The sequence below is a fragment of the Ensifer adhaerens genome, from assembly GCF_001270265.1.
Classification (GTDB): Bacteria; Pseudomonadota; Alphaproteobacteria; order Rhizobiales; family Rhizobiaceae; genus Ensifer; species Ensifer adhaerens_B.
Genome location: NZ_LGAP01000033.1, coordinates 1 through 54,181 on the forward strand (window position 1 = coordinate 1; position 54,181 = coordinate 54,181).

A 54,181-nucleotide genomic window follows, 5' to 3' on the forward strand; every position below is an offset into this window, starting at 1 on the left:
TGCTTCTCAAAACTCAAGCAGTTCCGCAGAGTAGCCACGCGCTACGAGAAAACGGCACAAAACTACCGAGCCGTCGTCACAATCGCAGCCATCGTCCTCTGGATCAGGTAAGTGTCCACACGACCTAGCGCGAGGCCGTTCGCAGTTGTGGTCAAAATATGCGAGTTTGTGCAATAAAATTGCACGCGACGACAAAGGGGGATGAAATGGACCGGATCGACAGAAAACTTCTCAACCTCCTGCAGCAGGACGCGTCGCGCACCAATGCCGATCTTGCCGCCGAAGTCGGGTTGTCGCCATCCAGCTGCCTGCGCCGCATCAGGCGGTTGAGGTCAGCCGGGGTCATCGACCGCGTTGTTGCCATTCTCAATCCGGCGAAGGCCGGCAGGTCGGTGAAGGCGATCATCACGGTCGAGCTGGAGCGCCACGGCGAACAATATGTGCGCCGCTTCCTCGATCTCGCCGCCGCCGAGCCGGCCGTGGTCCAGGCCTATAGCGTCAGCGGCGAGACCGACGCCCTTCTGATGCTGCGGCTAAAGGACATGGAAGAACTCGATGCCCTGACCGAGCGGCTTTTCCGGGATGAGAGCAATGTTGCTCGTTACTACACCACGTTCGTGATCCGCACGGGCAAGGAGACGACGGCAATTCCACTCTGATGCTTGCACCTCACGGGATAGACTTCGCTGACATCGACTCCGGACCAAGGCGTTCTGCGGCAGGCGCCGGGGCAATTTGCCCCGGCGCCCGAAAACGGCGCCGCCGTTATCGTCACTTGACTGCGGCGTTGCCGCCGTCGGCGTAGAGCGCAGCACCCGCGACGAAGCTTGCCATCGGGCTTGCCAAGAACAGTGCAGCCCGGGCGATTTCGTCGGGCTGGGCGATGCGCTTCATCGCGTGCAGGCCGGCGGCCCACTCCTTCTGCTCCTTGCTGCCGCCCATCGGCGTGTCGACGCCGCCGGGAAGCAGGGCATTGGCGCGGATGCCGCTGGCGCCGTAATCGGCGGTGATACCCTTCACCAGACCCATCAGCCCCGCCTTGGAGGCGCCATAGGCGGCCATGCCGGGGATGCCGACGCTGGTGCCGACGAAGGTGGAGGTGAAGACCAGCGCGCCGCCGCCGCGCTTCAGCATCGCCGGAATCTGGTGGCGGGCGCCGAGAAAGGCGGAGGTGAAGTTGGCGGCCAGCACCTCCTGCCATTCCACGGCTGTGATTTCAGCAAGCGGCCTGACAGCGCCAACGGCGCCGGCATTGTTGACGGCGATGTCGAGGCCGCCGAACCGGTTGACGGCGGCTTCGACCAGCCGGACGTGCGTGTCTTCCTCGATGACATCGCCGCTGACGGCGATCGCCTCGCCGCCCTCGGCGCGGATGGCCTCCACCACGGCGTTGAGCGGCGCTTCGGTGCGGGCGTTCAAAACCACCTTCGCGCCTTCGGCGGCGAAGAGTTCTGCGACCGCTCTGCCGATGCCCGATGAGGCGCCGGTGACGATAACGATCTTGTTCTGCAGCATGGACATGGACTTGCTCCTCTTGGTTGAGGCGCCCTGAGTATCGTCGGCAAGGAGCAGCGCCCACCCGATTTCCGATCGGTGCAGCTGAATGACGGTGGTCATCGAAGATTTGAAGAGCCGGGCCGAGTTGAATGCCAGGCGGCACAGAAAGCCGCATCGAAACGCAGCCTTCGCCACGATCTCCTGTTTGTCGCGCACACCGGAAACCGCGCCGCGGCGAAGAAGACTGCTCAAGCACCCGCGCGCCAGGGTCGACTATCTCTCGCATTCATCGGAAGAGGAAAAACCAGACGGCAAAGGCCAGTATCCAAACCAGGACGTAGTAGAACGCTTGTCCCTCGACCATGGCGACGACCCCCATTCCCCCGATCGTCGACATATTAGCATTGATGCAAACGAAGGATAAGCTGACACGCCGCTTCAGCGCCCGCCCAGAAGTGCGCTGAAGGTCTTCAGATCGATATTGCCGCCGCTCAACAGAATGCCGACCCGCGCGCCGCCACAGGCGATTGCGCCATGCAAAACGCCCGCCGCGGCCAGGCAGCCGGTCGGCTCCACGATGATCTTCATGCGCTCGGCAAAGAACCGCATCGTCTCGACCAGTTGGGCATCGGTAACCGTGACGATGTCATCGACCTTGTTTTTCAGGATGGCGAAGTTGTGGGCGCCGACATGGGTGACAATCGCACCATCAGCGATGGACTTCGGCACCGGGATCTGGACCACTTCGCCCTTTCGCAATGATTGCTGGCCGTCGTTGCCTGCCTCGGGCTCGACGCCAACAATGGTGCAGGCGGGCAACAGCGCCCTGGCGCTGAGCGCGCTGCCGGCAAGCAAACCGCCGCCGCCCAGCGGCACGACGAGCAAGTCGATCTCCCCGACGTCCTCGATCAGTTCCAGCGCTGCGGTACCCTGTCCGGCGATGACATCCGGATGGTCATAGGGAGGAATGAGCGCCGCACCCCGTTCGGCGGCAAGGCGCTGGCTTATCTCCGCACGATCTTCCGTATACCGATCATAAAAGACGATCTCCGCTCCGTAGCCCTTGGTCGCCGCCACCTTTATCTCCGGAGCGTCGCGCGGCATCACCACCGTTGCCGAAACACCCTGGAGCCTGGCGGCATAGGCGAGTGCCTGTGCGTGATTGCCTGAGGAAAAGGCGACGACACCATTTTTTCGGGAGAACGCGTCCAGCGCAGCGATGGCGTTGTACGCACCACGAAACTTGAAAGCTCCTGCGCGCTGCAGATTCTCTGCCTTGAAAAAAATGGCCGCTCCGGCTCGTGCGTCCGCAGTTCGCGATGTCAAAACCGGTGTGCGGTGCGCCGCGCCGGAAATGCGTGCCCGCGCGGCCCGGACATCGTCGAAGGTCGGGATGCGCAGCGAAGCCGGTGCCGGTGCAGGATTGACCACGAGAAACCTCCATTGCGCACTACTGCATGTTTCCTTAAATCGTAGCCGATTTAAGGATAAAAACATGCAGCAATTCAAAGCACTACAGCGACCTTTGCGCGTCTGATAAGACGCGCGGCGCTGTAGGTGGCCCCGGGTCGAGAGGGAATTGTCCAAGGCACGGCAATGTACCATCGCGCGGGCGTTTGCACGAGCAAGACCAAACAGCCCCTTTGTGCCGTCTGCCTTACGACACCGCTGACACGGACCAAACCGCGTCGTGACTGCTTGATGGCATCGCGACATGACCGCGATTTTCAATCGCCGCGACCGGTGACATAGTTGCGCGGCTTAAACGCGTCGCGTCGGATATCACGCGCGCACGTTGTAAGACCTTAAATTCGGGGTGCTTTTCAGGCGAGGCGGGAGGGGCGAATGCTGAAGACCTATAGCGGAAGTTGCCACTGCGGCGCCGTGCGCATCGAGGCGGATGTGGACCTGAGTGCCGGGACGGGAAAGTGCAACTGCACCCTGTGCACGAAGATGCGGCTCTGGTCGGTGGAGGTGACGCCTTCGGCTTTCCGCCTGCTCGCGGGCGAGGCGGAACTGACGGATTATCGCGGGCGCAACCCGGTCGCCCACCATTTCTTCTGCCGGCAGTGCGGCGTGCGCCCGTTCGAGCGGATCGAGATGCCGAACATGACGGGGCACACCTATTACAACGTCAACATCGCCTGCCTCGATGGCGTCGATATCGACGAACTGGTCAGGGCACCCGTCACCTATTTCGATGGCCTCAACGACGATTGGGGTTCGACACCGGCCGAGATACGGCATCTCTGATCGCCGCGGACGTTCGCGTTTCACCGGGCGGGCGCCCGGCGCGTGGGCTCAAGTTCCAGCGCGGCCAGCGTCTTCAACGCGGCAATCGTTTCGCGCAGCGCCCGGTCGAGGCGTTTGTCGCGGCGAAGCACGAGGGCGAAGCGGCGCGAGAGTGGTGGCGCGACCTGCCGCACCACCAGGTGTTCGCGATCGGCGGCGCGGAGCGCGATTTCCGGAACGAGGGCGGCGCCGAGGCCGACGGCGACCATTTCCTTGATCGCGTCGACGCTGCCGAGCGCCATGACCGGTTTGATGGCGATGCCGGACGCCGCCAGCCATTCGTCGGTGAGCCGGCGGGTATTGGCGCCCGGCTCGTAAAGGATCAACGGTCGTTGCGCCAATGTCTCGGCCGTCACGGTGTCGGGGAGCGAGGTCTCCGCCGGGGCAATGGCGACGAAGCGCTCGTCGAAGAGCGGCGTGATCTCGAAAATGCGACCGGAGACGGGGAGGCTGACCAGCCCGATGTCGAGGAGGTTGTCGTCGACCGCCCTGACGATGTCGGCGCTGTTGCCCGTCGTCACCGTGATGTCGAGGTCAGGAAAGCGACGCTTGAGATCGGCGAGCAGGGGCGGCAGCAGGAAGGCGCAAGGGGTGGCGCCGGTGCCGAGCCGCACGCGCCCGAGAACGCCCTTGGCGTGGCGTGCCACTGCCTCGACGGCCTGGTTCGTCGCCGCCTCGATGCGGCCCGCATGAGCGAGCAGTTCTTCCCCGGCGGCACTTGGCCTGGCCGTGCGGCCGACGCGCTCGACCAGGCGCACGCCGAGCTGTTTTTCCAGTGCACGCACCTGCAGGCTGATGGCCGGCTGCGTCAGCCCCAGGCGCTCTGCGGCGGCAGAAAAACTGCCGAGTTCGGCGACCAGCGAGAAGGTTTTGAGGTAGTCGAGGTTGAGGGCACTCATATCAAAGTTTCTCTTATGCGTTGGATATGAATGCTAACCTTCTTTTATGGAATGTCGAGGCGCAGACTGTTCCCATGGTTAGGAACAAAACATGGGTGTTCGACATGATCCGCGAACTCGGTCTCTATCTCTCCGCCTCGCCGCGCTCGCGGTATTGGCAGTTGCAGCAACTGCGTGAACTGGACGCAGAGCGTCTGGACGACCTTGGCATCACGCCTGTCGAGGCGCAGCGCGGAAGGCGCTCGGAGCGCGCGCCGGCCTCGCCGCGGGAAATCTCGGTGACGACACGGCATGCCGAGGCCGCGCGGGCAGGGGTGATGTAGGCCGCAAAGCATAAGAGATGGTCTCGTCGGCGCGGTCGGTGAGGCAAACGCTGCGCATCTCAGAAATCGTACGATATCGAGAAGCCGTGGAGCTCGATCTCGCCGGCTGCCAGGACGGCGCCGCCGGAGACCCACAGCGGACTTCCCACGCATTCGACCCGCCCGCCGGCGACGACGACACCGTCCCCATCGTTGCAGGCAAGGATCGGCCTCGGCGTATGGGCGCTGTAGCGCAGCAGATCGTACGTGGCCTCGTCATTGAGGTGCGGGAAGAACTCGAACGGCACGAGATCGAGCGCATCGCCATCCGTCACGTTTTCGGGCCTCTGCCCGATAAAGAGGGCGTCCGTCGCGATCGTCGGGGTCATGAGAATGGCGCCGGCGCTGACGCCGATCAGGATGCCGCCTGCGAGCGCCCAATCCCGGAGCGGCCCGATCATGCCGCTGCGTTTCAATCGCTCGAGAAATCCGCCCGTATGTCCACCGGACAGATGAATGGCGTCGCAGGCGAAAAGCGCTGCGATCGCTTCTGCCGAATGCGGTTCGTCGAGATCGAAGAACAGCGACAGATCAAGGCCGGATCGGTCGTAATAGGCCTGGCCGCTCTGGAAGAAACTGCGGTCCGGCTCCGGGCCGGATGCGATATAGGCGAGTTGTTTTCCTGTGCCGCGCGTCTTCAGCAATTCCAGGAGCCTGTTATCAAGTGCGGAACACTCGGGGACGATCTGATCGCTGTAGAGAATGAGACTGACCAACTGTCCTCACTTCCGGACACTGAAACCGGCAACGATTGCGGCCTTCCATCCTCGATCGCGCAATCCGACTAGTCTATCATCGGGTGTGGAACCTTGAGGCCGCCCGCCGTGCTGTGAGCATTTGTTCTTGAACATGCCGTTATCGCAAAGCCGCCGCGCAGCTTCCGCAACACGCATCAGCGCGCGGGGGCGCCTTGCCGTGAGACACGGCGGCCATAACGCCACACGCCGAGCCAGCTGAAGCAATGGATGGCAAGAGCAAGTGACAGCCAGAGAACATTGGTGATGTGATCGTTGCCGGACGAACTCGCGGCCACGGACAGGAACTTCGTGAAGCTGGTGTAGGACGCCAAGAGCGCCCAAACCCCGGTAAGCCAGCTGAATGGCCGCCAGAGTGCGAGTGGAGGGACGTTCAGATTGAAGGCGTAGCCAACGAGGCCAATTGTCGTGCCGAGCGCCATGAACAAGCTCGTGTAAATCATGATCCAGCCGACGGACGATACGCCGAGCAACGCGCCGCTCGCGATCAGATAGCCGACAAAGACCAGGCCGAAAACAAAGGCCAGGCTATAGAGAACTGCAAAGATCTTCCACATCGCGAATCACACCCGCAGGCTGCACAATGCCATCTTGGGTGGCGCGGCGTGCTTTGTCCACTGGCTGCCGCACGCCATAGACATTGCCTCAATCGGCGCTGAGGGCCACGGCCGGCTGCAGGCGCGAGGCGTTGCGGGCGGGCAGGAAGCCGAAGACGAGGCCGGTCAAAAAGGCGCAGGCGAAGGCGAGCGCCACGGGGCCGAGCGTGAAGGCGACGGGCATGCCGAACTGGCCGGCAAGCGCCCCGGTGGCAAGGCCAAGCACGACGCCGAGCGTGCCGCCGATCGCCGAGACGACCAGCGCCTCGATGATGAACTGCAGGAGGATGTCGCGCTGGCGCGCGCCGGTTGCCATGCGCACGCCGATCTCGCGGGTGCGCTCGCTGACCGAGACGAGCATGATGTTCATCACGCCGATGCCGCCGACGAGCAGCGAGATGGCAGCGACCGAGCCCAGGAACAGCTTCATCGTGTTGGAGGTTTCGGTGAAGGCCTCGCGCACCGACGACATGTTGGTGATCTGTGTGTCCTGGCGCTTGTGGCGCTGGTCGAGCAGCGCCTGGATCGTCTGCTGCGTGATGTCGATGGCGGCGGCGTCCTTCACCTGCACGGTGATGGTGCGCACGTTGCGCTGGCCGAAGAGGCGCATGCTGCCGGTCGTCAGCGGCACGAGCACGACGTCGTCCTGGTCGTTGCCGAAGGAGGTGGCGCCCATTTCCGCCATCACGCCGATGACCTGGAACGGGATCTTGTTGACCAGCACATATTGGCCGAGTGGGTTGTCGCCCTCCGGGAACAGCGTCTTGACCACCGTCTGGCCGAGGACCGCCACCGGCGCATAGGTATCCATATCGTCCTGGGTCAGGAACTCGCCCTGCTGCATCTTCCAGGATTTGGCGGTGGTGAACTGCGTCACGGTGCCGTTGGCGCTGGTCTGGTAGTCGACATTGCCGCGCCGGACCGTGACGTTGCTGGTCAATTCGGGCACGGCGAAAGCGACGTTCGGCACTTCGAGAATGGCGTCGGCATCGGCGGGAACGAGGGTGACGTTGCTGCCGCCGGCGCTGCCGCGGAAATTCGCCATGCTCGGCCTCACCACCAAGAGGTCGGAGCCCATGGAGGAAATGCGGTTGAGCACGGAATCCTGCGCGCCGGTGCCGATCGCCAGCATGGCGACCACCGAGCCGACGCCGATGACGATGCCGAGCAGGGTGAGGATGGTGCGGAAGAGGTTGGCGCGCAGGGCGCGCAGCGCCATCTTGACCGCCTCCGTGACGTCGGCGATCGCAGCCGAGCCCTCGCTCACCGTCTGGCTCAGCGCCCGCGCCGCCTCGGGATTGGCGCGGCTCTTCTTGGTGCGGTCGGCGACGATGCGGCCGTCATGGATCTCGATCAGCCGGTCGGCCTGTTCGGCGACCTCGCGCGAATGGGTGATGACGATGACCGTGTGGCCCTTGTCGTTCATGTCGCGCAGGAGCGCCATGACGTCGGAGCCGCTCTGGCTGTCGAGCGCGCCGGTCGGCTCGTCGGCCAGCACCACGCGGCCGCCATTCATCAGCGCGCGGGCGATCGATACGCGCTGCTGCTGGCCGCCGGAAAGCTGGTTCGGGCGATGGTCGAGCCGCTCGCCGAGCTTCAGCTGGTGCAGCAGGGCACCAGCGCGGTCGTGGCGATCGCGCGCCGACATGCCGGCATAGACGGCGGGCACCTCGACGTTTTCCTGGGCGCTTGCCGTCGGAATGAGATTGTAGCTCTGGAAGACGAAGCCGAAGGTGCGCCGGCGCAGTGCCGCCAGTTCGTCGGTGTCGAAGCCGGAGACCCGCTCGCCGTCGATGAGATAATCGCCCTCGGTCGGCTGGTCGAGGCAGCCGAGGATGTTCATCAGCGTCGACTTGCCCGAGCCGGACTGGCCGATGATCGCGACGAACTCACCGGCCTCGATATCGAGCGAGACGCCGTGCAGCACCTCGACGGCGAGATCGCCGTTGAAATAGGTCTTGCTGACGTGCCGGAGCGAGAGGAGCGGGGTCATGGCCAATCTCTAAATTGTCCTCAGAACATTGGCGGCATGCGCATGCCGCGCTGGCTGCCGCGGGGGGCGCTCGCCGGGGTATCGGAGCCGGTGGCGACGACGACGGTGTCGCCCTCGTTCAAGCCGCTCCTGATCTCGGCATTGACGCGGTTGCGGATGCCGACCTCGACGGTGCGGGTTTCAAGCGCGCCCGAGGACGTGACCACGGTCACCTCGGCGCTGCCCCCGGCAGCGCCCGGCCTGCCGCCGGCGTTGTCGGCGCGCTTGCCGGCCCCTTGTCCGCCCGCTTTCCCGCCGGTCACATGCAGCGCCGCACTCGGCACGATCAGCACGTCCTTGGCTGATGATTGCAGGAAGAACACCTGGGCGCTCATCGACATCATCAATTCGCCGTCCGGATTGGGAACGTCGAAGAGGGCGTAATAGAGCACGACGTTATTTTCCGTGTCCGGCATCGGCTGGATCTGGCGCAGCTTGCCCGCAAAGCGTTTTCCCGGCTGGCCGAGCAGAGTGAAATAGGCGTCCATGCCGACCTTGAGCTTGCCGACATCGGCCTCCGACACCTGAGCCTTGACGGTCATGGTCGACAGATCTGCGACGGTGACGATGGTCGGCGTCGTCTGGTTGGCGTTCAGCGTCTGGCCTTCCTTGGCCGGATTGGCGACGATGGTGCCGGCCATCGGCGCGAAAATCTTGGTGTAGCCGAGATCGACCTTGTCGCCGGCAAGCGTCGCCTGCTGCTTGCGGATCTGCGCTTCGATGGCGTTGACGTCAGCCTCGGCGGCGGCAAGATCCGCGACTGCCTGGTCGAGCGTCGACTGGGCGATGCTGTTGGCGGCGACCAGATTGCGCTGGCGGTCGATATTGGCCTGCTTCAGCACGAGCTGGGCCTTCTTCGACACGAGCTGCGCCTGCAGATTGGCAAGCTCGGCCTGGTCGATCTCGATCCGGTTTTCGATGGTGGCGGGGTCGATTTCGGCGACGAGCTGGTTCTGCTCGACCTTGTCGCCGATATCGACATGCAGGGCTTTCAGCTGGCCCGAGACCTGGGCGCCGGCATCGACCGACTTGATCGCGTCGAGCGTGCCGATGGCGGTCACGCTGTTTTCGATGTCGCCACGCGCGACAACCTGGGTGACCATGGCAGCGGTGGTCGGATTCGTGGCATAACGCGTCCAGCCGTAATAACCGGCGCCGACGACGGCGAGAACGACGGGGATCCACAGCCAGCTGCGCGTGCGGCGCTTGCGTCGGACGGGGGCAGCACCGGGAATGAAGGTGACGACGGGTGTCACGTCCTCGCGGGCTGTGGTCTCCGTGCGTGCCGTCTTGCCTGTCTTGTTCATGCTCATACCCGGCCCCATACCTGGCTTTGCCAGCGCCAACGTCACAGGCGCGCTTCATCCTAGCAGCAAATAGGGACAAACGGCCCGGCCGGGAAGCATTGAGATCATTATATTATTGTAATGTTTCGGCGGCCGGGAGGTGGGGCCGACCCTCGTCTCACGCCTTAGCGGCTGAGCAGCAACTTTCCGCCCATGCCCATCAGGGCCACACCCATCGTGGTCTCTATTCCCGTCTTCGCCCTGGCAAAGATCCGTCGTGTGGCTCCATGCGAGAACAGGAGCGCCAGGCCGCAATACCAGACACAGGAAACAAGGGCTGCCATCAGCACGACTGCCACGTAAAACCACGGTGCGGCATGGGCCGGCACCATGACGAAGAAGATGCTGCCGTAGAAGGCGATCGACTTGGGACTGGTCATCGAGACCAGATAGGCCTTGCGAAACGCGGTCGCGCCGGTGATGCCCTGGCTATCGGAAAGCGCCACCGACTTGCGCGCGCCAAGCACCATCTTGAACCCGAGCCAGATCAGATAGGCGGCACCCGCCAGCTTCACGGCGGTGTAGATCCACGGCACCTGCGTCAGGATAATGCCGATGCCGGCAACGGCCAGCAGCGCCCAGGTGAGGGAGGCCGCCGCCAGGCCCAGGCCGGCGACGACGCCGGTGCGACGGGAAACGGTCATCGCCGTCGATGTGACGATGGCGAAATTCGGCCCCGGGCTGATCACGCTTAGAACAAACACGCCTGCGATCGTCAGAAGCTGAAACACCTCGTGCATGGGGACACCCTATCGTTCGTCTTCGATAGGGCGCGCTTTTATCATTGGATCAGGTGATGGGGTAGAGAGCGGCGATGCCGATCGAGCCCGGCTGCGTTGGTTCGCACGTAAGCCAGCACTCAGGCGCGCGAAGTCATCCACACGCCAACCAGCGTCACCGCCAGTCCCGCGAACATCGCGCCTGTCAGAGGTTCTGAAAACAACATCCAGGCCCACAGCATCGTCACCGGTGGACTGAGGTAGATCGCCGCGCTGACCTTGGCCACGGGGAACAGTCGCAGACTGGTGTAGTAGACGGCGTAGGCGAGGAACGTTGCGATCAGAACGAGCCAGATCATCCCGACCGCGAAATCACGGGTCATCGGTGGCGCGAGGCTGCCCTGCGTCAACGCGCACAGGCCAAAGAGAACCGAACCCATCAGTGTCTGGATGCAAAGACTCTGATGGACAGGCATAGCTATCGTCTTGCGTCGCCTGTGCAAGACCGAGGCGACGGCGAAGATCAGCATCGAACCGACGGTTAGCCCGTAGGCCCAGACCGGGGCCGTACCGAAACTGAGGCTGTCGAAGGACACGATCAAAACACCGATCACGGCAATTGCGGTTCCCAGCCATTGCCGTGAGGTCAGCCGTTCGTCGAGGACGGGTTGTGAAAGGGCAGCAATCGCCAGTGGCAACAGGTCGGCGATGAGCGCGACCAGCCCCGTGGGCACTTTCTGCTCGATGGCCAGCGCGAAGCCTCCCAGATACAGGAACACGGCCATGATGCCGAACAGGGCCTGATCTTTGACCGCACGCATGGATATGCTCGGCCCGATGGCCAACGCGAAAGGCAGGAGGATCAATCCCGAAAGCAGTGTCCGCCAGAACAGGAGAAGCATGACGCTCGCCTCCTGGTTTGCGTACCGGATACCGACGAAGCCTGAACTCCACCCGATGATCAGCAGGGTGGCGAGGAATGGCCATAGGAGAGGGTGGCGGTTCGAGGTGGTGGAGGGAAGGGAGATGTCGGTCATCAGGCGCTCTGCTGCGAGGAATACGATCTACAGATAGGCGGACCGCACAAAACGTGCACATGACAAATTTAGATGGAGACATGACTTTTCGCGAGCCAGTGTCATGATCGACGTTGTCCGTGATATGTTTCCCGCTCGAGAGAACGAAACGGACATCGCCATGAATGAACTGAACAGTCGCCGCCTCGAGATCGACGCCTTGCGTGCGCTTTCCGCAATCCGCCAACATGGCGGCATTACCAGAGCGGCAGTCGCTCTCGGCCTCTCACAGTCTGCTGTGAGCCATAAGATCAAAAGACTTGAAGTCAGCCTCGACTGCGAACTGCTCGGACGGAAATCGGGTGGGCCGATGTTTACGGCTGCCGGCGAAGACCTGCTGGACTATGCAACTCGCATCATCGGGCTGCACGACGAGGCCCTGTTAAGTCTTTCCAAGACTCCGCTCGCGGGAAGACTTGCCCTCGGCCTTACCGAGGACACGGCGTGTACTGATCTTGCTCGCATCTTTGGTCGCTTCAAGCGGCTTCATCCGAACGTCGCGGTCCGCACCAAGGTGCGAATGAGCCTGGTCCTTCGCGCCATGCTGGAACGGGGCGAACTTGATGCTGCGATCGTTCAAGTCTTTGGCCATGAGGTGCGTCCGAACGACGTGATCCTCTATAGGGAAGGCCTTCATTGGGTGAAGCATCCCGAGTTGATACTCCCACAGGATGGGCCGATCCCGTTCTTGTCGTTTGATGACGAATGTTTCTATCGACAATGGGCGCTCGACATCGGCCAGGAAGATGCTGTTCTCGAAACCGTTTTTGAGTGTTCAAGCGCAGCCGGGATCGTCTCGGCCGTCAACGCGGCCATGGGCGTGGCGTTGTTGAGTGACCGCCATATCCGTGGCGAAATGCAGATGATGACCGACCGCCTGCCGCTGCCGCCATCGTTGGCCTATGTTGTGAGACGCGCCCGTAGGTCGAGAAATCCAGCTCTCGACAGCCTGGTTCGCGAAATCGAGAGGGACGTTGGGCGCCAAGGAGGGTTGGCGCTCGCTGGCTGATGGTGGTTATGCCTATCTCTGGCGTCCCCGCCAAAATTTCGCCCATTCGCCAAAATCGCCTTGACGCCTCCAACGCGCTTCACTAGAACAATGCGAACCGTACCGTACGGTACTGAATGGGTGGAGCCAAGTGCAAAGCGTAGCTGCGACAAGAGAGGCGAATGCCGGGAGCGGCCTGACCGAGCGTCAGGGCGTCGTTCTCGAAGAGGCGTTGCGTCTGCTGGTCGACGGCGGCGAGAAGGCGCTGACGACGGCCGGCGTCGCGCGGGCGGCCAATTGTTCGAAGGAAAGCCTCTACAAGTGGTTCGGCGATCGCGACGGGCTCCTGTCGGCGATGATCGGGTTCCAGGCGAGCAAGGTGCGCACCCAGGATCCTGCTGCCGATGCGCTGAATGCGGAGAGCCTGCGCCGGCACCTGGTCGTCTTTGCCAAGGATCTGCTTGAGGTGCTGGCCGGCGACGTGTCGCTGGCGCTGAACCGGCTGGCGATTGGCCAGGCGAGCCGCGAAGGCTCCAAGCTCGGCCACATGCTGCAGGAGCGCGGACGCCGGCAGATCGGGCGGCGCGCAGCCGCGCTGCTGGAAGCCGGCCGCAAGGCGGGGCTGCTGGCATTCGACGACGCCGACGAGGCCTATGGCGCGCTTTACGGACTGGTCGTTTCCGACTGGCACCTGAAGATGCTGCTCGGCGAAGAGGCTGGCGAGATGAAAAAGGGTTTTGGCCGCAAGGCGGAGCAGGCGGTCAACGCCTTCCTCACGCTCTACGGCACGAAAGGGTAACGGCGGGGGTGACCCTGCCTGCAGCACCGCGTCGAAGACGCGAAAGGGCCGCTGCAGCACTGGAATTGCAGCGCCGCGCGTCGAAGAGGCGCAGCGCTGCAGAACAAGGAATTGCTGTGTGTCGCATGGATCGATCCCGGTTCAAGCGCCGTGCAGCGGAAATACAACTGATATCAACGGGAAGGACCAATCAAATGCGCGTCTATTACGATCGTGATGCCGACATCAACCTCATCAAGTCCAAGAAGGTCGCCATCGTCGGCTACGGCAGCCAGGGCCGCGCGCACGCGCTGAACCTGAAGGACTCCGGCGCCAAGGAAATCCGCATCGCGCTGAAGCCGGGCTCGGCAACGGCTGCCAAGGTCGAGGCCGATGGCCTCTCGGTTCTCTCGGTAGCAGAAGCTGCCAAGTGGGCCGACCTGATCATGATGGCAACGCCGGACGAACTGCAGGCCGAAATCTACAAGGCCGATATCGCCGGCAACATCCGCGACGGCGCTGCCATCGCATTCGCCCACGGCCTCAACGTTCACTTCGGCCTGATCGAGCCGAAGGCTTCGCTCGACGTCGTCATGATCGCGCCGAAGGGCCCGGGCCACACGGTTCGCGGCGAATACCAGAAGGGCGGCGGCGTTCCCTGCCTCGTTGCCGTTCACCAGGACGCTTCGGGCAACGCGCTTGACCTCGCGCTCTCCTACGCCTGCGGCGTCGGCGGCGGCCGTTCGGGCATCATCGAAACCAACTTCAAGGAAGAGTGCGAAACCGACCTCTTCGGCGAACAGGCAGTTCTGTGCGGCGGTCTCGTCGAGCTCATCCGCGCCGGCTTCGAAACGCTGGTTGAAGGCGGCTACGCGCCGGAAATGGCCTATTTCGAGTGCCTGCACGAAGTGAAGCTGATCGTCGACCTGATCTATGAAGGCGGCATCGCCAACATGAACTACTCGATCTCCAACACGGCCGAGTGGGGCGAATACGTCACCGGTCCGCGGATCATCACGGCAGAAACCAAGGCCGAGATGAAGCGCGTTCTGACCGACATCCAGACCGGCAAGTTCACCTCGGAATGGATGCAGGAATACAAGTCGGGTGCAGCCCGCTTCAAGGGCATCCGTCGCGTCAACGACGCCCACCAGATCGAAGAAGTCGGCGCCAAGCTGCGCGGCATGATGCCGTGGATCGGCAAGAACAAGCTGGTCGACAAGGCGAAGAACTAAGCCTTAGCGATCAAGCACATAGGGAAAGCCGGGGCGAAAACCCCGGCTTTTCTTTTTGAGCTTATGGGCCACAAGAGCATGTGACAGAATATGGCTCGAAGATCATAGGAACGCGACCGCGCCTCATAGACGCTCTTGCCTAATTCTTTCCCGGCATCCAACACTGGCTTTCCACTCCAGGGAAAGAGCCTTGATGAGCCTGATGAGATCGTATCTGACGGAGCTGCGCGGTTTGATCGGAAACCGCCTACTCCTGCTTCCCTCCGTTGCCGCCGTCGTTCATGATCGCGCGGGCAATCTGCTTCTGCAGGAGAAAGCTTCAGGCGAGGGATGGAGCCTGCCTGCCGGCGCAATCGAGCCCGGCGAGACGCCGCAGGAGGCCGTCATTCGAGAGGTGACGGAGGAGACCGGCCTGACGATCGCCCCTACCAACATTCTCGGCGTCTTCGGCGGGCGAGACTTTCGGTACACCTACCCGAATGGCGATCAAGTCGAATACATCGTCACATTGTTCAGATGCCAGGTTCTTGAAGACCAGGGGTCGTGGACAGACAACGAGACAAGATCGCTTCGATATTTCGCGCGGGATGAGATGCCGCCGCTCGCATTGCCTTATCCTGTTTCGGCGCTGTTCTCGTAAGTACTCAGCGCGAAGCAAATCATCCTTGTAAAGACGGCCGTTTAAACGGACGTCATTGCGACATTCGCCGGCTTTCCGGGAATGCATTCCCGCTGATTTCCGCAACGCCCCCTTGCGGGCTGCATCCCGTTCGCAATGGATTTCACGATCTTGAAACGGGATAACCCGATTCCAGATTGAGGTGAGTGGCCAGCGATGTCTGATTTTGAATGATCGACGTGAGCTGCTTGGCACAGGTCGCCAGGGGAGCCACGGACTGGCATGCTTTCGCCATCGCCATTGCACCGGAATAGGTTGCCACGACCAGCGTTGCCATGGCTTCAGAATCGAAGTCGTGAATGGTAGAACCACGCAGGTCGGCCCGCAGCTTGTCGGCGATGGCGGTCCTCCAGCGCATGAAGATCGCCTCGATCGCGGCCTGGAAGTCCTTGTCCTGACACGACAGTTCAAGCGCGAGATTGTTCAGCGGACAGCCCGACACGGTTCCTTTGCGCTCCAGCTCGGAGATGATGCTTGCGAATACCGCTTGGATTCCATCCGACGTCGTCGTCGCAAGTTTGACTGGCGTGATCCAGGTCAATTCGACGGCTTCCGCCACACGATCCTGGATAACGGCGAGGCCAAGGGCTTTCTTGGTGGGGAAGTGATGGGAGAGCGCTCCGCCCGTCACGCCCGCCTCACGCTTCAGTTCATGCAGGCCAGTAGAATGGTAGCCGCGGGTCGAGAAGGCAATGTAGGCCGCATCCACAAGCCGCTGCCTTAGTCCTTCAGGATCGTTCGTGCGCCGATGCGGCGAGGCAGGACGTTGCGGCATGGGGTCTCTCCTTTCCTCCGATATAGCAGGTTGACAAAACAGGACAACTGTCCCGTATTGTGAAAACAGGACAACTGTCCTGTTTTAGTAGGAGGGGGATGCACATGACATTCACAATGAGCGAATCGATGCCGCAGGCTACGGACGATACGAGCAAGTCGATCATTGAACTGCGGCGGTATCGGCTTCATCCGGGAGCCCGGGAGACCCTGATCGACCTGTTCGACCGCGAGTTCATCGAGTCCCAGGAAGCGCAAGGCATGAGCGTGATTGGACAATTCCGCGACCTCGATGATCCCAACAGCTTCGTATGGCTGAGAGGCTTTGACGACATGCCGTCTCGCGCAGCGGCGCTGAACGCGTTCTATACCGGCCCGGTCTGGGCCGCCCACCGGGACGAAGCGAACGGCACGATGGTCAATTCGGACAACGTTCTGCTCCTGCGACCCGCGTCGCCCGATGTCGGCTTTGCGCCGGTGCGCGTCACACGCCCCGCACCCGGCGCGGCGGACCTGCAGCGCGGTCTTGTGGTTGCGACGATCTGTTATCTCGCACCACGCACGGAAGACGAGTTTGCCGGGTTCTTCGAGGCCGTTGTCAAGCCACATCTGGAGCAAGCCTCGGCCACGGTGTTGGCCGCACTGGTGACCGAGCGGAACCCGAACACCTTCCCGAGGCTCCCTGTCCGCGAAGGGGAGACAGTCTTCGTCTGGTTCTCCTCTTTCCCCAGTTTGGCCGCGTACGAGACACACGTTGCCGAACTTGCGCGTTCTGAGACCTGGGCTACGGAGGTCGTTTCGCAGATGGAGAGGCGCATGTGGCGGCAGAGCGAGGTGTCACGCCTAGCGCCAACGGCACGATCGCTGCTGCCGTGATGCATTGCGTCGGGGGTGACCATCCTGTCTCTCGCCAATTTACTGCGGGGAGATTTCGTGGCGTCTGCTACCGGATGCCCGTTGGATAGACCCGACTACCAGCTGATTCTGAAAACTGGAGCCGAAGCACTCCGGTTCCACATTTTGGTCAGGGGTGGGGAGAAATCAATGAGCGCCGCCTCGCGAGGCGACCGCCCCAAGAAACGAAGGAAGCCGGGGCAGAACCCCGGCTTTCCCTTTTGAGCCAATGGCCGTGAAGGCCGGATTTCAGTCCAGACTCTCGGCTTGAAGCAGCGGCGATCGAGCCTTGCTGCAAGAGAATGAAACTCTACTCCGCATTTCTGGGTGGGCAACACGCCCGACTTGGACACGACGTCCGTTGAGGACATTGTGCCCGGCACCGCCGTTATCGTGTGGCGGTGAAGGCGGCAGGCGAGACTTGCAAGGCAGAGGCGATGCGCTGCAGCTTGACGGGATCGGTATCGGCGCCGAGTTCGACCTTGGAAATTTCGGTTTCCGTCAGGCCTGTCGTGACCGACATTTCGTCGACGGTGTAGCCGTGGGATTCACGCGAACGCTTTACAGCGGCTCCGATGCTGACGCGGGATGGAGTGGCGTCGGAAGCCTTATTCAGATTTTTCTTAAAGGACATGAAGTGTCTCCTTCGTTCGTCCACCGACAAGGAGTTTCGTCGGGTGAAGGGGGCCCGAAAATATCGTGCGACTCGGACAATGAGTGGCGATCAGGCATCGCTAATATAGCCAGGGCGACCGTCAAGGCAAGCTGGCCATGGCATTTTTGAGTGGATAGAGCGGCATCACCGGCCGGCCAGACCCCGGTCTCTCCTGAAAAAAATCGTTTGGAAACCTTACGATACAGGGCCTTGGGCGAGGCAGCCGGCCCCCCGAAAAAAAGTGCGCTGAGCGCGTGCTTCAGATGGGAAATGGCACTGGTTTCGACGCAAATACTGGCCGCAGGCGGGTCTTTGATCAAAGATTTTCCGAGGTCACGGTCAGGAAGCGCACGGGCTCTGTGCTGACCTCGACATCCATGAGGCCGAGATTTTTCAGGGTCAGGTCGATCGAGCGCCGGGCCTGGATCTCCGGCGCCTGGTCGAGCACGATCGACATCACGCGCTGGCGCAGGTAGCGCCGCGTCTGCTCGGTCAGTTCATGGCCGACCCAGAATATTTTGGCGTCGGCCCCACTCTTCAACGCATTGGCCTTCAGCACCTTGGCAACGCCGTTGTTGTCGCCGCCGGCGCTGTAGACGCCGATGATGCCGGGGTCGCGAGCAAGTGCCCTGCCCAGAAGTTCCATCGCATCGTGCTCGTCGTCGCGGTCGAACATCACTTCGGTGAAACGGTGAGCCGCGTCGCCCTGTTCGTCGAGATAGGTGGAGAAGCCGCGAATGCGCTCCTTGTGGTTCTCGTAGGCGCCGCTATGGCAGAGCGCGACGAAGGAACCGGCGCGCGCCGAAAGCATCTGCGACATGTAGTGGGCGGCCGTGCGCCCGGCAGCGTAGTTGTCGATGCCGACATAGGGCAGTTCCGGCGCCGGACGGGTCATGATCTGGACGACGGGAATTCCGAGGCCTGCGGCCTTTCTGACGCTCTCGACCACATCGGGATGATCCGGCGCCACCACGATCAGAGCGGATCGACGCAGCTTCGGGTTGGCGACGATGCGGGCGAAATCCACCGGGTCGTTTTCGCGGGCAAAGGTGCGGTGGACAGTGATGCTGTGGTCGAGCGAGGCGGCGATGCGCTCGAAGGCCTGGTTCATGCGCGAATAGAAGCTGGTTTCCGGCCGGACGAGGATGACCTCGATGCGGATCACGCCGCGATGGGGTTCGGGCAGGGTGCGGCCGTAGCCGAGCTTCCTGACTGCGAGCAGGACTCTCTCGACCGTTTCCGGCCGCACACCGCCGCGGCCGTTGAGCACGCGTTCGACCGTGGCTGTGCCGAAGCCGGCTTCATCAGCCACATCCTTCAACGTTGCCTTCGTCACCGTCACCTCCCAATCCTCGATCTGAGATCATCATTCGCACGCTGAGTGGTCAATGATCAAATTTGATCATCAAAGCATTGGAACCGGCCCGTCGGGCAGGGTTATCCCTAATGCAATTCGGGAGGAGACACCGAAGTTCGAAACGATCCGTCGAAGGATCATCCCGCCGCGCTCGTGGCAAAGGGATGATGGAGGAGCACCATGAAAATCGCACTCGATCCCCATATGCATCGGCATTTGCCGCTGGATCAGCTTTGCCGCAAGGCGGCCGAGCTCGGCTACGACCATATCGAACTGTCGCCGCGCGACGACTTCCTGCCCTGGTGGGTGCGGCCGCGGGCGCACAAGGAGCGCATCGCCGAGTTCAAGAAGGCCTTGAAAGACCATGGCGTCAAGCTCGCATCGCTGCTGCCGATGTATCGCTGGGCAAGCCCGCATGAGGACGAGCGTCAGGCGGCGGTGCGCTACTGGAAGGAGGCGATCCGCATTGCCGTCGAGATGGATTGCGACACCATGAATTCGGAGTTTGGCCGCGGGCCTTCGCCGGATCGCGGCCACCGGTCCAACTGCTGTGGCGGCATGCATAGCCATGAGCACAGCGAGGCCGCGTGGTGGCGGTCGATCGAGGAACTGGTGCCGGTCTTCGAAAAGGAGGGCGTGACGCTCAACATGGAGCCGCATCCGGAAGACTGGTGCGAGACGCTGCATCCGGCGATCGACATGCTGAAGACCATCGGCTCGAAGAACGTAAAATTCCTCTACTGCGCGCCGCATACCTTCTATTTCGGCGACGACATGGCAAAAATGATCCGCGATGCCGGACCGCTGATCGCCCATGTGCATGTCGCTGACACCTACAATCACAAGGCCTCCTCGGGCCTGCGCTACATCGTCAACCCGCCGGGCGCCAAGGTGACGATCCACCAGCACATGGACATGTACCAGGGCGAGATCGACTGGGACGTGTTCTTCTCCTCGCTCGCCGAGGTCGGCTTCGACGGCATCGTCACGGCCTGCGTCTTCGGCTGGGAGGAAAGGGCCGACCAGTCCGGCCGCTTCATGCGCGCCGAGATCCAGAAATACGTCGACAAGTACTGGAAGCGCGGCTGAGGCCGAGCCCGCCACCATCACCGATCGAGGAATGAAGCCGTGAGCATCACGATCACGACCGCCCCCTGCTGCTGGGGCGTGGACGATGTCAACAATCCCAACCTGCCGGCCTGGAGCCGCGTGTTCGACGAGGCGGCCGCTGCCGGCTATGGCGGGCTGGAGCTCGGGCCCTACGGCTATGTGCCGCTCGACGACCGGCTGGTTGCCGCCGCACTTGCCGAGCGCAATCTGTTCATCGTCGCCGGCACGATCTTCGACGATCTGGTTTCGCGCGATAATCGCGACAATCTTTTGCGCCAGACGGACGAGATCTGCGCCGTCATCACCAGGCTGCCGCAGCCGCCAAGGGTGCCCGGCCAGAGGTTTGCGACGCCCTATCTCACCGTCATGGACTGGGGCCATGACGAGCGCGATTATGCAGCCGGGCATTTCGACCGCGCGCCTCGGCTTTCGGACGAGGCCTGGGCGGGCATGGTCACCAACATCAAGGCGATCGCCGAGCGCGCCACCGGCTATGGCGTGCGCGCCGTGATCCATCCCCATGCCGGCGGCTATATCGAATTTGCCGACGAGATCGAGCGGATCGACCGCGACGTGCCGCAGGAGATCGCCGGCTTCTGCCTCGATACCGGCCACACTTTTTACGCCGGGATGGACCCGGTGGAGACGCTCCGGCGCTATGCCGACCGGCTCGACTATATCCATTTCAAGGATATCGATCAGACGGTGTTCGACCGGGTGATGGGCGAAAAAATCCGCTTCTTCGAGGCCTGCGCGGAAGGCGTCATGTGCCCGATCGGCCGCGGCGTCATCGACTATCCCGCCGTCAGGCGGGCGCTGGACGAGATCGATTACCACGGCTTCATCACGGTGGAGCAGGAGCGCGATCCGAGAAGCGTCGCGGGCAGCTTGGCGGACGTCAGGGAAAGCCGCGACTACCTCCGTTCGGTCGGCTTCTGAACTGTAATTCGCACGCCCGGTGCTGTTCAAACATTTGATTTTACGCACGTCGGTGCCGTGCCGCACGCCATGCGTCATAGACAGGAAACAAGATCATGACGGAAACCAAGAGTAGGCCGATCCGCTGGGCGATGGTGGGTGGCGGCCGCGGCAGCCAGATCGGCTCGATCCACCGCTCGGCAGCACTCCGGGACAACACGTTCGAGCTGGTGGCCGGCGCCTTCGACATCGATGCCGAGCGCGGCCGTGCCTTCGGCGTCGATCTCGGCCTCGACGCAGCGCGCAGCTATGCCGACTATGCGACGATGTTTGCCGCCGAGGCGAGGCGGCCCGACGGCATCGAGGCCGTGTCGATCGCCACGCCCAACAACACCCACTTTTCCATCTGCAAGGCGGCGCTGGAGCACGACCTGCATGTGGTCTGCGAAAAGCCGCTCTGCTTTACTGTCGCAGAGGCTGAGGAACTGAAGGCGCTGTCTGAGGCACGTGGCCGCATCGTCGGCGTCACCTATGGTTATGCCGGCCACCAGATGATCGAGCAGGCCCGCGCCATGGTGCGGCATGGCGACCTCGGCGAGATCCGCATCGTCAACCTGCAATTTGCCCATGGCTTTCACAGTGCGGCGGTCGAGGAGCAGAACCCGTCGACCCGCTGGCGCGTCGACCCGAAATTTGCCGGGCCGAGCTATGTGCTCGGCGATGTCGGAACGCACCCGCTCTACATCTCCGAGGTGATCCTGCCGCATCTGAAGATCAAGCGGCTGATGTGTGCCCGCCAGAGCTTCGTCAAGAGCCGGGCGCCGCTTGAAGACAACGCGGTGACCCTGATGGAATACGACAACGGCGCGATCGCCACTGTCTGGTCGAGCGCCGTCAATGCCGGCTCGATGCACGGGCAGAAGGTGCGCATCGTCGGCTCGAAGGCCAGCATCGAATGGTGGGACGAGCGGCCGAACCAGCTCTCCTATGAGATCCAGGGCGAGCCGGTGCGGATCCTCGAGCGCGGCATGGACTATCTCTACCCGCAAGCCCGCATCGACGACCGCATCGGCGGCGGCCACCCGGAAGGCCTGTTCGAGGCCTGGGCCAATCTCTATCGCCGCTTCGGCCTGGCGATCAGCGGCAAGCGGGGCCTTGCGCCCGAGGGGCTCGAAGACCTCAATTTCCCCGGTGTCGATGCCGGGCTCGAGGGCGTGCGCTGGGTGGAAAACTGCGTGCGCTCGGCGGACGCCGGCGGCATCTGGGTGGATTACCGCTGAGGCGGGGGCGTTCGCGACAGGTGGGTCTGCGCCTAAACCAAGGCGCAGACCTGCCTATGTCGATCAGCGAAGGGGTGTGCAGCCCTTGACGTGAGGCGCCTTGACGCGGCCTGCCTGAAGGTCGCTCCAGAGCGGCAGTGACGGATCGGGACCGCCCAACGACGCCTCAAAGGTGGCCCGATCCAGCTTGACCAGGCGCCCGCCCGAGGTGATGCTCACCAACTGCTTCTTGTTCACGACGGCTATGCTGACATTCATCCGGCAGAAAAACTGCTTGTCGCCGTTCGACGCCACCCAGCCTTGCGAACCGGCCTTGTTCTTCGTGAGTTTGCTGACCTTGTAGCCCTGCCGTTCGAGCTGGGCCAAGGATTCCGCCTTGGCCAGGCCCGGCATGAGGGCAAAGCCAATCACCGTGGCGGCGAGCAATTGCTTGACTGAAATGAACATCGAGTTTCAACCCCTGATTACAACATGACGCCGTCCTCTACGTCCAACGGGTTCGGAGTACAACTTGGATTTGTCACGTTGCTTAACGTCGAAAGCCGGACGGAGCCATCGGGTCCATTCCTCGTGCGCGCGGCAGGAAGACGGGAGTGCCCGCGGTGGCGGAAACCACAATCGTTGGACACCAGCAGCAGGCTTTGCGGAATGCGGGCGCTGCATTGCCAATATGGTGCGTTGTGCCGTTTTTCGCTCCGGCCTTGCCATTCCGGCGAATCCGGCTAAACCGAAATTCCGGCCACTTCAAAGGATGATGTCATGCCGGATTTCTCCACGCTTCTACTTTTCGCCGCCGCCTCGCTGGTGCTGACCGCCACGCCTGGTCCCGATATGCTGCTGATCGCTTCACGCAGCGTCAGCCAGGGGCAGGGGGCGGGGTTCCTCACCTATGCCGGCATCGCGCTCGGCACCTATTGCCACGCGCTTGCCGCGGCGCTCGGGCTGTCGCAGCTGATTGCCACCGTGCCGATCGCCTATGAGATCGTGCGCTGGGCCGGCTGCGCCTATCTGCTCTATCTCGCCTTTAAGACCCTGCGTTCGCAGGCGATCGACTTTTCGCCGACCTCATCATTGAAACGCCTGTCGCTCAGGCGGATTTTTGGCGAGGGACTTTTGACCAACCTGCTCAATCCGAAGATGGCGCTGTTCGTGCTGGCGCTGTTTCCGCAGTTCATCCGGCCCGAAAACGGCGCGATGATCGTGCAGACGCTGGTGCTGGCAACGGTGCTGAACGGCATCGGCTTTCTGGTCAATGGCGCGGTGATCCTGCTCGGCGGCCAGATCCGCAGCCGGCTCACGGCACCCGCCCGCTTCCGGAAGTTGCCGCAATACCTGCTCGCCACCGTCTTTGCCGGACTGGCTTGCCGGCTGGCGCTGGGGGCCAGGAACTGAAGCAGTTGCCCGAAGGTGTGCCGCGGTTTCGCGGCAGCGGTATGCGTGAAGGAATGCAGGCCGCTGAACCGATGCACAGGCTCCGGGATCGTAACTGGACACTTCAGGCGCCTCGTGCCCGCACGGCAAGTTGACTCAATCAACAAATCGTTGTTGATTGAGTCAACTTAGGCTGGATCACCTCCATGACACTCACCAACGATCACCCTGACGTGGCGGCGCTGCGCGCCTTCAACCGCCTCTATACCAACCGCCTGGGCCTCTTGAACGCCCATCTCGACCAGAGCCCGTTCACGCTCACCGAAGCCCGCATCCTCTACGAGCTTGCCCATCGCGAAGAGCCGACGGCAGCCGAGTTGATGCGGATACTCCAGGTCGACCGCGCCCAGCTGAGCCGCACGCTGAAGCGGTTCGCCGATCGTGGCCTGGTCGAAAAGTCGGAGCATCCGGAGGGCGGCCGCCGCCAGCCACTCTCGCTCACGCTGGCCGGACGCACGACCTTCGCAGCCCTGGAGCAGAACACCCGTCAGGCCATCGGCGCGCTGCTCGATACCTTGCCATCGACCGAGCGCAAGCGGCTGATCGCGGCCACCGGCATTGTCAGCGAGGTCCTTGGGGAAAGGGCCGGAGGGGAGTTGCTGCTGCGCGATCTGAAGCCGGGCGATCTCGGCTGGATCATCCATCGCCAGACCGTTCTCTATGTTGAGGAGTATGGCTGGAACCAGGAGTATGAGGCGCTCGCCGCGCGCATCCTTGCGGATTTCGTAAAATCCTTCGACCCGAGCCGCGAGGCCGCCTGGATTGCCGAGATCGACGGCCGCATCGTCGGCTCGATCTTTCTCGTGGCAAGCGACAAGCCCGGCGTCGCCAAGCTCAGGCTGCTCTATGTGGAGCCGGATGCGCGCGGCCGCGGCGTCGGGGCGGCACTGGTTGCCGCCTGCATCGACCGCGCCCGCGCGGTCGGCTATCACACGCTGGTGTTGTGGACCAACAGCGTGCTGACTTCTGCCCGGCGCATCTACGAGCGCGCCGGCTTCACGCTCACCGAGGAGGCGCCGCACCATTCCTTCGGCAAGGATCTGGTGGGGCAGACCTGGTCGCTCGATCTTAAGCAGGGTTGAAACGGGAGCCGGTTTGTGGCCGATAGGCGGCACACGCCATCCGGTGACGCCGCCCGGTTCCCATCCACCAACCCGCATGGCGGGTTGACGGCGCGTTTGCTGCGCCTGCGGCAGATCCGCTCGGGGCAGCGGCCGCATATCCGGTCGCGACTGCCTTCGCCGGATCGGCTCGATCGCTGGTGCTGCCGGCTGGAAACGAAAGCGCCACCGTCTGAAACGCGGACCCTGCGGTTTGAGGGCGAACACGCGGAATCAGCGATGGGTGGGTTGAGATGGCGCTTGGCAAGGGTTATCTGGTGCCAACCGCAGACGCCCCCTCGGGCGGACTCCCCTCAGAAAACCACAAGGCGCATCCCGGCATGATCCCAGATTTCCTCGTCACCCACTCCGGTGGCTTCCATGCCGATGAGCTCATGTCGAGCGTCATCCTGACCCGGCTGTTCCCTGAGGCGCGTATCGTTCGCAGCCGGGCGCCGGAGTGGATCACAGCGGGCATCGACCGCATCATCTACGACGTCGGCGGCGCCTATGACGCCGCAGTGGGCATTTTCGATCACCACCAGCGCGGCGCCCCGCTGCGCGAAGACGGCCAGCCCTACAGCTCGTTCGGCCTGATCTGGAAGCACTATGGCCGCGATTATCTCGCCGCCGCTGATGTCCCGGAGGCGCATGTCGAGGCGGTGCACGCCTCGTTCGACAAGAGCTTCGTGCTGCCGGTCGATCTGGTGGACAATGGCGCGCTCAGCCCGTCCGTTGCCGGGCCGCTGGCCGGGCTGACGCTGCCGGCGCTTCTGGAAACGCTAAAGCCCGTTTTCGATGAGACCGACCCGCAAGCCGATGACCGCGCCTTCCATTCCGCGCTCGCGATCGCCCGGAGTTTCGTCGAGGCAAGCATCGGGCGCAGCGCCGCAAAGTTGCGGGCCGAGGCCGTCGTGCACCAGGCGATCGTCGATACCGGCGAAGGCCGCGTGCTGGAGCTTCCGATGGGAATGCCGTTCCGCCCCGCCATCGTCAAGGCGGGCGCCGATCACCTGCTGTTCGTCGTTCACCCGCGCGACAAGGACTGGTGCCTGACCGGCATCCGTCGCGCCGACGAGGGCTTCGAGCTGCGCGCCGACCTGCCTGCCGCCTGGGCCGGCCTCACCAATGGCGACCTGGAGGCCGCCTGTGGCATCAAGGGCGCAACCTTCTGCCACAACGGCCGCTTCATCGCCGCCGCCAGCACCCGCGAGGCGGCACTTGCCATGGCGGAGCTGGCGGTGACGGAGGCTGTTGCCGCCGGGTGAGGGTTGGGTCGACAGCCCAAAGATACTCTGGACGAAGGATGAGGGCGTTCAAATGAGCATCGCATATACGGTTTTTCAGGGACGTGCAGGGGACCACAATGATCTCGCAATGCCGGGAGCGAGAGCCCTCGGCGAAGCGCTGGAGCGGACAACGGGTATCCAGCCCGTCGTGATCGGCAAGCCCGAACCGGCTCTGAACATCGGCTGGGGCACCGAACTGGATGCCGCGATGCCAGCACTTCGCCAGGTGCAGGCAAGGTTTGACGCGGTATTCGCCAGCGGCGCCGTTTCGATCGCCGCGACCAGCCGCTGCGCCGTTTCATTGGCGACGTTGCCTGCCGTTGCAAAACACCATCCTTCGGCCTGCATCGTCTGGTTCGATTCCCATGCCGACCTGAATACGCCCGAGGCCACGACGACCGGCTACCTCGGCGGCCTCGCCCTTGCCGGCCCCGCCGGACTTTGGGAGTCCGGTCTCGGGACAGGGCTCGGGCTGGACCAGATCGTTCTGGTCGGCCAGCGCGACCTCGATCCATTCGAAGAGGACCTGATCGAACGCCACGCGATCCCGCATATCAAGCCGCAGGACGACCTCGTGGCGGGCCTGCAGAAGGCGATCGCCGGCCGGCCGGTTTATGTGCATCTCGATTGCGACGTCCTGAACCCGGGCATCGTCCCCACCGACTATGTGCATGAAGGCGGACTGTCGCTGGACGACCTGCGCCGCTGCTGCGAGGTGATCGCCCGGCATCCCGTGATCGGTATCGAGATTGCGGAGTTCCAGAATTCCTGGACGCCGAACGGCGAGGCTGTGTCGCCTCAACCGCTGCTGGATGCGCTTGAGCCGATCCTGTCCAAGCGACAGGCTTGAGCGGCGGCAACAGGCCTGGCGGTAGGGCAGCTTAAAAGGTGAGTACGCCGTCGACGCAGGTGACGCACGATCCGCCGACGCTGACTTGCCCTTGCGCGCCAATCGAAATCGCAACCTTCCCGTCTCGGCCAACGCATCGCCCTTGAGACGCAACATACATGGAAGCGAAAGGGACGAGGCCCCGTTGAGTTCTGAAGACAGCCACGCTCCCGTTACCGCTTCCGCAGACAGGGTCTTCATCGACGCCGCATGATGGGGCGAAAGAGCGAACCTCGATGTCATCTCCCAAGCCAGACTGCTTCCCGAACACGGTGATGCCTGTGGCGCCCAGCTTTCGCTCGAACTTCGCCGAGCGCGCGAAATCTGGCGTCAGCGTCGATACGATCGATGCATCGGCGACAGCCGCAACGATCCAGACTGCACCGACGTCGATAACTGCTGGTGCATGCTCTTTCAGCACCGGGTGACCAAGGATCGCTTCCAATTCCACGATCTCTTCGAGGGTTAGGTCACGTGTCTGAGCGGGTGGCAGATCCAAGGTGATTTTTCGATCATGACCCTCCTCCTGGACCTTGATGGTCACGAGCCCCACACCGCATTCCTGCACAAGCAGGCCGTCGCGGGGGACCGCCCATCCAGCTTCGATGATTGCGTGAGCGCTGCCTAAAGTCGGATGACCGGCAAAAGGCAACTCGCTGCGAGGCGTGAAAATACGCAAGAGATAGTCGGCCTCAGCACTTTGAGCCGGAAGCACGAAGGTAGTCTCGGAGAGGTTCGTCCATCTCGCAATCGACTGCATTTCGTCATCGGCAAGACCTTCCGCGTCCAAAACGACGGCAACAGGATTGCCGAGCGTCGGCTTGGTGGTGAAGGCATCTACAACTTTGTATTTCCTCATTATCTCTTTCCCTAAGAGTTATTGAAAAACGATCACTGCGCTTCGCCGAGAGCAAATTTCACTGCGGCTTGCGTATGGATCGCCGTGGAATCGAAACCCGGTAGTGGCAGCTTGTCCGCTTCAAGGATGAGGCAAATTTCGGTACAGCCGAAGATGACGCTATCGGCTCCCTCAGCCTTTGCTTTCTCGATCAACGCAATCAATGCCTCGCGAGACGCCTCCACGATCTTCCCCGCACAAAGTTCATCGAAGATGATGTTGTGAGTAAGCGTCCTCCCATCGGCATCCGGAACCAGCACATCAATTCCATGTCGCTTCATTCGCGCCGGATAGAATCCGTTTTCCATAGTGTAGCGCGTGGCAAGTAGCAGTGGCCTTCTGCAGCCTGCAGCCTTCAACGTGGATGCCGTTTCGTCAACAATATGGATGAACGGTACCTTGACCGCAGCTTCGACGGGCTCGGCGACCAGGTGCATCGTCACGGCGCAGATCAAGATGCAGTCTACGCCTGCGCCCTCAAGCTTTCGCCCTACATCGGCGAGGTAACGGCCCGCTTCGTCCCACTGACCGGCCTTCTGCATGTCAACGATCTTCTGAAAATCCACCGAGTAGAGGAGCACTTCAGCAGAATGCAGATCACCAAGTTGCCTGCGAACCGCGTCGTTGATCTGGCGATAGTAAACGGCCGAGCCTTCGAAACTCATGCCTCCAATCAATCCGATCTTGCGCATTTCCAACTCCTTCAAAGGGACGAAAATTCTAAAGCGGCTCAGCCGCCATGTGGTCGATCGCGTCCCACTGAAGGAAATCCCGCAAGAGGTAAGCGGCGGCACTTGCCTCGCTGACATCGTCCAGCAACTTCTCGGGACTTAGCCCCTCCTGCCTCAAGCTATCCGTTCGCGCATTGATGATCGCCGCCATTATCTCTGCGGTGAATTCCGGGTGAAATTGCGTAGACATGGCTCTACGCCCGTACTGAACGATCTGATGCGGGTCGTGCTGAGAACGCCCGAGGGCTCTTGCGCCGGGGGGTAGCTCAATGATGGTCTGCAAGTGGGTCAGGTGGGCTTGGAACCTCTGCGGGTAGCTCCTGAGCATCGGGAGTGTGTTTGCCTCGGGCAGCAGCTCGATTGTCTGGCTGCCTATTTCACGTCCGTTCGGGTGATAGTCCACGATACCGCCAAGGGCATGCGCCATCAGCTGGTGGCCGTAGCATACGCCGAACAGCGGCATCTCAATTCGGATCGCCTCTTGTATCCACTCAGCGGTTTTTTCACTCCAAGGTTCGCGATCAGTGACCATCGACCATGAGCCTGTGACAATCGCCGAATAATTGCTATCCGGCCTTGGAAGCTGTTCACCTTCAAAAACACGCACAACCTGAAGCATGTCGGGGCCTAGGTTCAAAGCCCGAGAAAACCACAGGGGAAGATCTCCAAAGCCCCTGCGAACGTCTTCGGGCGGCGTGCCGACTTGAATGAGGATGATCGGTTTCTTTTTCACGCTTGGAACCTGTGATTTGGGCGGTGCGCCGTTTCCACTGAGTTACGGATCTGCCCTTGGACGGCCATCTATCCTGCGCTATAGCGAAATAGACCCATCATGGAAAATGAATATTGGAGATAGGTCGTTCTCAAGATGAGAAACATCGACATTGATAGCCTGCACATCTTCAAGACGGTTATTGACTGTGGCGGCATAACCCGGGCCGCTGCGCAGCTTGGTCGCGTTCAGTCAAACGTCACGACACGCATCAAGGCGCTGGAAGAACGGTTAGGTGTGAAGCTCTTTCTACGTCAGCGGGGCAGGCTGGTCCTCTCTGGCGAGGGGAAGGTATTGCTGTCTTACGCGGAACGGATGCTTCGGCTATCCGCTGAAGCAGAGGCCGCGCTACGCTTTGGCGGCCCACGTGGTGTTCTGCGTATCGGAACCCTTGAAAGCACTGCGGCTGCACGCCTGCCGCCACTCCTTTCCGGATTTCACGCACGTTATCCAGATGTTCAGATCGAGCTTGTCACCGGAGATTCAACCAGCCTGCTCAACCGGGTGACGAATTTCGAGGTAGAAGCAGCGTTCATCTCCGAGCCATTCAACTTCGACGGCCTCTCTACGCAAAAGGCTTTTGCGGAAGAACTGGCGCTGATTGCGCCAATAAACATGCAGGTGACTGCAGATCCGCAACACTTGCGCGACCGCACGATCGTTGCATTCCCCGCGGGTTGTTCGTACCGCCGCATACTGGAGGACTGGCTTTCAACGGAGAAGGTCGTTGCTGCACGGGTGATGGAATTGGCGTCTTATCATGCGATCGTTGCTTGCGTCGCCGCGGGATCAGGCGTGGCCATCATGCCCCGCTCCGTGCTCCGTGCGGTCCGGGCCGAAAATGAAGTGCGCGCTCTGGATCTACCCCCCAAAGTCGCGCGTGTTCATACCCATCTGATCTGGAGACCGGAACATCATTCAGTGGCACTGGACGCGTTGCGCGACGAGGTGCTTCGATCTGCCAACCCATGAGTCCTGCGGCTTCTGGCGCAATCCGGTCGCTGGCTGCCCCTCTCGGGACTTAGCCCCGCCTGCTTCAGCGTATCAGTTCGCGCGTTGATGATCGCCGCCATTATCTCCGGGGTGGACTCCGGGTGGAATTGCGTAGAGATGGCTCTCCGCCCGTACTGAACGATCTGATGCGGGTCGTGCGCAGAGTGCCCGAGGGCCCTCGCGCCAAGGGGCGCGCTAACTCGGGCTTGGCCGCTCGTCACGCCTCTTCAATTATGAGCCGAATAATGTTGAGGTCGATCGAGTCATCTTCTCTCGTCGCCCAATTGATAAAGCTGGCTCCTTCCAGCATGCTCAACAGCAGGAAGGCCTTCTGCCTGGTACCGCAGCCGCGCGGAATCTCTCCATTGGCCACGCCCTTGTCCAGAATTGCCGTCAACCATTTCAATTGCATATCGAAGAATCGATGCGTGAGCTTTTGCAATCCCGATGGAAGCGCGGCCATCTCGGCAGCCAGCGCCCCACAGAGGGGCAACAAACCACCCTCGCGGCTGGCACGGAATTCCATAGAAAAGGCTTCCAGGCGTCCTTTCACGTCTTGATAATCGTTCTCAATGCGTTCGAAGTTGGCGCGCACCCTTGCGATATACTCTTCGACAATGGCGATCCCCAACTCTTCCTTCGTGGGGAAGTGGTGGTGGATGCTGGCTTTCCTGATGCCAACCGTCTCGGCCAGGTCCGCGTAGCTGAATGCGGCGTATCCCTTGGTGCGCATCAGACTTTCTGCTGCCTGCACCAAGGCGTCCCGAGTTCCGATTGCCATACATTCTCCTAACCGTCAGCGCTCAACCAGAAGGACGTCATTCCGATCATCGATATAGACTGCCTACCAGTTGGTAGTCCGTCAAGCCCCTGGCCGGGTGCTCAGGTGACCCGCCCATAGCGATATCGCGGGGCACCCGGCCGAGCGCCTCCGGACCCTACAGCTCCTCGTATGCCTCGAAAGCGCGAGCCGAGTAGACGTATGCCGCCCCGGCGTTCAATGCGATTGCCGTGCCAAGAGCCGCTGCGATCTCCTGCTTGCTGGCGCCTGCTTTTTTTGCAGCGGCGGCATGGGCTGTGATGCAACCGTCGCAGCGGGTCGTGACGGCTACAGCCAGGGAGATCAGCTCGTGTGTTTTGGCGTCGAGAACATTGTTCTCCCGTGTCGCCGTCTCCAGCTTATGGAAGGCACTTGCAACAGGCGCGTTCGCCTTTGAGAACGCACCAACGCGCTTGATAAGCGCGGTCATTTTGTCGCTCCACTTTCTTTCCATTTCGATGCACCTTTTTGATCAATCTGTTGGGAATTACTTGCCGAGCTTGCGGGCAGCCATCACGCCGCCATCGACGTCCCAGACTGCACCCGTGACCCAGGACGCCTTGTCCGAGAGGAGGAAGATGATCGTCTCGGCGACATCGCGAGGAGTGCCATTGCGGCCAAGTGGGTGGAAGCTGTTGAAACCATCCAATGCGCCTTCCAACTGCTCATCGGGAATGAAGCGCTCAAAGATCCGGGTTTCCACGATGGCCGGGCTGACCGAATTGACGCGAATACCGTGCTCAGCCAATTCCGCTGCCGCATGCGTTGTCATGGCATCGAGCCCGATCTTCGCCATCGAATAGGCAGAGGCCGGAACGGTTTCGATGGCCTGCCGGGCTGCGACCGCCGTCACATTGACAAATGAGCCCGGCTTCCTGCGAGCGACCAGAGATGCGGCCACCTGCCTGGTAATAAAGAAGAGAGCGCGATTGAGGTTGAGGAAGTTGTCATAGTCCTCGGGCGAATGATCGAGGAACGCCTTGGGGTAATAGATCCCGGCAGCGTTCACCAGCAGATCGATGTCACCATGATCAAGCGCCAGTTTGGCGATGAGCGACTGCACGCTCGCAAAGTCGGACAGATCGGCGGTGAGGGCAACGGCCTTCTCTTCACCGGCGACGGCCGCCAGTTGCTGGCGTGCCACTTCTGCCTTTTCTGCACGATTGCCGACGACAACGACAGCACCCCCTTGTTCGGCAACCATCTGTGCCGCCTCGAGGCCGATGCCGCTTGTTCCGCCAACCACCAGAAGTTTGCGGCCTTCGAATTGTCTGATCTGCATAAAAGCTCCTATTTGCTAGAATCAACCTACTAGTAGGTAGGCTAGATATGCGCGCGGAGTGGCGTTGTCAAGCGTGGCTGGTCGCTGGCTGTCCCGAGGAGACGATGCTCAAGCATGTCGTGGCTCGAACGGCCAGCGACGCTGCTCTCGCAACCCGGCCGGCAAGCCTTGAGAAGAAATGGGGTCGCCTGCCGCGTCAGGCACAGGAGCCGTCTCCCGCCCCCTCACATCACCAACCCCGCCTTGCGCAGCCCCTCGACCCGGCGTTCAAAATCGTCCGGGTTGCGGAAGGGCAGGACGCGGCGGCGGCGGTCGATGGAGAAATGGGGGTTGAGTTCGAGCGCGCGGTTCCAGGCCTGGCGGCTTTGTTCCCGCCGGCCGAGGTGGCCGTGGCAGGAGGCGAGCAGGGCATAGGCGGTTTCCGACTGCGGGTTTCGCATCAGCCGGGCCTCGATCGCCAGGATCGCCGTTTCGTAATTGCCGAGCGAAAAGTGGGCGTCGGCGAGGAACTGCAGCAGCACTTCGGGATAAAGCGGGTCGAGCCGCATGGAGATTCCGAGTTCGTCGAGCGCTGCCTTCGGATCGCCGGAGAAGATCAGCGCATGGGCAAGCGCCATGTGAAGCTGCGCCGAGCTGGGTGCAAGCGCCAGCCCCAGTAGCGCCTCCTCTTTCGCGCGATCCAGCTCTCGCATCCACATGCAGGCGATGCTGAGCGAGCAGTGGCCGTCGGGCTGGTCGGGCGCCATTGCGACGGCCTGTTCGGCAAGCGCCCGGCCGGAGCGCAGGGAATGCTCGGGATCGGCGCTCCAGTCGTTGACGTAGTCGAGCACATGGGTGAAGGCGATCAGCGCATGGGCTGCGGCATAGTCGGGGTCGATGGCGATGGCGGCTTCGGCCAGGCTGCGCCCGGCGGCATTGGCGAGAAGGGTGTGCACGGATGCCTGCTCGCGGCCGCGCAGCAGCAGCTCGTAGGCCTTGACGTCGACGGGGCGGCCGCCGGCGAGCCGGCCCTGGTCGCCGCCCGTCAGCTGGACTTTCAGTGCCGCGACGATCTCCCGCGTCAGTTCGTCCTGAACGGCAAAAATATCGGTGAGATCGCGGTCGAAGCGATTGGCCCAGACGTGGCCGCCATCATTGGCATCGATCAATTGCGCGGTGACGCGCACGCGGTTGCCGGCCTTGCGCACGCTGCCTTCGAGCACGTAGCGCACGCCGAGCGCCTTGGCGACCTCGGGCACGGAGACGGCGGCGTTCTTGTAGACGAAGGACGAGTTGCGGGCGATGACATGCAGCTCCGGCAGCCGGGAGAGATCGGTGATGATGTCCTCGCTGATACCGTCGGAGAAATATTCCTGCTCGGCATCGCCGCTCATATTGTCGAAGGCGAGCACGGCGATGGAGGGCTTTTCGGGCAGGTGGTACGAGGACGGCGGCTGCGGCTGCGTCTTTGCCGGCGAGGGGGCCGGCGCCGGACTATTGGCCCCACGCGCAAGGCCGATCTCCAGCGCATAGATCCGGATCGGCTCGACGATGTTCTTCAGCTGCGTGGCGCCGAGGTCGGTGGCCGCCAGATCGAGCCGCGCCTTCACCTGGCGGTAGGCATCCTCGGAAAGACAGATGGAGCCGGGGCGGGCGATGCCTTCCAGCCGCGAGGCGATATTGACGCCATCGCCCATCAGGTCGCCGTCGCTTTCCTCGACGACATCGCCGAGGTGAATGCCGATGCGGAACTCGATGCGGCGATCCTCGGGCACGCCGGCATTGCGCTCCAGCATGGCGCTCTGCACCTCGATGGCGCAGCGCACGGCATCGACGACGCTGCGGAATTCGATCAGGCTGCCATCGCCGGTGCGCTTGACGATGCGGCCGTTGTAGACGGCGATGGTGGGATCGATCAGGTCGCTGCGAAGCGTGCGCAGCCGCGCCAGGATGCGTTCTTCGTCGAGGCCGGCCAGCCGGCTGTAGCCGACCACGTCAGCGACAAGGATGGCCGCAATTTTCCGCGTATCGCTCATGGACGCCCGCTCCGACTGAAACCAGATTACCACAGCGTCAAGGCGGCCGCCTCTCGTCTCTACCTCTTCTTTAGAAGTTGCCTATCGCATCAAAAGTGGCAAACTCCTGCCTTGTATGGCTGAGGCCAGAATATCTTCAAACGATGGGGTCTACCGTGACACTTTCAATCAACGACATCGCACCGGACTTCCAGGCGGAAACCACGGAAGGCAAGATCCAGTTCCATGACTGGATCGGCGATTCCTGGGCTGTCCTGTTCTCGCATCCGAAGGATTTCACGCCCGTCTGCACCACCGAGCTCGGCTACATGGCCAAGATCAAGCCGGAATTCGACCAGCGCGGGGTCAAGATCATCGGGCTCTCGGTCGATCCGCTCGACCGCCACGCCGGCTGGGTCAGCGACATCGCGGAAACACAGGGCGCCGAGCCGAACTTTCCGATGATCGCCGACATCGACTACAACGTATCGAAGCTTTACGGCATGCTGCCGGCGCCGGTATCGGGCGACCCGACGCAGCGGACTCCCGCCGACAACCAGACCGTGCGCAACGTCTTCGTCGTCGGGCCGGACAAGAAGGTCAAGCTGATCCTGGTCTATCCGATGACCACGGGCCGCAACTTCGACGAGGTGCTGCGGGTGATCGACTCGCTGCAGCTGACGGCCAAGCACAAGGTGGCCACACCCGTGAATTGGAAGCAGGGCGAGGACGTGATCATCGCCGGCTCGGTCAGCGACGAGGAAGCCAAGCAGAAATATCCGGAAGGCTGGCGTGCGCCAAAGCCCTATATCCGGATCGTTCCGCAGCCGAAGTAATTGCCGGGGGCGGCTTGCCGCGCCCGCGCCACTGCATGACGATCCTTGATCGGAGCCGATCCTGGGACAAGATCATGCAGCCGTTCTTTCAAGCGTCACGGCATCCTGCGGGCTGGATATGTCCCGCAGGATGCCGCAGGTTCGTGCAAGGGAGAAGCCGATGATTTTTCGTCAACTCTTCGACAGCACCTCCGGCACCTACACCTACCTCATTGCCAGCCGGCAGGGCGGTGAGGCGCTGATCATCGATCCGGTTCTGGAAAAGGTCGACCGCTACCTGCAGCTGGTGCGCGAGCTCGACCTGAAACTGGTCAAGGCGATCGATACCCATCTGCATGCCGACCACATCACCGGGCTCGGGGCGCTTCGCGACCGCACCCATTGCATCACCGTCATGGGCGAGCAGACGATGGCCGATGTGGTCTCCATGCGGGTGGCGGAGGGGGATCGGGTCTCGATCGAGGGCCTGAATCTCGACGTGCTCTATACGCCCGGACATACGGACGACAGCTATTCGTTCCTGACCGGCGGCCGGGTGTTTACCGGCGACACGCTGCTCATTCGCGGCACCGGGCGCACGGATTTCCAGAACGGCGACCCGCGCCAGCAATATGATTCCATCTTCAACAAGCTGTTGAAGCTGCCCGACGACACGCTGGTCTATCCGGCCCACGACTACAAGGGCGACACGGTCTCGACCATCGGCGAGGAAAAGCGGTTCAATCCGCGCCTCAGGGTGCAATCGGTCGACGAATATGTCGACCTGATGAACAATCTCAACCTGCCGAACCCGAAGATGATGGATGTGGCCGTGCCGGCCAACATCCATGTCGGGCTGCACCAGGAGGAGATCGCGCGCAAGGGCTGGGCGGTTTCGGCGGTGGAAGCGCTGGTGCTCCGAGGCCGCCCGGATGTGGCGATCGTCGACCTGCGCGAAAAGGCGGAGCGGGAAAAGCACGGGACCATTCCCGGCGCGCTGCATGCGCCCTATCCGGAACTGCAGGAAAACATCGGTGCCGGCGGCATGCTGCATGAACTGGCGCTTGCGACCGGCAAGCGCATCGTCTTTTATTGCGCCTTCGGCGAACGCTCGGCGATGGCGGTCGAGGCGGCGCAAGCCGCCGGATTGATCAGCGCCTGCCATATCGAGGGCGGCATCAATGCCTGGAAAAAGGCAAACGGGCCGCTGGTGTGATAGCCGGAAGGGGTGGGGCAAGAGGCGAGTTTATCGGCAGGACCGGAGCATCGACCGGAGGGGCGATCGCGACCGGCTGCTTTTCGTTTTCGCGTGTCACCCCTGACTGTCGGAGCGGTGTTATACCAACCTGCGCCGATATTGACCTATTGCGTGGGCCATCTGTCGGCCACCGACAGCGTCGCAATCCTCGACCGATGCTACTGCATAATTCCTTAAATCGGATCCGATTTAAGGATAAAATTATGCAGCAAGGTTAAAGCGTTACAGCGTCCTTTGCGCGTCAGATTTGACGCGCGGGGCTGTAAGGCATCGCTCTGCGGTATGCTCCTTGTCGGATGACCGCATACGGTCCCACGCAATAGGTCAATATCGGCGCAGGTTGGTATCAGCCTGACGTTGCTCCGGTTTTCGTTTCGAGCCAAACAGGAGGACAATGGCCCGATGCAGAAAGTTTTGACGATTATTTCCATGGCGCTCGTTGCTCCGGCACTTGCCGCCTGCTCCAAGACGGAGGCGCTCGAGCAGCCGGCACCGGTGCCGGCAACCGAGCAAGCCAGCGCCGGCGCCGATGCGGTTGGCACCGGCGACAAGACCGACGAGATGGCGTGCCTCACCGTGGTCGGCCGGCAGGCGAAAAGCACGGTGTCGGTGCTGAGCTCCCAACCGTCCGGGGCGAGTACGGTCGTGATGGTCGGCGTCGGGGCAAAGAACGTGCCGTGGCGTTGCGTGGTATCGAAGGGCATCGTCTCGGAGGCGGTTGCGGCGGCGGGTTAGGGCTGTCTGCAGCCGGTCGCTGCCGTCGTGGCTCCTCCGTTTTCCGAACGGACGTGCCTTACAAGAACGTCCTGACAAGGGGGACCGCGCCACGGGCGGCCCCATTTCCGTCAGCAACCTTTCCATCCCTCGTCCCCCGTGCGTCGGCGAGGGCGGAAAACATCAGCGCAGTCTCCGCCGGCGATACCCGCGTGGCGGAGACTGCGCTGCTGGAACCCCTTGCCAGTCCGGACGAGGGGGAGGCATTGCTCGCTCGCCTGAGCGCGCTACGGCTGCTCCGCCTTCCCCATAAACTGGGAGAGGGCCGCAAAGTCATCATGCAGATGGCCCGAAGCAATCGCCCGGCGGAAGATTGCGTCATAACCGTCGACGACGGTCCGATCGATCCGGCGCGCTTCCATCAGCTCCTTGAGATGCTGGAAGGCGCCGTAATGTGGCGAGATCGACGAAAGCGTTTCCGCGTCGCTCACAAACCGTCCGGCGCTGGTCCGCTTGATCAGGTCGGCGACCAGCCCTTCGACGACAGGGGCGGTCGCCGCCCATTGGCGCCCCAACTCACCAAGGTCGATCTCTTCCGCCCGGCAGACGGCGATCGCATGCAGCCCGCCGAAGAGCGCGCCCCACATCAGCGCGAGCACGGCGCTGTCGAGCGCGTTGGCGAGCCCCGGCTCGGTGCCGATGTGCTGGACATTGCCGCCGAGTGCACGAAACACATCTTCGTTGGCTGCGAAGGGTTCAAGTGCCCCCGAGAGCAGGATCGTGCCGGCATCGGTGCCGATGAAGTCCGGGGTCGCCAGAATGGCGCCATCGAGGTAGCGGGCGCCGTGGGCCGCAGTCCATTGGCTTGTTTCGCGTGCGCCCTCAGGCGTCCCGGAAGTCAGCTCGACGATCAGCTTGCCGCGCAAACCGGGCGTGACGTCGCTTGCGCGCAGCAAGGTTGAAGTGGCGGCATAGTCGCTGACATTGACGATGACGATCCCGGACGCGTCGATCGCTTGCCGGACGGTTGGGGCAACAGTGGCGCCGAGGGCGGCCAGCGGCTCGGCTTTCTCGCTCGTCCGGTTCCAGACGACGGTGCGATAGCCGGCCTGCAGCAGGGCGCGTGCCAGCGCCGATCCCATGCGTCCCGTTCCCAAAACACTGATTGAAGGCTTCATTGCAAATCTCCATATCCATTGGCGCGACGTTCGTTGCCGTCGCTGGCCAGAGGTATGGTGGCGCCTGGACCGCACAATACGCACCGGGTGGTAAGTGGTTACCCAGGGGTTAGTGTTTATCCCAGGGGTAAGTGTACCCCCGGTTAAGGAGGACATCGTGAACCCGACCATGGAAAATTGCGGCTTTGCCGCCGCACTCAAGGCGATCGAGGGCAAGTGGAAGGTTGATATCCTCTGCGAGCTCGGGCGAGCGGCGCGGCGGTTTGGCCGCCTGCGGCAGTCCATTCCGGCGATCAGCGAAAAGATGCTGGCACAGCAGCTGCGCGAACTGGAGGCGGATGGGCTGGTCGATCGAACGGTCTATCCCGAGCAGCCCGTAAAGGTCGTCTACTCCCTGACGGAGCGTGGTGCGGCGCTCAACGTCGCGGCCGCCGCCTTGTGCCGTTGGGGGGAAACGGCCGGCCGAGATGCCGACCGTTCTTCGGCCGCTGTCGAGGATACTGTGGTTGCTTGAGGCTTCCTGCGGTCGAAGGCGAGAGCCGGGTCTGTCACTCGCCGCTCCGATGATTTTCGCAGGCTGTTACCTTGGGAACACCTCTCGCCTCGGAGGTCGGCTAATATCCAACACATGCAAGGCAATGACCTTTGCCAAGAGCAATGCGAACCATCTGATCGCCTCCCAGTCAGGTGGTTCACGTGATCCCGACGAGCCTCCCCGTCGGTGATCCGCATCTGCCAAAGACCCGTCGCGTGCTGACCGCGGCGGGTCTTTTCTCGTTTGGACCATACGATCGCGCGCCAGACAGCATGTGCGAGGCATGCCGGAATGCAGGCGGTGGGTCGGTTCGCGTCGACGTGAACGTCTTCTTCCAACGAAAATCCGTGTATCCCGCCGCCGTCCGATCGGTCGCCGCTTGCTTGACACCAATCCCGATCCTGTCACGATCCAGCCGCCTGACCTCTGGCCCGGTTCTGAATACCCTGCGGTGGAGATTTTGCAGCATGGCGAAGCTCGTCTTTGGAATGAACCAGTCCCTGGACGGTTACGTCGACCACCAGGAGTTTGCGCCTGGTCCCGCGCTCTTTCGTCACTGGATAGAGCACGTGCGCGGCCTGACCGGCAGTGTGTACGGTCGCCGCATGTACGAGATCATGCGCTATTGGGACGAAGACCGTCCTGAGTGGAGTGCGGAGCACCACGAGTTCGCGGCGGCGTGGCGGCGCCAACCGAAGTGGGTCGTGTCGCGCTCGTTGAAGTCAGTCGGCCCCAACGCCACACTTGTCGAGGATGACATCGAGGCGGTGGTAGGGGGCCTGAGGGCTCGGCTCGTTGGGGAGATTGCAGTTTCCGGACCAGACCTGGCACGAAGCCTAACCGACCTTGGTCTTATTGATGAGTATCGACTCTACTTCCACCCCGTCGTGCTTGGTCGCGGCAAGCCATTCTTCGCCGGCCCGCGGCCACCACTCCGCCTTGTTTCCACCGATCACGTTGGCGAGGACGTGATTAGGTTGACGTACGTTCCTGCTTAATCGCGCGTCTCGCCAGACGGACTGCGCCGACAAGTCAGGTCCGCTTTGGGTCGAGTTTTCCCCCTTGGTCGCCGGTATGTCGATATCAATCCACTAGCGCGTCATGTTTGACGCGCGGCGCTGTAATGGCGGTGGCGTGACGATATCGCTCAGCATCAACCCGGATGGCTCGCCCGCCATGGCGCCATCAAGTAGCTTTATCTGCCGGCAAGCAGCGAGGGAAGCTCGCCGAGGAACGCATCGCGCGCACGCACGCCGGGGGTGCCCGGCTCCTTCCTGTCGTCCTGGATCAGGCGGGCAAAGACGAAGGTCCTGTCGCCCTTTTCCGCCCAGCCGACGAACCAGCCCCAGCCGCGCGTCTCGTCGAAGCTGCCATCGGCCCGGCGCGGGAAGGCGGCCCCGGTCTTGCCATGCACGGTCCAGCCGCCGGAAATCCGGCGCTCTTCCACCACCTTCAGCGTCATGTCGGTGGCATGAGCGCTGACGGGAAGCTGGCGGTTGACGAGCTTTTTCAGGAAGGCGACCTGTTCGCGCGGCGAGATCTTCAGCGACGAGGCGATCCAGGCGCGCTCGAGCCCGTTGTTCTTGCCGGGGTCGCCGGAAAAGTCGGCATTGCCGTAACCGAATTTGGTGGCGTAGTCGCGCAGCGTCGTCTCGCCGAGCGCCTTCGTCATCTGCTGGGAAAACCAGACGACGGAATATTTCATCCAGCGAACCGCATCGGTCGGCTGTTTCCAGTTGTCGCCGCCCCAATCGACATAGCCCTTGCGGAAGGCAAGTGTCGGCTCATGCTCGTCCTTGAGATAGCCGCTGTCGTAGCCGATCAGGCTAAGCGCCACCTTGAATGTCGATGCCGGGGTGACGCGGCTGTCGCAATCGCCCTCTTGCAGCACGGTGCCTTCGCCTGCCTGATCGGCGATCAGGGTACAGATCGTGCGGGCTTCGGCGGTCGATGCCATGGATGTCGCCAGCAGCATGCCAGCGGCGAAAAGGCGAGGGTTCATGGTTTTTTTCCTTTGCGCTGCAATTTCGACCCGGGAGATAGCAGCGGTTCCGTCGCGGCGACAAAGGGTGATTTTTGGGGCGAGACATGAGGAAAACTGGGGCTTGATCGCCGTGGGGCCAAACTCGTCTGCAGGCGCCCAGCGCGCGCTGGCGCGACGCGTCGGCAATCTCACTGGGGCGAGGAGGGCTCCGTAACGGATGCCGCAGTCGGGTTAAACGGCTGTTGTGGCGGGCGGAAGGCCCAGACCGCGACGATCGAGAACGTGACGAGCAATAGACAAAACAAAAGGCGAGCCGACATGGAATGCCCTCTCTGAGAGGCGTAAGCGGCGTATTGTGTCGTCCAAATGGTCTGCGGACACCGGACGTACTTCCATAGTTTACGCAGCATCTTGCAAAGAACACAATGTGCCTGTAATCACTCGCCATCGATCTTGCTTGCTGAGCTTTGTTTTCTCGCCGACCGGCGTTCAAGCTGACCTTTCCTATCAAAATCGATCTTACTGCCGTGTCCGGCCCACAGCCGGGCGGCGAACTTTTTGATTGAAAGGAAATTCTTATGAATACTGGAACCGTAAAGTTCTTCAACACCACCAAGGGTTTTGGCTTCATCGCTCCGGACGACGGCGCAACGGACGTTTTCGTGCACGCTTCCGCCGTTGAACGCGCCGGCATGAACTCGCTCGTCGAAGGCCAGAAGGTCCGTTTCGACATCGTTCGCGATGCACGTTCGGGCAAGAGCGCTGCCGACAACCTGTCTGCTGCGTAATCACCGATATTTCGTCTCTGGTCTTTGACCACGGATGTACTGGCACTGGCCATTGAGACGATATTGAGAAGGTCGGGATTCCCCGGCCTTTTTCTTTGCGCGTTGTTCAGCCCGCAGTCGTTGCGGGTTCCGCCGTCGCCTGCTCTTCAATTATTCGCCTGCTCTTCAATTACTCGAATGTCTCCTTGGAGCCGTCATCATAGACGACCGCGTGCACGCACGCGTGGGCGGTGATGTCTTCTGCATTGACCTTCAGGAGCCGCTCGATGGTGAAGGGGCCCCAGACCCGCGTGTCCGTGAAGCTGCCGCGGGCGGGAATGGCGATATCCCGATCGATGACCAGCGGACCTATCGTGGCGCCCAACCTGTCGGTAAAGCCCAGTTGGGCATCGAGCATGCGGATGCCTTTTGCGGCGCTGGAGCGAACGGTGAAGGACAGCTCGTTCATGTGACTGTCGATCGGCTTTATCGACCATGTCGAGATTGTCAGCAGGCCGTCGTTGCAGGCGGACAGGGCTGACGACGAGCCGGCTAGTGCCAGGGCAAGACCCAGAAGGACGCGACGCATGCACTTTTCTCCGGTTGCGGGAGGGCAAGAAGATCTTGTGGCTGCTCACCCGCTGGGCGTGATTGGCGCTCATGGGTCTGCGATGTGGTGAAGGTAGAAGGAATGGGCTGCCGCCAGCAGGGATTTTTCCGTCGAAAGCGACCCGCTAAATGCCGCCATCAGAAATCGGGCGAGGTGTTCGGCTCGGGTCCCCTCTCGCGGGATGTCGTATTCGATGCAGATGGCCTCGAAGACGCGACGGAGCATGTCGATCTCCGCATCGGTCAGGACGGCAACCATTTCTGCGGAAATTCCGTGCATGTCTATTTTCCTCGGTGCCCATGTTGGCGAGCGGATTACCGCTCAATGCGTGTTCAGGATCGCCAGAGCCTTGTCTGCGTTGCGACGATTGAGGCCGGTCATGGTCCATGGCCCGATACGCGCCGGTGTGCCGGTGAAGACGTGATAGATCGTCCAGGATCCGTCCACTTCGACGCGTCGGCCGAACTGGTAGAGATCGCCGCTCTGACGCGGTGGGCCGCCTTGGGCCTGCCAGCCCAGGAGCGTGTGTTTTTGCTGTTCGTGGCTCATGTTCATGTCAAATCCTGCTTGTTGCGGGTCATAAAAGGCGATGTCGCTCCAATGTCTCGCGGCCGCGCCGCAATTTGACGGCGCGCACGTTCGCGCCTTTCTGTTCGCCGTCCGACATGGATTTCGACTTTCGGGTAGATGTCTTTCGAGTGACCGGCTTGCTGGTGGGGGCCATTGCCGGCGCGCCCCTCCATTGGAGCAGTTGCTTCAGTTTTCCGTAATAGGTCATGGTGGTTCCTTTGTTAGTGACGGGGCATGCCCCACTCGATCGGCTCCAGGTTTTCCTCTTTGCTGACGCGGTCCTGACCAAGCTCGTCGTTGCGAATTCGGTACTGCGGCTGGCTGTCGCGGACCGGCATGATGGCGGTGATGCGGTAGGTTTCCGCGGCATTCGGCGAGATATGGCTGCGATGCCTCAGGCGGACCGATAATCCAACGGCGAAGCGATGTGCGGACATTGGTTCTTGACCTTTTAGGGTTGGAGTGCCCGGGTGGGAGCATGCTTGGCGTGGTCGATCGCGATGATGCGATCGAGCTCTTCCGGTGCGATCGCGACCAGGCGCATGCGTTGGCCATTGTCCGCGGTCGCCGGCACCTTGATGAACGTGGCGACGCGGTGATAGGCGAGCCACGAAATGCCTTCGATCAGTTCTTCGTCATCATCCACCTCATAGTCGCCGGCCGCGAGCAGTCCTTCGATATCGGGCAGCCGGAAGGGTTCGCTGAAGTGGATCGTGCGGTGCTTGGTTCTGCTGAACATGACGTCTCCTTCCGACGCCGGCATTTGCTCGGCGTTGCGGCCATGACAATCGGTTCGTTGTCGACTGCGTCAGAGCCGCAGGTTGCGGGCGGCGATGCGCCCTTTTTCGTCTTTCCAAATCTCGAAGCGGAAAGTCTGGCCCGGAAAGATCGATTTGATGCCAGATCTATAGAGCGCCCGCGCATCGACATAGACTGCGCGGCTGCCGTCTTCCGGCTTAACAAAGCCGTAACCACGGTTGAAGTCGAAACGCATGATCGTTCCTGTGATCATGTCAGCACACGGCGTTGGAGCAATGCCGAGCGTGCGCGGCGCGCACACTTCAGCACTCGAAAATGGGGAAAATGGCGGGTCGAGAGCCTCTGACGCCGCGAAAAGCCAAGCTGGCCAATGTCGATGAAACACTGTGAGCTTTAATTGCGCCTAATGCAAGGTCGCCACGAATTCGGCCAAAGGTTCATGGATTCGATCGGCGCCAGCCGCAGCGCGATAGCCGATACGCCAGACCCTGCCGGTCTGAGGACAACCGCCGGCTGGTCGAAATAATCACAGCCGTTTCAACGTCCGGTGTAACCGGGCGTTGACGGATGTCGATCCTGTAGGCATCCTGCCGGCCAAAGAAGACAAGGCGGCGAAAAACGTCGCCGGGGCCGCGAGACGGCCCGACCACGGAACAGTTGCATTCGATAGGGCGCGGGCATCGCCCGCCGCTCAAGCTGGTTTTCATACGCATTCGCAAGTCATTCAGGTCGATCGGTCAAAGCTGTTCGGAGGGGACTGTGAAGAGACGTCTAGAGTTCTGCATGTCCGCCTGCCTGGTGCTTGCGCTCGGTTCTGCAGCTCCTGTTGCGGCGGCCGATCTGGTGATCGCCATGCCCAATTGGCCGTCCGGCCAGGCGACGGCAAATATCCTCAAGGTCAGCATCGCCAAGAAATTCGGGCTGGATGCCGAGGTGAAGGAACTCGGCACGCTCAACGCCTTCGTCGGCTTCGAGACCGGCGAGGTCGATATCCAGCCGGAAGTCTGGCAGCCCAATTTCGGCGACATCGTCAAGAAATACGTGACCGATAAGGGTGTGGCGACCCTGAGCGCGCGCAGCGTGCCGGCCTGGCAGGGGCTCTGCGCCACGCCGGAGGCGGCAGCGACGATCAAGACGATCGCCGATCTCAGCGACCCCGAGAAGACCAGGATCCTCGACACCGACGGCGACGGCAAGGGTGAGCTGTGGATTGGCGCGCCGACCTGGCTCTCGACCGGCATCGAGCGCACCCGGGCCAACAGCTACGGCTATGGCGCCAACCTGACGCTGTTCGAGGCGGAGGAAGAGGTGGCGATGGCAGGTGTCGACGCAGCGATCGCGACGGCGCGGCCGATGGTGTTTTATTGCTACGCGCCGCACCACGTCTTCGAGCTGCACGAGATCGCCCGCATCGAGGAGCCGCCGCACGATCCGGCCAAGTGGAAGATCGTCGGCGCGGATGACCCCCTGTGGATAGCCAAGTCGACGGCTGCGACCTCCTGGGACGCAGCGCATTTCCAGATCGCCTATGCCACCGGCTTCGGCAAGAAACATCCAGATATCGCCAAGTTCCTCGATCAGGTCGACTTCTCGCCGGAAGAAGTGACGAAGATGAGCTACGCGCTGGAGGTCGAGCGGCAGGCGCCGGCCGACTATGCGAAGAAGTGGGTGGACGACAACGCGGCACGCATCGACGGGTGGGCGAAACAATGACGACGACACCGGATCGAAACGCAGCCGATGCAGGAAGCTCCAGGTTCATCACCCGGGCGCGCAAGCTTGGGCTGGTGATGCTGGCCGCAGGCCTGTGCCTCGGGCCGCTGGCAGCACTGGCGCAGACCCAGATCTACGACGCCAAAACCAGGAAATGGGTCAATTACGACAAGAAGAAAGCGCGGCAGTACTATGCCCGCAACAACCAGCTGCCGGAGGCCTTTCGCCGGCAGGTGGTGACGTTCCGCACGGCAGAAAAGCCGGGCACGATCATCATCGACGGCAACCAGCACTTTCTCTATCTGGTCCAGCCCGGCGGGCAGGCGATCCGCTACGGCATCGGCGTCGGGCGCGAGGGGTTCGGCTGGGCCGGCATCGTGCGCGTCGGGCGCATGGCGGAGTGGCCGACCTGGACGCCGCCGGCCGAAATGGTGGCGCGTGATCCCAATGCGGCGAAATGGGCAGCCGGCATGCCCGGTGGCCCGGACAATCCGCTCGGCGCCCGCGCGCTCTATCTCTATGAGGGCGACGCCGACACGATCTACCGCATCCACGGGACGGTGGAGCCCTGGACCATCGGGCTCGACGTCTCGTCCGGCTGCATCCGCATGAACAATGACGACGTCACCGACCTGCATTCTCGGGTCGAGGTCGGGGCCAAGGTGATCGTGCTGATGCAGGGGGCGGCGCTTTACAAGGGTGTTTGAGCGCGCCTTCCTTGCGGGCTTGGAGATCATTTCGAGTGGCTGCCGAGAGGCAAGTGTGGCCGGTGGATTGCAGAAGACCAGTGACCAACAAAAGATCCGAAGGGGGAGGAAACGTGGTGATCGAAGGGATGTTGCGTTCGAAAGGCTTTGTTCTGGCGGCAGCGGCGCTCACCGTGATCGGCGGCTGCCAGTCGCAACCGAAGCCGGAGGAGATGGCGCGCACCAGCCTGCAGACTGCGCCGGCCGACCTGCAACTGATCTGCGCCAATGCCGCCGCCGGCACCGCCAAGGTCGACAGCAGCAAGGTGCTGCCGACCAGTTCGCGGCAACTGGACGCGACCTCCTATAGCGTCGACCTCGACGCCGGCGGCCGCAAGTTCAACTGCGTCGTCGATGCCAGCGGCAGCGTGAAATCGGTCCAGCCGGCCGCCTGACCGGCACTGCAAGACCTTCGCCAACGGGAAGGCATGACCGCGGGGGGCGATGCAACATCCCCTGCGATGGGACGTTTTTACCTCGGAAACGAGTGGCAATCATGATGAAGCAACGCCTCACCATCCTGAACTTGTATGAGTTGAAAGCTCCGCCCGATCACTTTGCGCGCGCGATCGACGCACTGGCGAGGAGGGTCGAAGCCGAAGGCGATCCTGGCGTCCTTTCCTACAGGTTTTTCGTGAACGCGTCGGAGGGGACAGCACGCGGGGTGATCGACTACAGCAACCCCGCTGCCTGGATCGGTCATCACGACATTGCCATGGGCTGGCCTGAAATGTCCGCGTTGCACGACGTTGCCGCCCTTTCGGAAGTCGTCTTCCTTGGCGCCATGACAAGCGAAATCCAGGCCTGGATCGACAATTCCTCGCTGAGTGCCCGGATACGGTGCGGCTACGCATTCGCGGGCGGATTCCAACGGCCGGGGCGATCAATGGTATGAATAGTCCGGCAATCTGCAGGTTCAGTCACCGAGGTTGAATAGCGTCGAGGGATCGGCGACCATCGGCGGCGCAAAAAAGGTCAGCCGTACCGCCTCCATGAGCAGCAGAGGCGGCGTCATTTCTTCGGCAAGTCGCGTGATCCAATCCTGGAGGTCGCGCACTTTGTCGCCGTTCGCGGCGGCAAGGTTGTTGGTCTCCGAAGGATCGGCAGCAAGGTCGAACAGCTCCAGCCTGGACGGCAGGGACGCCTTCCAGACGAGTTTCCAATTGTCCCTGCGTACCGCGCCCGCCAGCGGATCGACGTTATAGACGAGTTCCTTGCGCGGCGACGGTTGGCCCTCGCTGAGCGCCGGCCACAGGTTCATGCCGTCGAGGGGCTTGTTCTTGCCAAGCGCGGCGCCGGCGATGGCAGCGAGCGTCGGGTACATGTCGATGACATGGACCATGCCGTTGACCGTGCCCGGCTTGATCCTCTCTGGCCAGTTGGCCAAGGCGACGACGCGAGTGCCGCCTTCGTAGAGTGTGCCCTTGCCGTCGCGATAGGGGCCGTTGTTCGCGGGCAACCCGCCGCTGATCTTGGAATCGCCGGCAAAGAGCGAGCTTCTGACGCCGCCATTGTCGCTGTGGAAGACGATCAGCGTGTTGTCGCGCATGCCGCGCTTTTCCAGCGCTGCCACAACCTTGCCGATGCCATCGTCGAGCACGGAGATCATCGCCGCATAGGCACGGCGGTTTTCGTCGGCTATGTGCTTGTAGCGGTCGAGATACTCCTCCGGCGCCTGGAACGGCGTGTGCGGGGCGGTGAAGGCGAGGTAGAGGAACAGGGGAGCAGCGGGATCGTGCCGTTCGACGACCCGCACCGCCTCCTCGCCGATGAGGCTGTTGTCGAAGCCGGTTTCCTCGAGCGGCGCGTTGTCGCGGTACCAGTCCTTCACACCGTGCGAGGAATGCTTGAAGTGGTCGATCTCACCGACCAACGCACCGTAAAAGGTGTCGAAGCCGCGCTGCTTCGGCCAGTATTCCACCTTGGCATGGCCGAGATGCCACTTGCCGACGAGCGCGGTCTTGTAGCCGGCATCCTTCATGACCTGAGGCAGCAAATACTCGTCGAGCGGCAACCCATAGGAACCGGGCGATGGTATCACGCCGGTCTGCAGGCCATAGCGCAAGGGGTAGCGGCCGGTGAGAAAGGCGGCGCGCGTCGGCGTGCACATGGGTTGGGTGTAGAATTCTTCGAACCGTGCGCCTGTCTCGGCGAGCTTGTCGAGGTTGGGCGTCTTGATGTCCGAGCCGTGGAAACCGACATCGGCCCAGCCGAGGTCATCGGCGATGACGTAAACGATGTTCGGCGGCGTCACGCCATTCGCGAAGGCCTGGCCGGGGCCGGAGAGGGAGGCAAGGCTTGCCGGCACGGCCGCGGCAACGGCGATCGCTGCGCCGCTCAACAGCGTCTCGCGTCGCGTCAGGCCTTTCCTGGTCGTGTGAGCGTCCGTCGTGCCGGACGAGGCGGCGCCACACGCAGCCGCGGCACCGGCGTGCCGCTTATCGGATCGAGACATTGACAGCCCCCGTTATTCTCCCGGCAGGGCGCCGGGTATTTATTAGGTATTTGTAATATCTACATCTTCCAGTAGCGCCGTCAATCGACGTTGCTGTGAATCCCGGAAGGAGGTCCCCGGCTGGCCCTATGAAAATCAGTTGATTGCGACGCAATCGCCCAGCCGATCCACCGGGTGCGGCCGGTTTCGCCAGAAAGCGCTTTGCGCATGCCGTCGGCGAAACGGCATTGTGCGCCGCCAAATAGAAATGCTGCAATGCAAGAATTGTGTCGTGTATCGTTCTCTGTGTGAATCTTTCAATTCATGTCGTTTTGTGCTCTCATAGGTTTAGTGGGAAGGAGGATGTATCATGCCAAACATTCTGGAGCACTTTGCACTTTTCGACGCCTTGATCATCGGCGCGATCTTCACGCTCTTGATCCTGAGTTACTTCAGCCGCGAGGCCTGAGACAAAGCTTCTGCTTGTATCGACCACATGGATGGGCAGCCGGCCTTGTGGCTTGGATCCGGTTCGCTTCGGCCGCCCGTTTCGTGTCCGCTGGTCGGCGCAAACTGAAGTGACCCCATTCAAGGAATTGCGCGGTCAGCCGTCGCCGTCACATGCAGCCAGCGGGTCGGCTGGTTGTCGTAGCCGCCGCCATCTGCTTCTTCGATCAGGATATTCGACCATCCCGCCCCTTCAAAGCAGGTCCGAAGCCAGGTCGCCGAGGGATAGTTGAAGTAGCGGCCGAAGCGGTCGTGGCCTTCCTTCTCGCCCGCCTTGAAGCTCGCCTGCAGCAGGCCGCCCGGCCGCAAGGCCCTATGGACGCGCACCAGCACATCGGGCAATTCGGTCCGCGGCACGTGCAGCAGCGAGGCCTCCGCCCAGACGGCGTCGAACCTCTGGTTCCACTCGATTTCCTGGAAGGTGACGACCTCGACCTTGCGGCCGATCCGCTGTTCCGCCGCCCGCGCCAGTTCCCGGGATCCGTCGCAGGGTGTGACGTCAAGCCCGCCCTCGATCAGATGCAGGCTGTCGTGGCCGCCGCCGCAGCCGAGATCGAGCACGGCGGCACCGGGCGAGAGCCGAGCGACGAAGGCGCTGAGGCGATCCGTCGGCGGCTTACGGTCGCGCGCCGCATAGGTCTCGGCGTTGTCGCGATAGAATGCCAGGGTGTCGTTGCTGGTTGTCGTCACTACGATATTCCTTCTGCGCGGCCACATCATTCTAGCCGCGCGCCTGACATGCGGTAGCGTGATTGCGCCAATATTGCGCATATGCGCTGGCTTTGACGAATAATCGGGTGTTGCTGGCGCCAGTTTGTTTTCTGCCTGACGTTGCAGCATCGTTCGGCGCAACGGCGGCGCTGGGATGCCATTGTTCAGGCGACGGCTAAGGTGCATGATGAAGCGTCGCATTCATCTGCCGCGCAGCTCAAGCCTTAATTGGACGATTTTCGACCGCCATCGTGAGCGTCACGAAAGGAATTCAATGCGCTTTATCAATCCGATACCGTTCGTGCGGGACATCGATCGCTCGAAAGAATTTACCAGGAGAGGCTCGGTCTGAAGATCCTCAAGGATTTCGGAAACTTCGTGCTTTTCGAGACTGGCTTTGCAATCCATGAGGGACGCTCGCTCGAGCAGACGATCTGGCGGCAAGTCTCGGCCGGCGAGGAGCCCTATGGGCGAAGAAACGTGCTGTTGTATTTCGAACATGAAGATATCGATCTGGCCTTCGAAAACATCGCGCCGCATGTGGAGCTGATTCATCCCTTGGAGAGGCAGGCATGGGGGCAGCGTGTGTTCCGCTTCTATGACCCGGACGAACACGCAATAGAGATCGGTGAACCACAAAACCTGAGCCTGCCGGGCAATTCGTGAGTTGCTGATTTCCAAGTAGTCGCAAGGCTCGCTCAGGGCGTTCGTCCATCTTTGTCGCACATGTCTAATGCAAAAGACCGGTTGTCGCCGCGGGCTTTTGCGCCGGCTTGGCGGCCAGGCGGAGGGCTCCTGCGCCAAAGCATGCCCAACGCTCGTGCCCAACGGGCATCCGTCCGCCGCCGGGAGCCGGCAGCGGACACGCATGGCTCGGACCTGAAGCGGCCGGGCTACTTGCTGCCGGAACCGGACAGCTTGTCCATGACCTCGTCGAGGTTGAAGCTCGCCGGCTTCTGGCGGATCGGGAAGTCGCTGAAGCTTTCCAGCCATTTCGCCACGATCGCCTGCGACGGCACGACCACGAAGGCGCGGTTGAAGAACCAGGATTCGTACTCGATCGACTCATCGCCGCGCTCGAATGGATCGGCCCTCAGGTTGAACAGTTTTGGCGTGCGCAAGCTGGTGAACTGGTCACGCCAGACGCCGATGCCGATGCTTTCCTGCGCCTTGAACACGACCTTCCAATCCTGGAAGCGGACGGAGACCAGTTCGCCGTCGTCGTTCCAATAGAGGAACTCGCGACGCGGAGCGTCCTTCACCTCGCCCTTGAAATAGGGGATGAGATTGTAGCCATCGAGATGCACCTTGAAGGTCTTGGTGCCGGCCTGATAGCCCGCCTTGCATTTCTCGACGATGTCCGGTTCGCCGGCTGCCGCGCAGAGGGTCGGGATGAAGTCGTAGTGCGAGGCGATGTCGTTATAGATCGTGTTCGGCTTGATCACGCCCGGCCAGCGGATGCAGGTCGGCACGCGGTAGCCACCTTCCCAGTTGGTCGCCTTCTCGCCTCGGAACGGCGTGTTGCCGCCATCCGGCCAGGTCATCACCTCGGCGCCGTTGTCGGTGGTGTAGACGACGATGGTGTTTTCGACGAGGCCGAGGTCGTCGAGCTTCTTCAGGAGCTGGCCGACCATGCCGTCATGCTCGACCATGCCATCGGAATAGATGCCCTTGCCGGTCTTGCCTTCGGATTCAGGCTTGAGGTGGGTGTTGACGTGCATGCGGGTGGAATTGAAGTAGCAGAACCAGGGCTTCTGGGCGTTGTGCTGGCGGTCGATGAATTCGAGGGCTGCGGCCAGGAATTCCTCGTCGACCGTTTCCATGCGCTTTTTGGTCAGCGCGCCGGTGTCTTCGATCCGGCCATCCGCATAGGAATGGATGACGCCGCGCGGACCGAAGCGTTTGCGAAACTCCGGGCTCTTCGGATAGTCCGGGTTCTCAGGCTCCTCTTCGGCGTTGAGGTGATAGAGATTGCCGAAGAACTCGTCGAAACCGTGGTTGGTGGGCAGGAACTCGTCCTTGTCGCCCAGGTGGTTCTTACCGAACTGGCCGGTGGCGTAGCCGAGCGCCTTGAGGAATTCGGCAATCGTCGGATCCTCCGGCTGCAGGCCGAGATCGGCGCCGGGCAGGCCGACCTTGGTGAGGCCGGTGCGGATCGGCGACTGGCCGGTGATGAAGGCGGCGCGGCCGGCGGTGCAGCTCTGCTCGCCATACCAGTCGGTGAACATCGCGCCCTCGTTGCCGATGCGGTCGATATTGGGCGTGCGGTAGCCCATCATGCCGCGGTGGTAGATGCTCGGATTGAACCAGCCGATATCGTCGCCCATGATCATGAGGATGTTCGGCTTGCCGCCGCCTGCGGTCGGCTGGGCGGATTGCTGCGCGCTTGCCGGCGTCGCTCCGCCCGAGGTGGTCAGCGCCGCTGCTGCGAGCGCGCTGCCGGCAAGCAGAAGATCGCGCCGGCTGACGCCCGATGGATGTTCGTTGTTTGATTGATCGTCGTTTTCCGGATGCGGACTCATGGCGTGTTTCTCCCTATCGTTGAAGGATCGAGAATGCGGCCTGTGATGTGCAATCGATGGAAGGCGCAACTCTGCGCCCTGTTCTGGCGGCGGACAAGCCTGTAACAGTTACGTCATGCCTTCGGCCCGGGCACTTTTGTTAGGATGTGATCGGCCGCCTCATGGCTGACGTTGCGTTGATTGCGTGACGTTGGGTGAAGCATCGCGAGGGCAGAAAATGGCGCGATTTAGGTCAATAACATTGACATAAATTAGCCGCCGTGATCCTGTCGAAGGACAAACGAGAATGCGGGACCAAGCCTGGAGGCGCTGCCCCGCTCCAATAATCCTTGAGGAAACGACCCAATGCTGGACTGGGACCACATATTTGCGACGCGCTCTAGCCGGATGCGCGCCTCGGAAATCCGCGAACTGTTGAAACTGCTCGACCGCCCCGACATCATCTCGTTTGCCGGCGGCATTCCCGATCCCGAGCTGTTTCCGGATGTGGAGTTTAGGGATGCCTATGCGGAGATCTTCTCCGGTCCGGCCGTAAGCGCTGCGCTTCAGTATTCGGTCAGCGAAGGCTACAAGCCGCTGCGCGAATGGCTCGCCAAGCAGATGGAGGCGCTCGGCATTCCTGCCACCGTCGACAACATCTTCATCACCTCCGGTTCGCAGCAGGGCCTCGATTATATCGGTAAGCTGTTCCTGTCGCCTGATGACACGGCGCTTGTCACCTGGCCGACCTATCTTGGCGCGCTGCAGGCCTTCAACGCCTATGAGCCGAACTACGACCAGCTGAACCCCGGCGGCAACCGCACGCCGGCGGCCTATGCCGAGGCAGCCAAAGCCGCTGGCGGCCGCGTCAAGTTTGCCTATCTCTCGGCCGACTTCTCCAACCCGACGGGCGAGACGGTGGACCGGGCAGGGCGCGAACGCGTACTCGACCTTGCCGAAGAACTCGACATCGCCGTCATCGAAGATGCGGCCTACCAGTCGCTGCGCTATGACGGCGAGGCGATCCCGCCGATCCTGGCGCTGGAAATCGCGCGCAAGGGCGACATCAACAACACCCGCACCGTCTATTGCGGTTCGTTCTCCAAGACGCTGGCGCCGGGCCTGCGCGTCGGCTGGGTCTGCGCCTCGGAAACGGTGATCCGCAAGCTCGTGCTCCTGAAGCAGGCGGCCGACCTGCATTCCTCGACGATCAACCAGATGGCCATTTGCACCGTTGCCGAGCGCGGCTTCGAGGCGCAGGTCGCCAAGATCCACAAGGTCTACAAGCACCGCCGCAACGCCATGCTGGCGGCGCTCGAGAAATACATGCCTGATGGCGTGACCTGGACCAAGCCCGAAGGCGGCATGTTCGTCTGGGTGACGCTGCCGAAGGGCATGGACGGTGCGGCCCTTCTGGCGAAGTCTCTGGAAACGGCCAAGGTCGCCTTCGTGCCCGGCCGTGCCTTCTTTGCCGACGGCTCGGGGGAAAACACGCTGCGCGTCTCGTTCTCCTGCGCCAACGACAAGATGATCGAAGAGGGCATCCGCCGTCTCGGCGATCTCGTGCGCGGCGAAGCGGCGGCACTGGCAGCCTGATCGCGACCATCCGGTTTGCATCAAAAGGCGCGCCCGCGGAAACGGGCGCGCCTTTTTCGTTTTGCGGGCCGATGGCGGTGTTGTGCCTCGGTAGCAGCAGCCCCGGTGCGCTTTCGCAACGCATTGCACCAGCACGACATGTCGGCTACAACCGGCGAAATGGCCGGGCGCTGTCCGGCCACGTAAGCGTTAACGTCACTCAACGCGTATGATCGAACGGCTCTCAGGCCTCGATCTGCGCGACTGTGTCCTGCGGATCGAGATTTACGAGCCCTCAAAGGACACAGATGGATACTCAATCCTCTCCCGATAACCCGAACGCCCCCAGGATCGAGCGCGTGC

The 54,181-nt window shown here is 62.1% G+C and carries 60 protein-coding genes and 2 pseudogenes (1 of these 62 cut by a window edge); 31 read left to right on the forward strand and 31 right to left on the reverse strand.

Going from position 1 to position 54,181, the window contains the following annotated elements:
* Together AC244_RS29545 and AC244_RS29550 are read left to right on the forward strand one after the other, a co-directional pair.
* Positions 1–111: pseudogene (locus tag AC244_RS29545) on the forward strand (IS5/IS1182 family transposase); the annotation flags it as partial.
* A 95-nt stretch (positions 112–206) separates the two neighbouring features.
* Entirely contained in the window at positions 207–659 is a 453-nt protein-coding gene (locus tag AC244_RS29550; RefSeq protein ID WP_053252398.1) for an Lrp/AsnC family transcriptional regulator, read from the forward strand.
* 112 nt (positions 660–771) lie between these two features.
* On the opposite strand, the gene AC244_RS29555 is transcribed toward AC244_RS29550, so the two are convergent.
* On the reverse strand, positions 772–1,521 hold the full coding sequence (locus AC244_RS29555; protein ID WP_053252459.1) for an SDR family oxidoreductase: 750 nt from the start codon (positions 1,519–1,521) through the stop codon (positions 772–774).
* Between the two features lie 82 nt (positions 1,522–1,603).
* Here AC244_RS29555 and AC244_RS37300 point away from each other — a divergent pair, with 82 nt between their 5' ends.
* Positions 1,604–1,921: a hypothetical protein gene (locus AC244_RS37300; protein ID WP_161807916.1), complete on the forward strand. Its 318-nt coding sequence runs from the start codon at positions 1,604–1,606 to the stop codon at positions 1,919–1,921.
* A gap of 14 nt (positions 1,922–1,935) precedes the next feature.
* On the opposite strand, the gene AC244_RS29560 is transcribed toward AC244_RS37300, so the two are convergent.
* Positions 1,936–3,084: a threo-3-hydroxy-L-aspartate ammonia-lyase gene (locus AC244_RS29560; RefSeq protein WP_234717067.1), complete on the reverse strand. Its 1,149-nt coding sequence runs from the start codon at positions 3,082–3,084 to the stop codon at positions 1,936–1,938.
* A gap of 258 nt (positions 3,085–3,342) precedes the next feature.
* Here AC244_RS29560 and AC244_RS29565 point away from each other — a divergent pair, with 258 nt between their 5' ends.
* Positions 3,343–3,750 carry a GFA family protein gene (locus tag AC244_RS29565; protein WP_053252399.1) on the forward strand — a complete coding sequence of 136 codons (408 nt, stop codon included), beginning with the start codon at positions 3,343–3,345 and terminating at the stop codon, positions 3,748–3,750.
* A gap of 20 nt (positions 3,751–3,770) precedes the next feature.
* Here the strand turns inward: AC244_RS29565 and AC244_RS29570 are convergent, their stop codons facing one another.
* Positions 3,771–4,688, reverse strand: a complete 918-nt coding sequence (locus AC244_RS29570) for a LysR family transcriptional regulator (RefSeq protein ID WP_053252400.1) — start codon at positions 4,686–4,688, stop codon at positions 3,771–3,773.
* Positions 4,689–4,762: 74 nt separating this feature from the next.
* Here AC244_RS29570 and AC244_RS29575 point away from each other — a divergent pair, with 74 nt between their 5' ends.
* Positions 4,763–5,011 carry a hypothetical protein gene (locus AC244_RS29575; protein WP_152976165.1) on the forward strand — a complete coding sequence of 83 codons (249 nt, stop codon included), beginning with the start codon at positions 4,763–4,765 and terminating at the stop codon, positions 5,009–5,011.
* Positions 5,012–5,070: 59 nt separating this feature from the next.
* On the opposite strand, the gene AC244_RS29580 is transcribed toward AC244_RS29575, so the two are convergent.
* The 6 genes from AC244_RS29580 to AC244_RS29605 form a co-directional block, all read right to left on the reverse strand.
* Positions 5,071–5,766, reverse strand: a complete 696-nt coding sequence (locus AC244_RS29580) for a Type 1 glutamine amidotransferase-like domain-containing protein (RefSeq protein WP_152976166.1) — start codon at positions 5,764–5,766, stop codon at positions 5,071–5,073.
* Positions 5,767–5,942: 176 nt separating this feature from the next.
* On the reverse strand, positions 5,943–6,362 hold the full coding sequence (locus AC244_RS29585; RefSeq protein ID WP_053252402.1) for a hypothetical protein: 420 nt from the start codon (positions 6,360–6,362) through the stop codon (positions 5,943–5,945).
* An 88-nt stretch (positions 6,363–6,450) separates the two neighbouring features.
* Positions 6,451–8,394: a MacB family efflux pump subunit gene (locus AC244_RS29590; protein WP_053252403.1), complete on the reverse strand. Its 1,944-nt coding sequence runs from the start codon at positions 8,392–8,394 to the stop codon at positions 6,451–6,453.
* 20 nt (positions 8,395–8,414) lie between these two features.
* Positions 8,415–9,740 carry an efflux RND transporter periplasmic adaptor subunit gene (locus tag AC244_RS29595; protein WP_053252462.1) on the reverse strand — a complete coding sequence of 442 codons (1,326 nt, stop codon included), beginning with the start codon at positions 9,738–9,740 and terminating at the stop codon, positions 8,415–8,417.
* Positions 9,741–9,904: 164 nt separating this feature from the next.
* Positions 9,905–10,519 (reverse strand): LysE family translocator, encoded by a 615-nt coding sequence (locus tag AC244_RS29600; RefSeq protein WP_053252404.1) that lies wholly within the window; start codon positions 10,517–10,519, stop codon positions 9,905–9,907.
* 119 nt (positions 10,520–10,638) lie between these two features.
* The gene (locus AC244_RS29605) at positions 10,639–11,535 is read right to left on the reverse strand and encodes a DMT family transporter (RefSeq protein WP_053252405.1); all 897 of its coding nucleotides are present in this window, start codon (positions 11,533–11,535) and stop codon (positions 10,639–10,641) included.
* 160 nt (positions 11,536–11,695) lie between these two features.
* Here AC244_RS29605 and AC244_RS29610 point away from each other — a divergent pair, with 160 nt between their 5' ends.
* The 4 genes from AC244_RS29610 (at position 11,696) to AC244_RS29625 (ending at position 15,215) form a co-directional block, all read left to right on the forward strand.
* Positions 11,696–12,583, forward strand: a complete 888-nt coding sequence (locus AC244_RS29610) for a LysR family transcriptional regulator (protein ID WP_053252463.1) — start codon at positions 11,696–11,698, stop codon at positions 12,581–12,583.
* A 130-nt stretch (positions 12,584–12,713) separates the two neighbouring features.
* Positions 12,714–13,361 (forward strand): TetR/AcrR family transcriptional regulator C-terminal domain-containing protein, encoded by a 648-nt coding sequence (locus AC244_RS29615; RefSeq protein WP_053252406.1) that lies wholly within the window; start codon positions 12,714–12,716, stop codon positions 13,359–13,361.
* A gap of 194 nt (positions 13,362–13,555) precedes the next feature.
* The gene (ilvC, locus tag AC244_RS29620) at positions 13,556–14,575 is read left to right on the forward strand and encodes a ketol-acid reductoisomerase (protein WP_053252407.1); all 1,020 of its coding nucleotides are present in this window, start codon (positions 13,556–13,558) and stop codon (positions 14,573–14,575) included.
* A gap of 193 nt (positions 14,576–14,768) precedes the next feature.
* Positions 14,769–15,215, forward strand: a complete 447-nt coding sequence (locus tag AC244_RS29625; protein ID WP_053252408.1) for an NUDIX domain-containing protein — start codon at positions 14,769–14,771, stop codon at positions 15,213–15,215.
* Positions 15,216–15,357: 142 nt separating this feature from the next.
* Here AC244_RS29625 and AC244_RS29630 read toward each other — a convergent pair whose 3' ends face one another.
* Entirely contained in the window at positions 15,358–16,029 is a 672-nt protein-coding gene (locus AC244_RS29630; RefSeq protein ID WP_053252409.1) for a TetR/AcrR family transcriptional regulator, read from the reverse strand.
* A gap of 116 nt (positions 16,030–16,145) precedes the next feature.
* Between AC244_RS29630 and AC244_RS29635 the strand changes: the two genes are divergently transcribed.
* Positions 16,146–16,904 carry an NIPSNAP family protein gene (locus AC244_RS29635; RefSeq protein ID WP_202596137.1) on the forward strand — a complete coding sequence of 253 codons (759 nt, stop codon included), beginning with the start codon at positions 16,146–16,148 and terminating at the stop codon, positions 16,902–16,904.
* Between the two features lie 406 nt (positions 16,905–17,310).
* On the opposite strand, the gene AC244_RS29640 is transcribed toward AC244_RS29635, so the two are convergent.
* Together AC244_RS29640 and AC244_RS29645 are read right to left on the reverse strand one after the other, a co-directional pair.
* A complete protein-coding gene (locus AC244_RS29640) occupies positions 17,311–17,556 on the reverse strand; it encodes a helix-turn-helix domain-containing protein (protein WP_053252410.1) in 246 nt (81 codons plus the stop codon).
* Between the two features lie 337 nt (positions 17,557–17,893).
* Positions 17,894–18,913 (reverse strand): LacI family DNA-binding transcriptional regulator, encoded by a 1,020-nt coding sequence (locus tag AC244_RS29645; protein ID WP_053252465.1) that lies wholly within the window; start codon positions 18,911–18,913, stop codon positions 17,894–17,896.
* A 201-nt stretch (positions 18,914–19,114) separates the two neighbouring features.
* Between AC244_RS29645 and AC244_RS29650 the strand changes: the two genes are divergently transcribed.
* From AC244_RS29650 to AC244_RS29660, 3 genes are all read left to right on the forward strand, one after another.
* Positions 19,115–20,023 carry a sugar phosphate isomerase/epimerase family protein gene (locus AC244_RS29650; protein WP_053252411.1) on the forward strand — a complete coding sequence of 303 codons (909 nt, stop codon included), beginning with the start codon at positions 19,115–19,117 and terminating at the stop codon, positions 20,021–20,023.
* A gap of 39 nt (positions 20,024–20,062) precedes the next feature.
* Complete coding sequence (locus AC244_RS29655; RefSeq protein WP_053252412.1) at positions 20,063–20,983, forward strand: TIM barrel protein; 921 nt, start codon at positions 20,063–20,065, stop codon at positions 20,981–20,983.
* A 95-nt stretch (positions 20,984–21,078) separates the two neighbouring features.
* A complete protein-coding gene (locus AC244_RS29660) occupies positions 21,079–22,242 on the forward strand; it encodes a Gfo/Idh/MocA family protein (RefSeq protein ID WP_053252413.1) in 1,164 nt (387 codons plus the stop codon).
* A 63-nt stretch (positions 22,243–22,305) separates the two neighbouring features.
* Here AC244_RS29660 and AC244_RS29665 read toward each other — a convergent pair whose 3' ends face one another.
* Positions 22,306–22,689, reverse strand: a complete 384-nt coding sequence (locus AC244_RS29665) for a hypothetical protein (protein WP_053252414.1) — start codon at positions 22,687–22,689, stop codon at positions 22,306–22,308.
* Positions 22,690–23,001: 312 nt separating this feature from the next.
* Here AC244_RS29665 and AC244_RS29670 point away from each other — a divergent pair, with 312 nt between their 5' ends.
* The 4 genes from AC244_RS29670 to AC244_RS29685 all read left to right on the forward strand — a co-directional run bounded on the left by AC244_RS29670 (position 23,002) and on the right by AC244_RS29685 (position 26,912).
* The gene (locus AC244_RS29670; RefSeq protein WP_053252415.1) at positions 23,002–23,634 is read left to right on the forward strand and encodes a LysE family translocator; all 633 of its coding nucleotides are present in this window, start codon (positions 23,002–23,004) and stop codon (positions 23,632–23,634) included.
* A 185-nt stretch (positions 23,635–23,819) separates the two neighbouring features.
* Positions 23,820–24,755: a helix-turn-helix domain-containing GNAT family N-acetyltransferase gene (locus tag AC244_RS29675; RefSeq protein WP_053252416.1), complete on the forward strand. Its 936-nt coding sequence runs from the start codon at positions 23,820–23,822 to the stop codon at positions 24,753–24,755.
* Positions 24,756–25,114: 359 nt separating this feature from the next.
* Positions 25,115–26,041, forward strand: coding sequence for an MYG1 family protein (locus tag AC244_RS29680; protein ID WP_053252466.1), 927 nt, complete (start codon positions 25,115–25,117; stop codon positions 26,039–26,041).
* A 52-nt stretch (positions 26,042–26,093) separates the two neighbouring features.
* Entirely contained in the window at positions 26,094–26,912 is an 819-nt protein-coding gene (locus AC244_RS29685) for an arginase family protein (protein WP_053252417.1), read from the forward strand.
* A gap of 31 nt (positions 26,913–26,943) precedes the next feature.
* Here AC244_RS29685 and AC244_RS29690 read toward each other — a convergent pair whose 3' ends face one another.
* Genes AC244_RS29690 through AC244_RS29700 form a run of 3 tightly spaced genes read right to left on the reverse strand, consistent with a single transcriptional unit; the run spans position 26,944 to position 29,313 of the window.
* Positions 26,944–27,810, reverse strand: a complete 867-nt coding sequence (locus AC244_RS29690) for a PhzF family phenazine biosynthesis protein (RefSeq protein ID WP_053252418.1) — start codon at positions 27,808–27,810, stop codon at positions 26,944–26,946.
* Between the two features lie 32 nt (positions 27,811–27,842).
* Positions 27,843–28,547 carry an aspartate/glutamate racemase family protein gene (locus tag AC244_RS29695; protein WP_053252419.1) on the reverse strand — a complete coding sequence of 235 codons (705 nt, stop codon included), beginning with the start codon at positions 28,545–28,547 and terminating at the stop codon, positions 27,843–27,845.
* Positions 28,548–28,569: 22 nt separating this feature from the next.
* Entirely contained in the window at positions 28,570–29,313 is a 744-nt protein-coding gene (locus tag AC244_RS29700) for a glutamine amidotransferase (protein WP_053252420.1), read from the reverse strand.
* 135 nt (positions 29,314–29,448) lie between these two features.
* Here AC244_RS29700 and AC244_RS29705 point away from each other — a divergent pair, with 135 nt between their 5' ends.
* Complete coding sequence (locus tag AC244_RS29705; RefSeq protein ID WP_053252421.1) at positions 29,449–30,324, forward strand: LysR family transcriptional regulator; 876 nt, start codon at positions 29,449–29,451, stop codon at positions 30,322–30,324.
* 238 nt (positions 30,325–30,562) lie between these two features.
* On the opposite strand, the gene AC244_RS29710 is transcribed toward AC244_RS29705, so the two are convergent.
* The 4 genes from AC244_RS29710 to AC244_RS29725 form a co-directional block, all read right to left on the reverse strand.
* Complete coding sequence (locus AC244_RS29710) at positions 30,563–31,126, reverse strand: TetR/AcrR family transcriptional regulator (protein WP_053252422.1); 564 nt, start codon at positions 31,124–31,126, stop codon at positions 30,563–30,565.
* Positions 31,127–31,283: 157 nt separating this feature from the next.
* Positions 31,284–31,595: a carboxymuconolactone decarboxylase family protein gene (locus AC244_RS29715; RefSeq protein ID WP_202596138.1), complete on the reverse strand. Its 312-nt coding sequence runs from the start codon at positions 31,593–31,595 to the stop codon at positions 31,284–31,286.
* A gap of 57 nt (positions 31,596–31,652) precedes the next feature.
* Positions 31,653–32,447: an SDR family NAD(P)-dependent oxidoreductase gene (locus AC244_RS29720; protein ID WP_053252424.1), complete on the reverse strand. Its 795-nt coding sequence runs from the start codon at positions 32,445–32,447 to the stop codon at positions 31,653–31,655.
* Between the two features lie 224 nt (positions 32,448–32,671).
* The gene (locus tag AC244_RS29725) at positions 32,672–34,462 is read right to left on the reverse strand and encodes an adenylate/guanylate cyclase domain-containing protein (protein WP_053252425.1); all 1,791 of its coding nucleotides are present in this window, start codon (positions 34,460–34,462) and stop codon (positions 32,672–32,674) included.
* 155 nt (positions 34,463–34,617) lie between these two features.
* Here AC244_RS29725 and AC244_RS29730 point away from each other — a divergent pair, with 155 nt between their 5' ends.
* The 3 genes from AC244_RS29730 to AC244_RS29740 all read left to right on the forward strand — a co-directional run bounded on the left by AC244_RS29730 (position 34,618) and on the right by AC244_RS29740 (position 37,249).
* Positions 34,618–35,277, forward strand: a complete 660-nt coding sequence (locus tag AC244_RS29730) for a peroxiredoxin (RefSeq protein ID WP_152976167.1) — start codon at positions 34,618–34,620, stop codon at positions 35,275–35,277.
* A 160-nt stretch (positions 35,278–35,437) separates the two neighbouring features.
* Positions 35,438–36,472 carry an MBL fold metallo-hydrolase gene (locus AC244_RS29735; protein WP_053252427.1) on the forward strand — a complete coding sequence of 345 codons (1,035 nt, stop codon included), beginning with the start codon at positions 35,438–35,440 and terminating at the stop codon, positions 36,470–36,472.
* 444 nt (positions 36,473–36,916) lie between these two features.
* The gene (locus tag AC244_RS29740; protein ID WP_053252428.1) at positions 36,917–37,249 is read left to right on the forward strand and encodes a hypothetical protein; all 333 of its coding nucleotides are present in this window, start codon (positions 36,917–36,919) and stop codon (positions 37,247–37,249) included.
* A 266-nt stretch (positions 37,250–37,515) separates the two neighbouring features.
* Here AC244_RS29740 and AC244_RS29745 read toward each other — a convergent pair whose 3' ends face one another.
* On the reverse strand, positions 37,516–38,577 hold the full coding sequence (locus tag AC244_RS29745) for an NAD(P)-dependent oxidoreductase (RefSeq protein WP_321166243.1): 1,062 nt from the start codon (positions 38,575–38,577) through the stop codon (positions 37,516–37,518).
* Between AC244_RS29745 and AC244_RS29750 the strand changes: the two genes are divergently transcribed.
* Both AC244_RS29750 and AC244_RS29755 read left to right on the forward strand, forming a co-directional pair.
* The gene (locus AC244_RS29750) at positions 38,564–38,920 is read left to right on the forward strand and encodes a winged helix-turn-helix transcriptional regulator (protein WP_082367267.1); all 357 of its coding nucleotides are present in this window, start codon (positions 38,564–38,566) and stop codon (positions 38,918–38,920) included. The genes AC244_RS29745 and AC244_RS29750 overlap by 14 nt on opposite strands.
* Before the next feature lie 488 nt (positions 38,921–39,408).
* A complete protein-coding gene (locus AC244_RS29755; protein WP_053252431.1) occupies positions 39,409–39,939 on the forward strand; it encodes a dihydrofolate reductase family protein in 531 nt (176 codons plus the stop codon).
* Between the two features lie 197 nt (positions 39,940–40,136).
* On the opposite strand, the gene blaOXA is transcribed toward AC244_RS29755, so the two are convergent.
* The gene (blaOXA, locus tag AC244_RS29760) at positions 40,137–40,943 is read right to left on the reverse strand and encodes a class D beta-lactamase (RefSeq protein WP_053252432.1); all 807 of its coding nucleotides are present in this window, start codon (positions 40,941–40,943) and stop codon (positions 40,137–40,139) included.
* Between the two features lie 560 nt (positions 40,944–41,503).
* Here blaOXA and AC244_RS29765 point away from each other — a divergent pair.
* Positions 41,504–41,713: a cold-shock protein gene (locus tag AC244_RS29765; protein ID WP_053252433.1), complete on the forward strand. Its 210-nt coding sequence runs from the start codon at positions 41,504–41,506 to the stop codon at positions 41,711–41,713.
* A gap of 169 nt (positions 41,714–41,882) precedes the next feature.
* On the opposite strand, the gene AC244_RS29770 is transcribed toward AC244_RS29765, so the two are convergent.
* The 6 genes from AC244_RS29770 to AC244_RS29795 all read right to left on the reverse strand — a co-directional run bounded on the left by AC244_RS29770 (position 41,883) and on the right by AC244_RS29795 (position 43,866).
* Positions 41,883–42,281 carry a hypothetical protein gene (locus AC244_RS29770; RefSeq protein WP_053252434.1) on the reverse strand — a complete coding sequence of 133 codons (399 nt, stop codon included), beginning with the start codon at positions 42,279–42,281 and terminating at the stop codon, positions 41,883–41,885.
* 69 nt (positions 42,282–42,350) lie between these two features.
* Positions 42,351–42,581, reverse strand: a complete 231-nt coding sequence (locus AC244_RS29775; protein WP_053252435.1) for a hypothetical protein — start codon at positions 42,579–42,581, stop codon at positions 42,351–42,353.
* Between the two features lie 42 nt (positions 42,582–42,623).
* Positions 42,624–42,857, reverse strand: coding sequence for a hypothetical protein (locus tag AC244_RS29780; protein WP_063934170.1), 234 nt, complete (start codon positions 42,855–42,857; stop codon positions 42,624–42,626).
* A 236-nt stretch (positions 42,858–43,093) separates the two neighbouring features.
* Positions 43,094–43,309: a hypothetical protein gene (locus AC244_RS29785; RefSeq protein ID WP_053252437.1), complete on the reverse strand. Its 216-nt coding sequence runs from the start codon at positions 43,307–43,309 to the stop codon at positions 43,094–43,096.
* 14 nt (positions 43,310–43,323) lie between these two features.
* Positions 43,324–43,611 (reverse strand): hypothetical protein, encoded by a 288-nt coding sequence (locus AC244_RS29790; RefSeq protein WP_053252438.1) that lies wholly within the window; start codon positions 43,609–43,611, stop codon positions 43,324–43,326.
* A gap of 69 nt (positions 43,612–43,680) precedes the next feature.
* Positions 43,681–43,866, reverse strand: a complete 186-nt coding sequence (locus tag AC244_RS29795) for a cold-shock protein (RefSeq protein WP_053252439.1) — start codon at positions 43,864–43,866, stop codon at positions 43,681–43,683.
* Between the two features lie 548 nt (positions 43,867–44,414).
* On the opposite strand from AC244_RS29795, the gene AC244_RS29800 reads away from it, so the two are divergent.
* The 4 genes from AC244_RS29800 (at position 44,415) to AC244_RS29815 (ending at position 46,985) form a co-directional block, all read left to right on the forward strand.
* The gene (locus AC244_RS29800) at positions 44,415–45,344 is read left to right on the forward strand and encodes a glycine betaine ABC transporter substrate-binding protein (RefSeq protein WP_414735965.1); all 930 of its coding nucleotides are present in this window, start codon (positions 44,415–44,417) and stop codon (positions 45,342–45,344) included.
* 77 nt (positions 45,345–45,421) lie between these two features.
* A complete protein-coding gene (locus AC244_RS29805) occupies positions 45,422–46,051 on the forward strand; it encodes a L,D-transpeptidase (protein WP_234717069.1) in 630 nt (209 codons plus the stop codon).
* Between the two features lie 128 nt (positions 46,052–46,179).
* Positions 46,180–46,485, forward strand: a complete 306-nt coding sequence (locus AC244_RS29810; protein WP_234717070.1) for a hypothetical protein — start codon at positions 46,180–46,182, stop codon at positions 46,483–46,485.
* Positions 46,486–46,586: 101 nt separating this feature from the next.
* Positions 46,587–46,985: a hypothetical protein gene (locus tag AC244_RS29815; RefSeq protein WP_053252441.1), complete on the forward strand. Its 399-nt coding sequence runs from the start codon at positions 46,587–46,589 to the stop codon at positions 46,983–46,985.
* A gap of 21 nt (positions 46,986–47,006) precedes the next feature.
* On the opposite strand, the gene AC244_RS29820 is transcribed toward AC244_RS29815, so the two are convergent.
* Together AC244_RS29820 and AC244_RS29825 are read right to left on the reverse strand one after the other, a co-directional pair.
* Entirely contained in the window at positions 47,007–48,545 is a 1,539-nt protein-coding gene (locus tag AC244_RS29820) for an arylsulfatase B (protein ID WP_082367269.1), read from the reverse strand.
* 567 nt (positions 48,546–49,112) lie between these two features.
* The gene (locus tag AC244_RS29825) at positions 49,113–49,721 is read right to left on the reverse strand and encodes a class I SAM-dependent DNA methyltransferase (RefSeq protein WP_234717068.1); all 609 of its coding nucleotides are present in this window, start codon (positions 49,719–49,721) and stop codon (positions 49,113–49,115) included.
* A 295-nt stretch (positions 49,722–50,016) separates the two neighbouring features.
* On the opposite strand from AC244_RS29825, the pseudogene AC244_RS29830 reads away from it, so the two are divergent.
* Positions 50,017–50,408: pseudogene (locus tag AC244_RS29830) on the forward strand (VOC family protein).
* Between the two features lie 227 nt (positions 50,409–50,635).
* Here AC244_RS29830 and AC244_RS29835 read toward each other — a convergent pair.
* Positions 50,636–52,264 (reverse strand): arylsulfatase, encoded by a 1,629-nt coding sequence (locus AC244_RS29835; protein ID WP_053252442.1) that lies wholly within the window; start codon positions 52,262–52,264, stop codon positions 50,636–50,638.
* Between the two features lie 345 nt (positions 52,265–52,609).
* On the opposite strand from AC244_RS29835, the gene AC244_RS29840 reads away from it, so the two are divergent.
* Positions 52,610–53,839: a PLP-dependent aminotransferase family protein gene (locus tag AC244_RS29840; protein WP_053252443.1), complete on the forward strand. Its 1,230-nt coding sequence runs from the start codon at positions 52,610–52,612 to the stop codon at positions 53,837–53,839.
* Positions 53,840–54,126: 287 nt separating this feature from the next.
* On the forward strand, positions 54,127–54,181 hold the beginning of the coding sequence (locus AC244_RS29845) for a siderophore-interacting protein (protein ID WP_053252444.1). Its footprint extends 713 nt past the window's final position; 55 of the gene's 768 nt are visible here — the first part of the coding sequence; the start codon lies at positions 54,127–54,129; the stop codon falls past the right edge of the window.

What these genes read in the sequence shown, in the direction of transcription:
- ilvC (WP_053252407.1), top strand. Translation starts at nt 13,556, where the DNA reads ATGCGCGTCTATTACGATCGTGATGCCGACATCAACCTCATCAAGTCC.
- AC244_RS29680 (WP_053252466.1), top strand. Translation starts at nt 25,115, where the DNA reads ATGATCCCAGATTTCCTCGTCACCCACTCCGGTGGCTTCCATGCCGAT.
- AC244_RS29660 (WP_053252413.1), top strand. Translation starts at nt 21,079, where the DNA reads ATGACGGAAACCAAGAGTAGGCCGATCCGCTGGGCGATGGTGGGTGGC.
- AC244_RS29710 (WP_053252422.1), bottom strand. Translation starts at nt 31,126, where the DNA reads ATGGCAATCGGAACTCGGGACGCCTTGGTGCAGGCAGCAGAAAGTCTG.
- AC244_RS29565 (WP_053252399.1), top strand. Translation starts at nt 3,343, where the DNA reads ATGCTGAAGACCTATAGCGGAAGTTGCCACTGCGGCGCCGTGCGCATC.
- AC244_RS29805 (WP_234717069.1), top strand. Translation starts at nt 45,422, where the DNA reads ATGCTGGCCGCAGGCCTGTGCCTCGGGCCGCTGGCAGCACTGGCGCAG.
- AC244_RS29745 (WP_321166243.1), bottom strand. Translation starts at nt 38,577, where the DNA reads ATGGTCGGGTTCACGATGTCCTCCTTAACCGGGGGTACACTTACCCCT.
- AC244_RS29630 (WP_053252409.1), bottom strand. Translation starts at nt 16,029, where the DNA reads ATGCCGCAACGTCCTGCCTCGCCGCATCGGCGCACGAACGATCCTGAA.
- AC244_RS29790 (WP_053252438.1), bottom strand. Translation starts at nt 43,611, where the DNA reads ATGTTCAGCAGAACCAAGCACCGCACGATCCACTTCAGCGAACCCTTC.
- AC244_RS29675 (WP_053252416.1), top strand. Translation starts at nt 23,820, where the DNA reads ATGACACTCACCAACGATCACCCTGACGTGGCGGCGCTGCGCGCCTTC.
- AC244_RS29820 (WP_082367269.1), bottom strand. Translation starts at nt 48,545, where the DNA reads ATGTCTCGATCCGATAAGCGGCACGCCGGTGCCGCGGCTGCGTGTGGC.
- AC244_RS29570 (WP_053252400.1), bottom strand. Translation starts at nt 4,688, where the DNA reads ATGAGTGCCCTCAACCTCGACTACCTCAAAACCTTCTCGCTGGTCGCC.
- AC244_RS29690 (WP_053252418.1), bottom strand. Translation starts at nt 27,810, where the DNA reads ATGAGGAAATACAAAGTTGTAGATGCCTTCACCACCAAGCCGACGCTC.
- AC244_RS29685 (WP_053252417.1), top strand. Translation starts at nt 26,094, where the DNA reads ATGAGCATCGCATATACGGTTTTTCAGGGACGTGCAGGGGACCACAAT.
- AC244_RS29810 (WP_234717070.1), top strand. Translation starts at nt 46,180, where the DNA reads ATGTTGCGTTCGAAAGGCTTTGTTCTGGCGGCAGCGGCGCTCACCGTG.
- AC244_RS29600 (WP_053252404.1), bottom strand. Translation starts at nt 10,519, where the DNA reads ATGCACGAGGTGTTTCAGCTTCTGACGATCGCAGGCGTGTTTGTTCTA.
- AC244_RS29835 (WP_053252442.1), bottom strand. Translation starts at nt 52,264, where the DNA reads ATGAGTCCGCATCCGGAAAACGACGATCAATCAAACAACGAACATCCA.
- AC244_RS29715 (WP_202596138.1), bottom strand. Translation starts at nt 31,595, where the DNA reads ATGACCGCGCTTATCAAGCGCGTTGGTGCGTTCTCAAAGGCGAACGCG.
- AC244_RS29550 (WP_053252398.1), top strand. Translation starts at nt 207, where the DNA reads ATGGACCGGATCGACAGAAAACTTCTCAACCTCCTGCAGCAGGACGCG.
- AC244_RS37300 (WP_161807916.1), top strand. Translation starts at nt 1,604, where the DNA reads ATGACGGTGGTCATCGAAGATTTGAAGAGCCGGGCCGAGTTGAATGCC.
- AC244_RS29770 (WP_053252434.1), bottom strand. Translation starts at nt 42,281, where the DNA reads ATGCGTCGCGTCCTTCTGGGTCTTGCCCTGGCACTAGCCGGCTCGTCG.
- AC244_RS29640 (WP_053252410.1), bottom strand. Translation starts at nt 17,556, where the DNA reads ATGTCCTTTAAGAAAAATCTGAATAAGGCTTCCGACGCCACTCCATCC.
- AC244_RS29605 (WP_053252405.1), bottom strand. Translation starts at nt 11,535, where the DNA reads ATGACCGACATCTCCCTTCCCTCCACCACCTCGAACCGCCACCCTCTC.
- AC244_RS29725 (WP_053252425.1), bottom strand. Translation starts at nt 34,462, where the DNA reads ATGAGCGATACGCGGAAAATTGCGGCCATCCTTGTCGCTGACGTGGTC.
- AC244_RS29735 (WP_053252427.1), top strand. Translation starts at nt 35,438, where the DNA reads ATGATTTTTCGTCAACTCTTCGACAGCACCTCCGGCACCTACACCTAC.
- AC244_RS29800 (WP_414735965.1), top strand. Translation starts at nt 44,415, where the DNA reads ATGTCCGCCTGCCTGGTGCTTGCGCTCGGTTCTGCAGCTCCTGTTGCG.
- AC244_RS29670 (WP_053252415.1), top strand. Translation starts at nt 23,002, where the DNA reads ATGCCGGATTTCTCCACGCTTCTACTTTTCGCCGCCGCCTCGCTGGTG.
- AC244_RS29575 (WP_152976165.1), top strand. Translation starts at nt 4,763, where the DNA reads ATGGTTAGGAACAAAACATGGGTGTTCGACATGATCCGCGAACTCGGT.
- AC244_RS29585 (WP_053252402.1), bottom strand. Translation starts at nt 6,362, where the DNA reads ATGTGGAAGATCTTTGCAGTTCTCTATAGCCTGGCCTTTGTTTTCGGC.
- AC244_RS29840 (WP_053252443.1), top strand. Translation starts at nt 52,610, where the DNA reads ATGCTGGACTGGGACCACATATTTGCGACGCGCTCTAGCCGGATGCGC.
- AC244_RS29665 (WP_053252414.1), bottom strand. Translation starts at nt 22,689, where the DNA reads ATGTTCATTTCAGTCAAGCAATTGCTCGCCGCCACGGTGATTGGCTTT.
- AC244_RS29555 (WP_053252459.1), bottom strand. Translation starts at nt 1,521, where the DNA reads ATGTCCATGCTGCAGAACAAGATCGTTATCGTCACCGGCGCCTCATCG.
- AC244_RS29775 (WP_053252435.1), bottom strand. Translation starts at nt 42,581, where the DNA reads ATGCACGGAATTTCCGCAGAAATGGTTGCCGTCCTGACCGATGCGGAG.
- AC244_RS29785 (WP_053252437.1), bottom strand. Translation starts at nt 43,309, where the DNA reads ATGTCCGCACATCGCTTCGCCGTTGGATTATCGGTCCGCCTGAGGCAT.
- AC244_RS29795 (WP_053252439.1), bottom strand. Translation starts at nt 43,866, where the DNA reads ATGCGTTTCGACTTCAACCGTGGTTACGGCTTTGTTAAGCCGGAAGAC.
- AC244_RS29635 (WP_202596137.1), top strand. Translation starts at nt 16,146, where the DNA reads ATGAGCGAATCGATGCCGCAGGCTACGGACGATACGAGCAAGTCGATC.
- AC244_RS29720 (WP_053252424.1), bottom strand. Translation starts at nt 32,447, where the DNA reads ATGCAGATCAGACAATTCGAAGGCCGCAAACTTCTGGTGGTTGGCGGA.
- AC244_RS29815 (WP_053252441.1), top strand. Translation starts at nt 46,587, where the DNA reads ATGATGAAGCAACGCCTCACCATCCTGAACTTGTATGAGTTGAAAGCT.
- AC244_RS29755 (WP_053252431.1), top strand. Translation starts at nt 39,409, where the DNA reads ATGGCGAAGCTCGTCTTTGGAATGAACCAGTCCCTGGACGGTTACGTC.
- blaOXA (WP_053252432.1), bottom strand. Translation starts at nt 40,943, where the DNA reads ATGAACCCTCGCCTTTTCGCCGCTGGCATGCTGCTGGCGACATCCATG.
- AC244_RS29780 (WP_063934170.1), bottom strand. Translation starts at nt 42,857, where the DNA reads ATGAACATGAGCCACGAACAGCAAAAACACACGCTCCTGGGCTGGCAG.
- AC244_RS29595 (WP_053252462.1), bottom strand. Translation starts at nt 9,740, where the DNA reads ATGAACAAGACAGGCAAGACGGCACGCACGGAGACCACAGCCCGCGAG.
- AC244_RS29765 (WP_053252433.1), top strand. Translation starts at nt 41,504, where the DNA reads ATGAATACTGGAACCGTAAAGTTCTTCAACACCACCAAGGGTTTTGGC.
- AC244_RS29705 (WP_053252421.1), top strand. Translation starts at nt 29,449, where the DNA reads ATGAGAAACATCGACATTGATAGCCTGCACATCTTCAAGACGGTTATT.
- AC244_RS29610 (WP_053252463.1), top strand. Translation starts at nt 11,696, where the DNA reads ATGAATGAACTGAACAGTCGCCGCCTCGAGATCGACGCCTTGCGTGCG.
- AC244_RS29590 (WP_053252403.1), bottom strand. Translation starts at nt 8,394, where the DNA reads ATGACCCCGCTCCTCTCGCTCCGGCACGTCAGCAAGACCTATTTCAAC.
- AC244_RS29740 (WP_053252428.1), top strand. Translation starts at nt 36,917, where the DNA reads ATGCAGAAAGTTTTGACGATTATTTCCATGGCGCTCGTTGCTCCGGCA.
- AC244_RS29625 (WP_053252408.1), top strand. Translation starts at nt 14,769, where the DNA reads ATGAGCCTGATGAGATCGTATCTGACGGAGCTGCGCGGTTTGATCGGA.
- AC244_RS29650 (WP_053252411.1), top strand. Translation starts at nt 19,115, where the DNA reads ATGAAAATCGCACTCGATCCCCATATGCATCGGCATTTGCCGCTGGAT.